Source organism: Burkholderia sp. LAS2 (assembly GCF_018417615.1).
Classification (GTDB): Bacteria; Pseudomonadota; Gammaproteobacteria; order Burkholderiales; family Burkholderiaceae; genus Burkholderia; species Burkholderia sola.
On record NZ_CP071052.1, the window covers coordinates 2,162,306 to 2,219,976 of the forward strand.

The window sequence follows — 57,671 nt, forward strand, 5'->3', positions numbered from 1 at the left end:
CGGGCGACCTGCGCCGGCCGATCGTCGTGGACCGGCGCGACGAGATGGGCCAGATGCTGGAGGGCCTCGCGAGGATGCAGCGCGGGCTCGTCGACACGGTGCGCACCGTGCGCGGCGGCAGCGAGTCGATCGCGACCGCGGCCCGCCAGATCGCGGCCGGCAACATCGACCTGTCGTCGCGTACCGAGGAGCAGGCCGCCGCGCTGCAGGAAACCGCGTCGAGCATGGAGCAACTGACCGGCACCGTGAAGCAGAACGCGGACAATGCGCGTCAGGCAAGCTCGCTGGCCGCGAATGCGTCCGAGATTGCAAACAAGGGCAATACGGTGGTCGGCCAGGTGGTCGGCACGATGGGCGAAATCAACGACAGCTCGGCGAAAATCGCGGACATCATCGCGATCATCGAGGGAATCGCGTTCCAGACCAACATTCTTGCGCTGAATGCGGCCGTCGAAGCCGCGCGGGCCGGCGAGGAAGGCCGAGGCTTCGCGGTTGTCGCCGGCGAAGTGCGCAGCCTCGCGCAGCGTTCGTCGAGCGCGGCGAAGGAAATCAAGGCGCTGATCGACGCGTCGGTGGAGCGGATCCGGACCGGCTCGACGCTGGTCGACGAAGCCGGGCGCACGATGAGCGACGTGATCAGCGCGGTTCAGCGCGTGACGGACATCATGGGCGAGATCGCGGCGGCGTCCGAGGAGCAAAGCGGCGGGATCGACCAGGTGGCGCGCGCGGTCACGCAGATGGACGAGGTCACGCAGCAGAATGCCGCACTCGTCGAGGAAGCCGCGGCTGCCGCGCAGTCGCTCGAAGAACAGGCGGCCCGCCTGCGCGAAACGGCGGCGGTATTCCAGCTCGACGACGGAGCGGCACGCGCGGGCGCCGTCGTTGCGGTGGCGGCGCGTCCTGCTCCGCGTGCGCCTTCCGCTCCGGCGGCGGCCCCCGCACCGGCTGCCGCGCGCGTCGAACGCGACGCCGCGCCGAAACGTGCGGCCGCTGCAGCGACGGCGCCGGCGCGCAAGCCTGCCGCCGTCTCGGCTGCGCCCGCGCCCGCGCCGGCCGCCGCGACCGTCGGCGACGACGACTGGGAGACGTTCTGATCGGCGCGCGCCGCGTATCGATCCCCATTTGGTGACCAACGACGCCCGCGATTGCGGGCGTCGTCGTTTCTGCGACAGTTGAATGTGACAGCGTGGACGATCGGTCGTGCATCGGCACGTGCGTTGCGCATCGTGCACCGACGGACCCTCGGCGATGCGCTGCATGCGCGTCATGTTCCCCCGTTCGTCGTACGGGTATGTCCGTAAGGGACTGCGAAAAAAATTTGTAACGGTGCGCGCGGCGTGTCATCGCACGCGACCGCTCGAACGTATAGGAATGAAGGGAGAGGCGACGACGTCGGAGGTGTCCAACGCACGAGACGTTTCGATGTTCGACGAGACGCGGCGGATGCAGTTTCTGCGGCTCGGGAGGTCGATTGTAAAACGACGAAATGCGTTGTCCAAGCGGTGTTGTCGAGAATGACGAACTTCATACGAAGAGTTCGTGAAAAAAAATAAGAAAGGGTTTAGGATGAATTCGAACGCGCTTGCTTCTGCGCAGTCAGACGAAGGCAGGCACGTCTTCAGACTCAGGCGAGGGAGGTAGCATGGATATTTACAGCAGCTTCGCGAACCGCTTCGAAAAAACGCGAGAGGAAGAGCTCTCGCTGGAGGAGTATCTCGCGCTCTGCAAGAACGATCCATCCGCGTACGCGACGGCTGGTGAACGCATGCTGGAAGCAATCGGGGAACCTGAACAGATCGATACCCGCAACGATCCGCGCCTGTCGCGGATCTTCGCGAACAAGGTCATCAAGGTGTATCCGGCATTCCGTGAGTTCTACGGAATGGAGGAGGTGATCGAGCAGGTGGTCGCATACTTCCGCCACGCTGCGCAAGGTCTTGAAGAGAAGAAGCAGATTCTCTATCTGCTGGGCCCGGTGGGCGGCGGCAAGTCGTCGATCGCCGAGCGCCTGAAGCAACTGATGGAGCGCGTGCCGTTCTATGCACTGAAGGGCTCGCCCGTCAACGAATCGCCGCTCGGGCTGTTCGACTACGACGAGGATGGTCCGATCCTCGAGGAACAGTACGGCATTCCGCGCCGCTACCTGAAAAGCATCCTGAGTCCGTGGGCCGTCAAGCGCCTGCACGAATACAACGGCGACATCCGCCAGTTCCGCGTGGTGCGCCGCTATCCGTCGATCCTGCGGCAGGTCGGCATCGCGAAGACCGAGCCGGGCGACGAGAACAACCAGGACATTTCGTCGCTGGTCGGCAAGGTCGATATCCGCAAGCTCGAACAGTACGCGCAGGACGATGCCGACGCCTATAGCTACTCGGGCGGCCTGTGCCTCGCGAACCAGGGCCTGCTCGAATTCGTCGAAATGTTCAAGGCGCCGATCAAGGTGCTGCACCCGCTGCTGACCGCCACGCAGGAAGGCAACTTCAAGGGCACCGAAGGTTTCGGCGCGATTCCGTTCGACGGCGTGATTCTTGCGCACTCGAACGAATCGGAGTGGAAGGCCTTCCGCAACAACCGCAACAACGAGGCACTGCTCGACCGGATCTTCGTCGTGAAGGTGCCGTACTGCCTGCGCGTGTCGGAAGAGATCAAGATCTACGAGAAGCTGATCCGAAATTCGTCGCTGGCCGAGGCTGTATGCGCACCGGGCACGCTGAAGATGATGTCGCAGTTCTCGGTACTGTCGCGCCTGCACGAGCCGGAGAATTCGAGCCTGTTCTCGAAGATGCAGGTGTACGACGGCGAAAACCTGAAGGACACCGATCCAAAGGCGAAGTCGTACCAGGAATATCGCGACTACGCGGGCGTGGACGAAGGGATGACCGGCGTGTCGACACGGTTCGCGTTCAAGATCCTGTCGCGTGTGTTCAACTTCGATACGAGCGAGGTCGCGGCGAACCCGGTGCATCTGATGTACGTGCTCGAGCAGCAGATCGAACGCGAGCAGTTCCCGCCGGAAACCGAGCAGAAGTATCTGTCGTTCGTGAAGGACGTGCTCGCGTCGCGCTACGCGGAGTTCATCGGCAAGGAGATCCAGACCGCGTATCTCGAGTCGTATTCGGAGTACGGTCAGAACATCTTCGATCGCTACGTCACGTATGCGGACTTCTGGATCCAGGATCAGGAATTCCGCGATCACGACACGGGCGAGAGCTTCGACCGCGCCGCGCTGAACGCGGAACTGGAGAAGATCGAGAAGCCGGCCGGGATCAGCAATCCGAAGGATTTCCGCAACGAGATCGTGAACTTCGTGTTGCGTGCGCGGGCGGCGAACGCCGGCAAGAATCCCGTGTGGACGAGCTACGAGAAGTTGCGCGTCGTGATCGAGAAGAAGATGTTCTCGAACACCGAAGAACTGTTGCCGGTCATTTCATTCAACGCCAAGGGTTCGGCGGAGGAGCAGCGCAAGCATGAGGACTTTGTGAACCGGATGGTCGCGAAGGGCTATACGCCGAAGCAGGTGAGGCTGCTTTGCGACTGGTACCTGCGCGTGCGCAAGTCGTCATGACGCGCGGTATCGCGCCCGTACGGCGAGTCCGTACGGGCGCTTTCAGAGGCGCCGCCCGCATGACGGCAGACGGCATGCGCGGCGAGTGCCCCGGCAGATCGACTTTCGAGCGGGAGACCGGGAGTGCTTCATCAAATCATCGACCGCAGGCTGGCCGGCAAGAACAAGAGCATCGCCAATCGCGAACGCTTTCTGCGTCGCGTCAAGAACTACATTCGTCGTGCCGTGTCCGACGCGGTGCGCGACCGTAGCATCAAGGATATCCAGAGCACGCAGAGCATCACGATCCCGCGCAAGGACATCGCGGAGCCGAATTTCCGGCACGCGCCGGGCGGGCGTCGCGAATATGTGCACCCGGGTAATGAAGACTACGTGCGCGGCGACAAGATTCCGCGTCCGCAGGGCGGCTCGGGCGGCGGCGGCAGTCAGGCGAGCAACGAGGGTGAAGGGCAGGACGACTTCGTGTTCGAGCTGTCGCGCGACGAATTCATGCAGTACTTCTTCGACGATCTCGAACTGCCGCGCCTCGTGAAGACGCACCTGCTGACGGTGCCGAGCTGGAAGAACGTGCGCGCGGGCTGGTCGGCGGAAGGTACGCCGAACAACATCGACGTCGTGCGTTCGCTGCGCAGCGCGCTCGGCCGGCGCATCGCGCTCGGCTCGCCGCTCGTCAACGAGCTGCGCGAACTCGAGGCGCAGCTGGAGGCGCTGAAGAGCGACCCCGAAGACCGCCGCGCGGAAATCGCGACGCTCGAGGCCGAGATTCATCACCTGAAAGGGCGCATCTGGCGGATTCCGTTCATCGATCCGTTCGACCTGCGCTACATCAACCGAGTGAAGCAGCCGCAACCGTCGAGCCAGGCCGTGATGTTCTGCCTGATGGACGTGTCGGGCTCGATGGACGAGCAGCGCAAGGATCTCGCGAAGCGCTTCTTCATCCTGCTTTACCTGTTCCTCAAGCGCAACTACGAGCGCATCGAAGTCGTGTTCATCCGCCACCACACGCGCGCCGAGGAAGTCGACGAGGACACCTTCTTCCATTCGACCGAAAGCGGCGGCACGGTCGTGTCGAGCGCGCTCGAACTGATGCGCAAGGTGATGGACGAGCGCTACTCGCCGACCGAGTGGAACATCTACGGCGCGCAGGCATCCGACGGCGACAACTGGACTGACGATTCGCCCAAGTGTCGCAAAATCCTGGAAGAGGATATCCTCACCAAGACGCGTTACTTCGCGTATATCCAGGTCGCGCCGGAAGAGCAGAATCTGTGGCTGGAATACGCGCAACTGGCCCTGTCGCAACCGCATCTCGCGATGAAAAAAGTGGAATCGGCTGCGGACATTTACCCGGTGTTTCGCGAATTGTTCGAAAAGCAGGTGGAAATGTCATGACGACCCGCCATCTGCACAACGAGTCGCGCGGCTACGAGCCGCGCCCTTCCGGCGACGATACGGCCGGCCCTGCCGCACCGCAGCAACGCGCGCAGGCCGAACCGCCGCCGCCGGCCGCCGACTTGCCCGGTTCCGGGCAAAAGGAAGCGCGTATGAACGTTGCCGAACGCAAGCCGTTGCCGTGCCCGTCCGACTGGACGTTCGAATTGCTCGAGGAATACGACACGCACATCTCGCAGGTCGCCGAACAATACGAGCTCGACATCTACCCGATCCAGCTCGAACTGATCAGCGCCGAGCAGATGATGGATGCGTATGCGTCGGTCGGGATGCCCGTCAACTACCGTCACTGGTCGTTCGGCAAGCACTTCCTCGCGACCGAGAAGAGCTACCGCCGCGGCCAGATGGGCCTGGCCTACGAAATCGTCATCAATTCGAACCCGTGCATCGCGTATCTGATGGAAGAGAACACGATGACGATGCAGGCGCTCGTCATCGCGCACGCGGCGTACGGGCACAATTCGTTCTTCAAGGGCAATTACCTGTTCCGGCTGTGGACCGACGCGCACGCGATCATCGATTATCTCGTGTACGCGAAGAACTACGTCGCGGAATGCGAGGAGCGCTACGGCCTCGATCGCGTCGAGGAACTGCTCGACTCGTGCCATGCGCTGATGAATTACGGCGTCGACCGCTACAAGCGGCCGCAGAAACCGTCGCTGTCGAAGGAGGCGGCGCTGCGGCGCGAGCGCGAGGCGTACCTGCAGTCGCAGGTCAACGAGCTGTGGCGTACGCTGCCGGGCAAGAAACCGGAGCTGACGGAGGAGCAGGATGACCGCTATCCGTCCGAGCCGCAGGAGAACCTGCTGTATTTCGCGGAGAAGAATGCCCCGCTGCTCGAACCGTGGGAGCGGGAAGTGATCCGCATCGTGCGCAAGATCGGCCAGTATTTCTATCCGCAGCGGCAGACGCAGGTGATGAACGAAGGCTGGGCGACGTTCTGGCACTACACGTTGCTCAATACGCTGTACAACCAGGGGAAGCTGGAAGACGGCTTCATGATGGAGTTCCTGCATTCGCACAGCAACGTGGTCTACCAGCCGCCCGTCACGAAGCCGTATTACAGCGGGATCAACCCGTATGCGCTCGGTTTCTCGATGATGAGTGACATCCGACGGATCTGCGAAGCGCCGACGGAGGAAGACTACAAGTGGTTTCCGGAGATCGCGGGCACGCCGTGGCTGCCGGCGATGCACTACGCGATGCGCAACTTCAAGGACGAGAGCTTCATCGCACAGTACCTGTCGCCGAACCTGATCCGCGAGATGCGGCTCTTCTCGGTGCTCGACGACGACATGCGCGATTCGCTCGAGGTATCGGCGATCCACGACGATTCCGGTTACCAGTACGTGCGGCAGGCGTTGTCGCGGCAGTACGACATCCATCACCGCGAGCCGAACATCCAGGTGTGGGCCGTCAATACGCGCGGCGACCGCAGCCTCACGCTGCGCCACTTCATGACCGACAACCGCCATCTGTCGGGCGACAGCGACGAAGTGCTCAAGCACATGGCGCGGCTCTGGCAGTTCGACGTGTACCTGGAAAGCGTCGACGAGGCCGGCACCGTGCGCAAGCGCTACGAGTGCCGCTACGTGCCGCCGGAAGTGCGCGTGTGATTGTCGCCGCAGTCGGAAATGTTTGCATCGAACGCCAGCCTTCGGGCTGGCGTTTTCATATGACGAACGCGTGGCGGGAGAAAATTTTTCTACATCCGGACGAACCCGGAGCGCTTGTTACTTTACATTTCGCTAAAATCCCGTAGCGCCGTGCGCCGGAACCGGTGCCACGTGCGACCGCACGCGGCGGCCCCCAGCCGTCTCGCCCAGAAAGCACTAAAAGGAACAGACCAACCCATGGACGTCCAGACCGACCAAGCTGCGCTGTCCGCGCATGACACCCGGCGGCGCGTGTTCGCCATCGTCGGCGCCTCATCGGGCAACCTCGTCGAGTGGTTCGACTTCTACATCTACTCGTTCTGCGCGCTGTACTTCGCGCCGGCGTTCTTCCCGAGCGGCAACACGACGACGCAGTTGCTGAACACGGCCGGCGTGTTCGCGGCCGGCTTCCTGATGCGTCCGATCGGCGGCTGGCTGTTCGGCCGCATCGCCGACCGTCACGGCCGTCGCGCGGCGATGATGATCTCGGTGCTGATGATGTGCGGCGGGTCGCTCGTGATCGCGGTGCTGCCGACCTATGCGCAGATCGGCGCGCTCGCGCCGGCGCTGCTGCTGGTCGCGCGCCTGTTCCAGGGCCTGTCGGTGGGCGGCGAGTACGGGACGAGCGCGACCTACATGAGTGAAGTCGCGCTGAAGGGCCGTCGCGGCTTCTTCGCGTCGTTCCAGTACGTGACGCTGATCGGCGGCCAGCTGTGCGCGCTGCTGGTACTCGTGATCCTGCAGCAGACGCTGTCCGCCGGCGAGCTGAAAGCATGGGGCTGGCGCATTCCGTTCGTGGTCGGCGCGGCGGCCGCGCTGATTTCGCTGTACCTGCGCAAGTCGCTCGACGAGACGTCGACGAGCGCATCGCGCGACAAGAAAGACGCCGGCACGATCCGCGGCGTGTGGCAGCACAAGGGCGCGTTCTTCACCGTGGTCGGCTTCACGGCCGGCGGCTCGCTGATCTTCTACACGTTCACGACGTACATGCAGAAGTACCTCGTGAACACGGCCGGCATGCACGCGAAGACGGCCAGCAACGTGATGACCGTCGCGCTGCTCGTCTACATGCTGATGCAGCCGGTGTTCGGCGCGCTGTCGGACAAGATCGGCCGCCGCACGTCGATGATCCTGTTCGGTTCGTTCGCGGTGATCGGCACGGTGCCGCTGATGCACGCGCTGAAGGACGTGACGAGCCCGGTGGCCGCATTCGTGCTGATCACGGTGGCGCTGGCGATCGTCAGTTTCTACACGTCGATCAGCGGCCTCATCAAGGCCGAGATGTTCCCGCCGGAAGTGCGCGCGATGGGCGTCGGCCTGTCGTATGCGGTGGCGAACGCGATCTTCGGCGGCTCGGCCGAGTACGTCGCGCTGTGGTTCAAGTCGATCGGCAGCGAGGAAACCTTCTACTGGTACGTGACCGTGCTGTGCGCGATCTCGCTGATCGTGTCGTGGCGGATGCGCGATCCGAGCAAGGAAGGGTATCTGCGTCACGAGCCGTGATCGGGCTGCGCGTCGCGCGTACTTGCATGATGACGAACGTCCCGCCGGTTGGCGGGACGTTTTTTTTTTGCGGCGTGCGATTCCGCACGCGCCGGCATGAGCGTGCCGCGTCATATCGATATGGAAATCGATTCGTTGTCCATGACGGGCGATTTCCTTAATCTGGCTGCGTAGTTCGTGTGACACCTCCTTGACTGGGATTCGCGCCCGCTGCTTGCAGCGGGCGTCTTTTTTTGTGTGACCGCGTGCGTGACCGCAGCCCATGTGCCTCATCACGAAACCCGCAGAGCAAAGCACCATTTGTTGGTTCGAATTCGCCGCACGCGCTGATACGTTAGCGGCTTCGCGACGACACACTTCGTCGCGATGTGTTTCGAACCGTGCCGCCGCGCGATCCGCGGCGGCCTCCATAACAAATCAGGTCGTGCTCATGAAAATCAACACGCTCGCTACGTGGCTCATCGGGGTCGCGCTCATCTCCGCAGGCACCGTCGCGCATGCGGACCGTCTCGACGACATCAAGAAGGCCGGCGTGCTGCGCGTCGCGACGTTCGACAGCAACCCGCCGTTCGGTTATGTCGACGCGAAAAGCAACCACATCGTCGGTCTCGACGTCGATTACGCGAAGGCGCTCGCCGACAAGCTCGGCGTGAAGCTGCAACTGCAACCGACCAACCCCGCGAACCGCATTCCGTTTTTGACGTCCGGCAAGGTCGACCTCGTGCTCGCGAACTTCACGATCACCGACGAGCGTGCGAAGCAGGTCGACTTCAGCATCCCGTATTTCTCGTCGGGCCAGCAGTTTCTCGCGAAGAAGGGCGTGCTGAAATCGGCCGACCAGCTGAACGCGCTGCGCGTGGGCGCGGACAAGGGCACGACGAACGAGATCACGCTGCGCGAGAAATTCCCGAAGGCGACGATCGTCGCGTACGACGACACGCCGTTCGCGTTCGCCGCGCTGCGGGCCGGCAACGTGCAGGCCATCACGCAGGACGGCCCGAAGCTGATCGGCCTGCTCGCGAACGTGCCGGACAAGCAGAACTACGAGATCCCGGCGTTCACGATCTCGAACGATTACATGGGCGTCGGCGTGCCGAAGGGCGAGACGCGCCTGCTCGGCTTCGTCAACGACACGCTGAAGGGGCTCGAGGCGAGCGGCCGCGCCACGCAGATCTACGACGCATGGTTCGGGCCGACGACGAAAACGCCGCTCACGCGCATTTTCCGGATCGGCGACAAGACCTGACCTTCGCTGCACGCGCGCCGCGATCGGCCGGAACACCGGCCGCGCGGCGCTTTTCGTTTTCCGACCGCGCGTTTCGTTCGCGCCTCCCAGCATGCTCGGATTGGCTCCCAAATATCTATCCTGGCTCTGGCAGGGCTTCCTGCTGACACTCGGCCTCGCGGCCGCGTCGGCGATTGCCGCGACCGTCGGCGGGCTGCTGCTCGCCGTGATGCGGCATGCGCGCGGCAGGGCGCCGCGCGCGGCCGTCGCCGCGTACGTCGTCGCGTTCCGCAACACGCCGCTGCTCGTGCAACTGCTGTTCTGGTATTTCGGCGTCGCGTCGTTGCTGCCCGATACGTGGATCGCGTGGCTCAATGCACGCCATGCGGTGAGCGCGGGCCCGTTTACGCTCGCGTGGCCGTCGTTCGAATTCGTCGCGGGCTGGGTCGGCTTGAGCGCCTATACCGCAGCGTTCGTCGCCGAGGAGTGCGAAGCCGGCCTGCGCGGCGTGCGGCGTGCGCAACACGATGCGGCGGCCGCGCTCGGCCTCACGCCGATGCAGTCCCTGCGCTACGTGGTGCTGCCGCAGGCCGTGCGTATCGCGTTGCCGCCGCTGTTCGGCCAATACATGAATCTCGTGAAGAACTCGTCGCTCGCGATGGCGATCGGCGTGGCCGAGCTGTCGTATGCGTCGCGGCAGGTCGAGACCGAGACGTTCAAGACGTTCGCCGCGTTCGGCGTCGCGACGCTGCTGTACGTCGCGGCGGTGGCCGCGATCGAGGCCGGCGCGTATGCGGCCACGCAGTGGCGCGACCGGCTCGGAGCGGGGCGCTGACGATGGACCTTTCGCTGCTGCTGTCGAATCTGCCGTACCTGTTGGTCGGTGCATTTCCGGACGGCCCGCTCGGCGGTGCCGCGCTGTCGCTGGTGCTGGCGCTCGCGAGCGCCATTGCGTCGGCCGTGCTTGGCGTGGCGCTCGGTGTCGCGATGGCGCTCGCACGCGGCCCGGCGCGCGTGCTGCTGCTCGCGTTCATCGGCTTCTTCCGCGCGATTCCGGTGCTGATGCTGATTTTCTGGACGTATTTCCTGATGCCCGTGCTGCTGCACATGGATGTGCCGGGACTCGCGACGGTCGTGTGCGCGCTGGCGCTGGTCGGCGGCGCGTATCTCGCGCACGCGGTGCACGCGGGAATCGTCGCGGCGGGCGACGGGCAATGGCAGGCCGGACTGTCGCTCGGGCTCACGCGCTGGCAGACGGTGCGCTACGTGCTGCTGCCGCAGGCGATCCGGATCATGACGCCGTCGTTCGTCAACCAGTGGGTCGCGCTCGTGAAGGACACGTCGCTCGCGTATATCGTCGGCGTGCCGGAACTCTCGTTCGTCGCGACGCAGGTGAACAACCGGCTGATGGTGTATCCGGCGCCGATCTTCCTGTTCGTCGCGCTGATCTACCTGGTGCTGTGCACGTCGCTCGATGGCGCGGCGCGGTGGTTGCTGTCGCGGGGCGCGCAGGCGCGGCGTGTCGAGAGCACGGCGGTCGAACGGATCAAATCCTTGCAATGATGTAATCCCGATAAGCAATTACAAGAGATCTGATTACAGGTCGCATGCCGATTCGACCTCGCAATTCTGTCAGGGATTTTTTTGAACTGATGCGTGAGGTAAGATTCGCCCGGATTTCCGTTAACAATACCGTCGATATTTGCAGTCGACGGAGTATTTCATTATATAAAATATCAAGATAGTCGGATTGGCATGGCAGTAATCGACCGATGTATCGAGTCGTCTCGTCCGTCGCATCTCGGCGACGATTGACACTCGTTGACGGTGCCTTTCCACGATTTCAAATAGATTCCACGCGATGTCCGAGGCCGTGAGGGCGGATCGAACGAAAATCGCGAGTAGACCAAGAAGATGAACAAAAACCATTATCGGCTGGTATTCAGCCGCGTACGGGGTATGTTGGTTGCCGTCGAAGAGACGGCCGGCAGCGCGGGGAAAACAAATACGGGCGAGACTCGCCGTGTCGCCAAGCGCGGCGCCGAGCATCCGGCAGCGAAGTTCGCATTACGGGTGACTGCATTCGGCGCGCTGGTCGCAGCCGGCGCGAATCCGATATGGGCGAATGCGCAGATCGTCGGCGGAGGGGCTCACGCGCCCGCGGTGGTGCAGACGCCCAACGGCCTGCCGCAAGTCAACATCAACACGCCGAGCGCTGCCGGCGTGTCGCTGAACACCTATAACCAGTTCGACGTTCAGAAAAACGGCGCGATCCTGAACAACGCGTCGACGATCGTCAACACGCAGCAGGCCGGCTATATCAACGGCAACCCGAACCTGAGTGCGGGGCAGGCGGCGCGCATCATCGTCAACCAGGTCAACAGCACCGCGGCGAGTCAGATCAAGGGATATGTGGAGATCGCGGGCAGCCGCGCGGAGATCGTGCTGGCCAACCCTGCCGGTATCGTCGTGGACGGTGGCGGGTTCATCAATACCTCGCGCGCGGTCTTGACAACCGGCGTGCCGCAGTTTGGCACGGACGGGGCGTTGACGGGCTTCAATGTCAATCGCGGCCTCGTAACCGTGCAAGGCGCGGGCCTCGATACCTCGAATGTTGATCAGACTGACATCATCGCCCGTGCTGTACAGGCTAATGCCGCGATCTACGCGAAGAATCTCAACGTAATCGCCGGTACGAATCAGGTTAATCACGACACGCTTGCCGCGACGCAGGTCGCCGGTGACGGTCCTGCACCTGCTGTCGCGATTGACGTGGCTCAGTTAGGCGGCATGTATGCCAATAGGGTGTTTCTGGTTGGCAACTCCGCAGGCGTTGGTGTCGCGAACGCAGGGACGATCGCGGCGCAGGCAGGCGATTTGACGTTGCAATCGGACGGCCGGCTCGTGCTCGCGGGCAAGACCACGGCAAGCGGCAACCTTGCGATGTCGGCCTCGGGCGGCATCCAGAATAGCGGCACCACGTATGCGCAGCAATCGTTGTCGGCGAACACCGCGGCCGATCTGACGAACAGCGGGACGCTCGCGGCGCAGCAGAATACGACGGTCAACGCCGGCAGCGTCAACTCGACCGGTACGCTCGGCGCGGGTGTGAACAACGACGGTTCCGTCGCGCACAGCGGCGACCTGAACTTGAGTGCGTCGGGCCAACTGACCGCGACCGGCCAGAATGTGGCGGGCGGTAACGCGTCGCTGACGGGCGGCAGTGTGAATCTCGCCGGCAGCCAGACCGCCGCGAACGGCAATCTGTCGCTGAACGCGACGGGCGGCGACGTGAATCTGTCGAACGCGACGACGAGCGCGCAAGGCGCCATTCAGGCGAACGCATCGGGCACCGTGATCAACGACCGCGGCAGCTTGTCGAGCGGCAGCAGCACGACGCTGACCGGCGGCAACCTTTCGAACCAGGGCGGCAAGGTATCGTCTCAAGGCGCGCTGTCGGTGAATGTCGCCGGCCAGATCGCCAACCAGTCCGGCGAACTGGTATCCGAAAGCACGGCGGACGTGCGTGGCGGCGCCATCGCGAACAACCAGGGCACCGTTCAAAGCGCAGCTAGCATGACGGTGGCCGGTGCGTCGCTGGACAACACGGCGGGTCGGATCACGTCGCTCAACAGCGATGGCCTGACAGTGACGGCCAGCAGCCAGTTGACCAACGCAGCGGGCACGACTGCAAACGGCGCGCAGGGCGGCGTGATCGGTGGCAACGGCGACGTCACCGTGCATGGCGGCAACGTTGCCAACCACGGGACGATGACGTCCAATACGAATCTGCAGGTCTCGGGACAATCGGTCGACAATAGCGGTGGCGCTTTGCAGGCTACGCAAAAGGTGGCGGTCGATGCGGGCGCGCGTCTGATCAACAGCGGCGGCTCGATTGTCGCTCAGACGGCAGCACTGACCGGCACGACCCTCGACAATAGCGCGGGCGCGGTGAAGGTCGACACGGTGTCGTTGAACGCGACCGACCTCGTGAATCACGGCGGCACGATCACGCAGATCGGCACCGGCGCGATGAGTGTGAACGTGTCGGGCACGCTCGACAATTCCGGCGGCGGTACGTTGCAAACCAACAGTAGCGACCTGACGCTCGCTCCCGCGTCGCTGGTCAATGACGGCGGCAAAATCACGCACGCGGGCACCGGCACGCTTACGCTCGGCAACGGCACGGGATCGGTGTCGAACGTCGGCGGTGCGATCGCGAGCAACGGGCGCGTGGTGGCGCAATCGGCCACGCTGAACAACACGTCCGGCTCGATCAGCGGGCAAACCGGCCTGTCGGCCACGGTCGGTAGCGCGCTGAACAATACGAATGGCAAGCTGCTGTCCAATACGGACCTTGGCATCACCAGCGGCACGCTCGCGAACGACGGCGGTCAGATTAGCGCGACTACGAACGCGATGATCCACGCGGGCTCGATGACGAACCTGAGTGGATCGGCCAGCGCGTCCAATCTGTCGGTGACGGCCGATTCGACGCTTAACAATAGCGGCGGCAAGCTCGAAGCCAACCAACTCGCGTTGACCACACCGAACCTGACGAACCATGGCGGCACGATCACGCAATACGGCTCGTCGACCATGGCTGTCAACGTCAGCGGCACGCTCGATAACGCGGCAGCCGGTGTGATTCAGACGAACAGCACCGACCTTACGCTGACTCCGGCTTCGCTCGTGAACGATGGCGGCACGATTACGCATGCAGGTACCGGCACGCTGACGATTGGCAACGGCACTGGTTCGATTTCGAACGCGGGCGGCTCGATCGCGAGCAATGGGCGAGTCGTCGCGCAAAGCGGTTCGCTGAACAACACCTCGGGAGCGATCAACGGCCAAGCCGGGGTGACGGCGACGATCGCCGGCGTATTGAACAACACGCATGGCAAGCTGTTGTCCAGTACGGACCTTGCTGTTTCCAGCGGCACACTGACGAACGACGGTGGCCAAATTGGCGCAAGCGCGAACGCGATGATCCACACGGGCTCGATGTCGAACCTGAGCGGTTCGATCGTCGCGCCTAACCTGTCGGTGACGACCGACTCGACGCTTGACAACAATGGCGGTTCGCTCGAAGCGAATCAGCTCGCGTTGAGCGCGTCGAATCTTGCGAACCACGGTGGCACGATTACGCAACTTGGCTCGTCGGCCATGGCTGTCAACGTCAGCGGCACGCTCGACAATTCGAATGGCGGCACGCTACAAACCAACAGTACGGACCTGACGCTTTCCCCTGCATCACTCGTCAACGATGGTGGCACGATTACGCATGCCGGCAGCGGCACGCTGGCGCTTGGAAACGCAACGGGATCGGTATCGAACGTTGGCGGAGCGATTGCAAGCAACGGTAGCGTCGTAGAGCATTCGGCCACGCTGAACAATACATCGGGATTGATCAACGGCAAATCCGGGTTGACGGCCACGGTCGGCAGCGTGTTGAACAATACGAACGGAAAATTGCAGTCCCGTGCGGACCTTGGCATTTCCAGCAGCACGCTGACGAACGACGGCGGTCAGATTGGCGCGAGCACGAACGCGTCGATCCACACAGGCTCGATGACGAACCAGAGCGGATCGGTCAGCGCGTCCAACCTGTCCGTGACGGCCGATTCGACGATCGACAACAGCAGGGGCAAGCTCGAAGCCAACCAATTTGCGTTGAGCGCGCCGAACCTGACGAACCACGGCGGGACGATCACGCAATATGGCTCGTCGGCCATGGCTGTCAACGTCAGCGGCTCGCTCGACAACTCCGCAGCGGGCGTGATTCAAACGAACAGTACGGACCTGACGCTGGCCGCTAGCCAATTGAACAATGCAGGCGGCACGATCACGCATGCCGGTACCGGGACGCTGACCATCGCGCCGGGTAACGGCGCGAGTGCGCTGAACAATGCAGGCGGAACCATTGTCACCAAAGGGCAGGCGGTTGTCGACGCGAGCAGTTGGGACAACTCGAACGGCATTCTCGCGGCACAGGGCGGCGTGATGGCGACGGTTGCGGGCGACGTGAACAACGCACAAGGCTTGGTGCGTGCGGGCGCGTCTCTGTCGTTGACGAACGGCGGCGTGCTGGTGAACCAGGCCGGGCACGTTCAGGCCGGTCAGACGACGGCCGGCGACACGAGCACGCTTGCGGTTCATTCCGGCTGGATCAACAACGCTGACGGGGCCATTACCGACCTCGGCACGGGCGCGATGACTGTGCAGGGCGGCAGCCAGATCACGAACAGCCGCGCGGGCAACGTGTCGGGCATGGGCGCGATCACCGGTAACGGCGACGTTACGATCAGCGCGACATCGATTTCGAACACGCAAGGCGGGCAGTTGAGCGGCGCGAGCCTCCATGTTCAAGGGGCGACCTTGGACAACAGCGGCGGGCAAATCGGCAGCGTTGCGAATTCGAGCGGCAACGTGGACGTGACGGCGAGCGCCGCAATCACGAATACGAACGGGCAAATCAGCTCCACGCACGACCTGACGATCACGGCTCCGACACTGCAAGGCGGCGGCGCGTATAGCGCGGCGCACGATGTACGCGTGAACCTGCAAGGCGATTACACGACAACGCCGGATACGCAGTTCAACGTCGGCAACGATCTTACCTTTGCGCTACCCGGCACGTTCACCAACAACGCGGGTTTCCAAACCATCAATGGCCTGAACATCAACGCGGCCAATATCGTCAATTCGGGCGCGTTGTCGGCCGGTGGACTGCTGCATACGCAATCGAGCAATCTGTTCAATACCGGGTCGCTGGTGGGCGGGAGTGTCTCGCTCAACGCAACCGGCACGGTATCGAACGTGGGGTCGACGGCGTTGATAGGCGCATCGGATAGCAACGGCAAGCTTGAAATTCTCGCGCACGACATCGAAAACCGTGACGACGCGACGGCGACCGATTCGATGCCGACGACGGCGATTTTCGGGATGGGTAAGGTTGTACTCGCGGGCGGCAAGGACGCGAGCGGCAATTACACGAATGCGGCACTCGTCAATAACTCGTCGGCCTTGATCCAGTCCGGTAGTGATATGGAGTTGCACGCCGACAAGGTGACGAGCACGCGTCGTGTGATGAGCACGACGGGAAGCTCGAGCAACGTCGATCCGGCTGTACTTGCGCAATACGGCATTAGCCTGTCAGGTTGCGCATCGTACTTCGCGGTGAATTGCATGAACGGGGGGCAGATGATCGCCGGTCTCCGGTCCGACAACATCACACCGGCCGAAGCGGCCGCCATCATCGCCCAGCCGGGCGGTATGTATATTGAGCCGCCTCACGGCGGCCAGTGGAACAGCGCGTACTTCTACACGACCTACACTGGAACGGCTGTGGGGAACACGGTCACGGCATTGAGCCCGACTGCGCAAATCGTGTCGGGCGGCAAGATCGATGCCTCGTCGACCGGCACCCTGCAAAACTACTGGAGTAGCATCACAGCGGTTGGCAATGTCGATATGCCGCATGCCTACGATGCCAATGGTTGGGCGGCTACCGGCCAGCAGGCGCCGACCGTAACGGTGACGTACTCGGGCCAGTATCACTACAACAACTACGATAGCAGCGAATATAACTGGCAATTGCCGTTTGGCAACGCGCCATTTGTGACGGGCAATCCGGGGGGCTACACCCAAGCTGCGCCAGCGGACGTCAAGACCTACAAGCTGCCGGGCTACGATTCGACCTTGGGTTCGAATGGCACAATTTCCGGCACGGGCGTGAGCATCAACAATACTGCGGGCAACGCATCGCTTCCGTCCCTTGGCTTGTTGCCCGGTCAATCGGTTGCGGGGTTGACGCCTGTTTCGCTTAATGGCGCAGCGACGGGTTCGGGGGCGACGGTGACGCCTGCCACGCTCAATGGCAATGCAACGGCTTCGGCAACGACTGGTGGCGCCGTTCGCGGGACGATCACGGGTGCGGGTGTCCAGTCGACGGCGCCGGTGCATGGCGGCGCCTCAACACAGGTCGATCGGATCATTGCAAGTGCGACTGCGTTGAACGTGCTGAACAACCTGACGATTCCACAGGGTGGCTTGTACCGACCGAATCCGTCGCCGAATGCGAGCTACGTGATCGAGACGAATCCGGCGTTCACGAACCAGAAGAACTTCATTTCGAGCGACTACTTTTTCGGTCAGATCGGGGTTGACCTTACCCACATTCCAAAGCGCCTGGGTGACGGCTTCTATGAGCAGCAGCTCGTGCGTAATCAGGTGACGGCGCTGACGGGCCGCGCGGTATTGGGTCCGTACACGGACCTTCAGACGATGTATCAGCAGCTTATGGCGGCGGGTGCATCGTTGGAGAAGTCGCTTAATCTGCCGCTGGGCGCGAGCTTGTCTCCCGAGCAGGTATCGAAGTTGACCGGTAACGTGATCATGATGGAAACGCGCGTGGTCGACGGTCAGTCGGTGCTCGTGCCCGTCGTGTATCTGGCACAGGCGAACCAGCAGAACATCAATGGTCCGCTGATCACCGCCACCGACATCGATCTGAAGGACGCGCAGAACTTCACGAACAGCGGCACGCTGAAGGCGGACAATTCGTTGTCGATTCAGGGCAAGCAGATCGACAACGCGTTCGGTGCGCTTCAAAGCGGCGGGCTGACGACATTGATAGCTGAAGGTAATGTTGATCTGACTTCGGCCAAGGTAAAGGCTGGCAGTCTGTTGATCGGCACAGGTGGCGATCTGATTCTGAATACCGCAGCCAAGACCGATACGCAGGTGAGCCGTGACGGTGCGATCAGCGTTAGGACGACGCTGGGGCCGACAGCGAGTATTGATGTGACTGGCGATGCCGGGATCATCACGGGCGGGAGCTTCCAGCAGAACGCCGGTAGCCTGGCGGTGGGCGGCAATTTCGGCGCATTGATCGGCGGTGACTGGAATCTGGGCGCGGCGCAAACGGGAGAGCACAAGGTTGTTCAGCGCGCGAACGGCGTGTCGAATACCGATTTCAACCAATCCGCGGTCAGTTCGGTCAAAGTCGGAGGCGTGTCGGCAGTCGCCATCGCGGGTGATCTGACCTCGCATGGCGCACAAATCGAGCTGGGTAAGGGGGGCGCGATTGCCGCGCAGGGGAACATCTCTCTGTTGACGGCAAGCGCGACCTCGAACTTGAACAGCAACAGTTCGGGTAGCGATAGTCACGGCAGCTATGCAGAAACGCAACATGCGTCAGATCAGACGCTGACGGGTACCACGCTCAAGAGCGGCGATGCACTCAGCCTTTCATCGGAAAAGGACATTACGCTCAGCGGCAGTACGCTGGTCCTTGACAAAGGCAAGGCGACGCTGGATGCGAAGGGGGATGTAAATATCGGCGTCGCGACCGAGACGCACGAGCTCAATTCGCACGAGAATCACAGTCACGGTAGCGTGGTCAGCAGCACGAAGGTGGCAAGCGGCCTTGACCAGACCGACACAATCAGTCATGGCAGCCTGGTGTCGGCCGACAGCGTGTCGGTGACAAGCGGGCGCGACATCAACGTGACCGGTAGTGGGGTTGTCGGGACGGGCGATGTCTCGCTGGATGCGGCGCGCCACGTGAATGTCCTTGCGGCGGAGGATCGGAGCGATTCGTCGGCGTATTTCGACAAGAAGCAATCGGGTGTGATGGGTTCCGGTGGTCTGGGCTTCACGATTGGTTCGGCCGAGCAAAAGGCGCAGTCGGATAATCACGTGGTTACGCAGAGCCAGGACCGCAGCACGGTTGGCAGCGTGCGGGGCAACGTGTCGATCAAGGCCGGTGAAAACGTCCACATCGGTGGCAGCGACGTTACAGCAGGTAGGGCCGCAGGTGACACTAAGAACGCGACGGGCAATATCAAGATCGCAGGCCAGAATGTCACGATCGATCCGAGTGAGGACGACGCACGAACCCACGACCAGCAGGAATCGAAGTCCAGCGGTTTGACGTTCGCGGTCACTGGTACGCCGTTCGATACGGTTCGTAATCTGAAAGACAACGCGTCAACCGGTAACGGATTCCAGCGCGGGCAGAGCGTTGCGAACGAGATTGGCGCCAGCGCGCTTGATGTGCCGTCGATTTCCGTGACCTATGGTCGCAGCCAGAGCAAGAGCGTGATCGATACGTCGAACCAGACGCATGCCGGCAGCGCAATCCGCGGTGCGGGCAATGTTTCCGTGACCGCTACGGGCGGCGCGGAGCGTGACGCACTGGGCAATGCGATTGATGGCGATATTAATGTGATCGGCTCGACGATCAGTGCAGGCGGCAAGACGCTGCTGGATGCAAACCGGAACGTGAACCTCGCGGCGTCGACTGACAAGTATCAACAGAGCAACGCATCGAGTAGTTCGAGCACGAGTATTGCCCTCCTGTCGTCACCGAGCCTGGGCGATTTGGGGCGTTGGATTGGTGGTACGGCGAACCATGGCGGCAACAGTCCCTCGCCGTACAACGCGAGCCGCAGTAGCACAGACGGCAACATGTCGGAGACCCACCAGACGGCGAGCCTTGTCACTGGCGACCAGGTTGAAATCGTCAGTCGAACGGGTGATGTAAACGTCGTCGGATCGGGGGTGAGCGGCACTCACGATGTGAAGGTGACAGCCGACAAAGGTGCGATCAACGTGCTCGCAGGTCTGGAGACGAGCGCGAGCCATCAAGAATCGAGCAGCCGCCAGATCGGCAGCCTTGGCAGCAATGGCACGTCAACGGGTTTCAGCGTCGGTGTGGCGAGCAGCCATACGGTGCAGGATAGTGCGAGCCAGACGCAGAACACGATGCGCAGCCAGATCGCGAGCGCGAGCGGAAACGTGACGCTCGACGCGAAGAAGGATATTACGGTCGCGGGCTCTGACTTGATGGCGGGCAACGACCTGAAGCTCAAGGGCGAGAATGTCCACCTTGACCCGGGCTCGGATACGACGCAAACGAGTATGAGCCAGCACTCGAGCCAGTTCGGCGTCAGTCTTGCGTTGGGCGGTGCTGTGGGTAATGCCGTGACCGCGGTGAACCAGAGCATGCGAAACCCGGCGCGTGGTGACGATGCGCGCCTTGGCGCGCTTGACAAGGCGCAGGCCGCGCTGTCGGTCTACGACGCGACCAAGGTGGCGGAGAATTTCAGTAATGGCAAACCGACCGGGCAACCGCTCATCAAGGCGACGGTGAGCATCGGCGGTGGCACGAGCAGCAGTGAATCGCGTAGCAGCTCGCTTGCGAACACCGGGAGCACGCTTGCGGCAGGGCGGAACGTCGAGGTAATCGCCACGGGAAGCGGTGCAAAGGATGCGGACGGTTTTGCTGCGGACGGCAATATCGACGGTCGCGGCACGCGCATTACGGGCAAGAACGTGACACTCGACGCTGCCCGCGATATCAACCTGCAAAGCGCGAAGGATACGACGCAACTGTCGAGCAGCAACAGCAGTAGCGGCGGCAGCATCGGTATCGGCGCGAGCCTTGGTGGACAGCAGAACGGCTTTACGCTCGAATTGGGCGCGAGTATGGCACGTGGTAACGCGAACGGTCAGAGTGTGACGAACCGCGATACGGTGGTGTCAGCAAGCGATACCCTTACATTGAAGAGTGGTCGCGATACGAATCTGCGCGGAGCTGAAGCGACGGGCAATCGTGTTGTCGCGGACGTGGGTCACGATCTGAACATCCAGAGCCAGCAGGATACGGCGACGTATGACAGCAAGCAGACGAGCGGCGGATTCCAGGCAAGCATCTGTGTGCCGCCGTTCTGCTACGGCCAGACGGTGAGCGGTAGCGCGAGCGCGAGCCAGCAGAACGTCAAAGCGAACTACGCTTCGGTCAACCAGCAAAGCGGGATATTTGCAGGCAGCGGGGGCTATGACGTCAACGTCGGGAACCATACGCAGCTCGATGGTGGGGCGATCATTGCCACGGCAAGTCCCGACAAGAACAGCCTGTCCACGCAGACGCTGGGCTATACGAACATCGAAAACAAGGCGAGCTATTCGGGCGAGTCGGTCGGCTTCAGCGCGAGCGGTGGTGTGGGTAACAGTTCGTCCAAGGGTATCAACCTGAATACGCCAGTCATCCAATCCGGGCCGGTCGGGCGGGGACCGGTGACGCCGAACGGTTTGGGGCCCAGTGGGTTCTCGTCGGCGGGTACCAGCAGCGACGTGACGGGAACGACCTACGCAACGGTGAGCCCGGGCAAGATCACGGTTCGCGGTGATGCGGGTACCGGACACGACAGTACGGAAGGACTGAATCGCGATACGTCGATTGCGAACGGCGCAGTGCAGAACACGTTCGACGCGCAGAAGGTGCAGAACGATATCGCAGTGCAACAGGCAGCCGGTCAGGTCGGCATGCGGGTCGTCGGCGAAATCGGGAAGTACATGACGGATAAGGCGGCGGCCGCTGTAAAAACGGCGGATGCCGAGCTGAAGGCCGCCGAGAAATCGGGTGATCCGGCGGCGATAGCGACGGCCAAGGCCAATCTCGATTCAGCCAATCAGCAGTATGCGATGTGGAACGAGGACAGTGCGAGCCGGACGATCGCGCACGCGGTCGTAGCGGGGGGCGCTGCTGCGCTCGGTGGCGGTAACGTGGCCGGTGCGGTAGGGGGGACGCTGGCGGGTGACTATGCGAGCAAGGAGGTGGGGCAACTCACGAACGATACGCTCGGAGGGACGCTGTTGACGAACGTTGCAGCAGGTGCGGCTGGTGCTGCAGCAGGCGGAGCGATCGGTGGCGCGTCGGGGGCAATTAGCGGTGGGGGTGGTGCGTTGAGCGCCGACATGTACAATCGGCAATTGCACCCGGACGAAAAGGCCGCCATTGCGAAGAAATCAAATGGAGATAAAGATTTAGAAAATAAATTGACGCGTGCGGCCTGTTACGTAGTTCAGTGCTGGGCGGAATTTACTCCAAATAGTGCGCAATATCAGGAAAATTTCGTTTCTATTGTCGAGGCTGAGAATCTCAAATCTCAGATTGATTGGGTCGTGGGGCAGCAGAGCCGAGGTTTGTTTGTTTACTCTGAAGGTCAAAGGTATGTCGACAACGTAAAGTCGAATCTGATCGCGCCGGCGAAGGATGCGGCTAAAGTTATTACGGGAACCATAGCGACTACGACTGGACTTGGCCTCTGTTCCGCGGCGGGCGTTGGGTGTATCGCTGGCGGGCCGATGGCCGCAATGGGGGCAAGTGATATAACAGAAGGGGGGACAGGTTTGTATCGCTTCTATTTCGGGGACGGGGCGGTAGGATACAATCCGCTGAAAAGCGCAGCTGCAACGGTATTCCCTCAATGGGGCGAGGTTGGATACGATGTTGTCAACTTCGTTGTTAGTCTTGGTGCTCTTTCTGCGCCGCAGGTGCTTAACGTTGGCCTTGCAGATGGACTTGGACGTGCCAAATCTATGTTCGGTGTAACTGTCCCGGCGTTTAATAATGTTAAATTGTTACCGCTTACAAAAATGCCGTTGCCTGGAGTAAATCAACCGGCAATGCTAATTGGTGTTGGGGTAAAAGGTGTCGCAGTTTATACCGGCGTGTCGAATGCGAAAGGATCTGGTGAAAAGTGAGGGGCGGCATGTTTGAAAGAATTAGGGAAATTGTTTTTATCATTTCCGTATCTCTTGGGACGGGTATTTTTTGGTCTTTTTTGATTTCGGGAATGGTCAGGTACGCCTTTGGGGTTGATGAGAATAAGGTTCTTTTGTATTTGGGGTTTCCTATATTTTTTGTCTACTTTTTTTGGTGTTGTTCTGCATTAAATAAAATTTTGCGGAAAGCGAGGGGTGGCTAACGTATTTCGGCTGCTTGTCGTGGTGCATAGCCACGTATGCAGTCGATAGGGATCTGTTGGACGAGATCGCGTAAGTGGTCTACAGGCAGAATCAAGGATTCGAGGGCAAAAGAAAATCAAGAGGCGGCTGACGGCGTTGCCGCCCACGGCCTTGATGTCGCTCGGGGTATAGTGAACATGACTACTGAGTCTGGCGGCGTTCATGCAATCGTCGTCGATTCTGTCAAGAACGGCGTGGCTTACATTCGCGATCCGTGGCCGCGTGGCGTTGGGTCTGCATATTCTGTTCCAGTGAATGCTCTGCAGGGCGTATTAACTAGAATAGGCGTGATTATCCATCCATGAGATCAATGCATTCGGTGTAACTATGAATAAAATCTGTGATCTTTACTTGCCCGTCGAGTCGATGTCGGTCGACATCAGATTTCTCAGACTTTTCGATTCTGGATTTTCGTACGATGCCGGACGCTCGTATAGTGGTTTCATGAACGTAAACGTTTCTAGGGTAAAGTTGGTTTCTGTTGTTTCCGAGTTGCGAAAAAAGAGAGTTTTATCTTTTAGTGTTCCTGTGGCGTACCGAGATGGCAAGGCCATGGATGTTCGCGAAGCAATGGAAATTGCGGAGAGTTACGCGAAGTCGAGCGGCTGCTTAATAGCCGGAGCGTCGCCTCGATCGGAATTCGCGCCTTTATTTTGGGTGTTCGATATTGTAGGCAAAGAAGGGGGCGCTGACAAAGTGGGAGGAGTAGTGATGGTGGATAAACTAGATGGTCACGTTTGGACGATGGCTGAGTGCGAGGAGTATATGTACGACTACAACAATGTGTTTTGGTTCCATTGAGATTGCTCGCCCCGACGAGTACTAAGATGTCGTCTTGGAATTGAGTCGCAGTGTCTTGTTGATGGGCTAAAAAATGGACAAACTTGCGGCTCCTGTAAAGATTAAATGAATATTATATGCCAAGAGAACTTGATTATTCGAATATTCAGATAAATGGTCTGGGTCATCTCGAAAAGCACCTTCTGGCCCTTTCTGATAAGGTGAAATTCTTTTTGGAGATTATCTCAAGCGGTAGCGGAGATCCTGATTTTTGTATGGTACGCCTTCGCTCTCACGCCATGGCTGCAGCCTTGGTATCATGGTTCAAGGGGCGTGACTTAATTTCCTTTAAGCAGTGGTGCTATGTATCTGGAAAACTGGAATTCATCACGTTTCAACGAGAGCCGAAAAGTTGGTGCCCAGCGTATCTTCTATTGATGCCGTTGTTATCGGATCACGAGGGGTTGATTCAATGGTTCTCAAGCAATGATCAGCCGTTCGACATGATTCGAGCCAATGATCCGGCGACAGCGGAATTTCATGGATACCAGGCGCTTTTGGCTCTGCGCGGTGAGTGGAAGACGTTGGAGGAGCGTTGCCTCAAGATCATTGGAAATTCGTCGACAGAGATGAAAAAGTACGAAATAGATCATCGTTTCTATCTTGCATTGTCCCGTCGAGATGTGCCGAGCATGGAGGCGACGTTACAAGAGCTCACGTCGCCAAAAGTTGCTAAGGTGCGAAACGCCGAACACGCGTTCGGCTTTACTGAAAAACTCATTGGCACCCATGCGGCGATATACGCGAAAATCGCGTGGCGCCACGGATTGAGGGTGAGGGTTGACACGCCTTGGATTCCGGAGGAGTGGCTGCCGATTGAGCCGCTAGACAAGTACCTCGATCCTTACGAGTTTATGGGGAATTTTAAAGTTTGATCGATTATTCTGCCCCTCGAATTTTTGCTCGAGCGTGGTGGTGATCATTTGTTGGGATCAGGCGGAATCAGGGATTTAAGAACAATGAAAATCAAGAAGCGGCTGGCGGCATTGCCGATCACAGCCTTAGTATCGCTCGGGGTGCAGGCGCAGCAAGCCCCCACGCCTGCCGATCAAGCCGCCGCAGCTCGCGCGAACGCCGAACAGGATCGGCAGGCGCAGCAGCAACGTGACGTGCAGCAGCGCGACGCGGCCGTACGTACTCCGTCCGTGCGTTCCGACGTGCCAAAGGTTGAAGCGTATCCGGCACTTCCCTCGGAGACGCCGTGCTTCCGCATCGATCGATTTACGCTCGATGTGCCGCCCTCATTGCCTGATGCAGCGAAGGCCCAAGGGGCATCCGCCTTGCCGATGGATCGTTTCGCGTTCGCGCGCGAATGGCTGAACCACTACGCAGGGCAATGCGTCGGTAAGCAAGGCGTAGACGTGTTAGTCAAAGGGCTGTCCCAGGCGATTCTGGCGCGCGGCTACGTCACGACGCGCGTGCTCGTTCCCGAGCAAGACCTATCGAACGGCACGCTCAGACTCTCGCTGATTCCCGGCACGATTCGCCATGTGCGCTTCGCTGATGAAAAACTGCGGGGTACATGGAAAACGGCTTTCCCCACCCGCGACGGTGAGGTGCTGAACCTGCGCGACCTCGAACAAGGCCTTGAGCAAATGAAACGCGTATCGAGTCAGGATATTTCGATGCAACTTGTTCCGGGCGAGCTTCCCGGTGAAAGCGACGTCGTGCTCGACGTAAAGCGTGGCAAGCCGTGGACCGTCGTCGCATCGGTCGACAACGCCGGCACGCGCGCGACCGGCAAGCTGCAAGGCAACCTGTCGCTTGGCATCGACAACCCGCTCGGCCTGAACGACGTCTTCAACATCGGCGTGAGCCAGGACCTCGAATTCGGCGACAAGCGTCTCGGCTCGCACGGCTGGAACGGCTTCTATTCGATTCCATGGGGCTACTGGACGGCGACGCTCTCGGCCTACACGAACACGTACTACCAGCAGATCGCTGGCGTGAACCAGACGTTCATCGCAAGCGGCAATTCGAAGACGGTCGATTTCAAGCTGGCTCGCGTGTTGTCGCGTAGTCAGAACGACGTATTCGGTGCGTACCTTCGCCTGTCGCGTCGTTTCGGACAAAGCTTTATCGAAGACACCGAGATTTCGCAGCAGCGCCGCAATAACACGATGATCGAGCTCGGCCTGACCGATCGCCACTATTTCGGCGGCGCGCAGTTCGATGGCTCACTTGCATATCGTCAAGGCGTCGGTGGATTCGGTGCTCAGGACGACAGGTTGGCAGAGGGTGGTGGGCCGACCTATCGGTTCAAGATGACCGTGCTCGACGGGAACCTGTCGGTGCCGTTCGCGATCGGCAAGCAGCCATTCCGCTATGTCGGCACATTCCACGGCCAGTACACCGGAAACACGCTGTACTACATCGACGACTTGACGATTGGCAGTCGATACACGGTACGCGGCTTCGACGGTGAAACGATGTTGGCCTCCGCACGCGGCTTCTACTGGCGCAACGAGCTACAGGCGCCGATCGGGCAGACGGGGCAGGCGCTCTATGCGGGGCTCGATTATGGCCGCGTATGGGGGCCGCAGCCGATCGCACTCGTCGGCACGCAACTGGCGGGCGCTGTGATCGGCGTGAAGGGGAGTGTCGGCACGCGATTCGGCTCCTATGCGTACGATCTCTTCGCGGGTACGCCTGTCTACAAGCCGTCGGGTTTTCCGACTGCGCGAGTGACGCTCGGTTTTCAGGTGACCGCTCAGTTCTGAATAAACGCGGTCTTGTTTGTCATGAGGGAACCAACCTCGGTCGACTACGAGGGGCAAGCGCACACCGCCGACGGTATCGAGCGCAGTTCTACTTTTACCTCGCGCCAAAACATTGGCTCAAGCCCGTGACCAACTGACGGTGTAGAGAAGAGCGCGGGAGCATTCTGACAACCGTGCGCTCTTCTCCAACCACCACGATCGTGTGCCTCGGCGTCAGCCTCGTTCTGCCGAGTAGTGCGTATCGAAAACCGCCCGCAACGTCGACGGACCGGTCGCGAAATCCCCCCACAGCGGCCCGTCGTTCTGCGCGAACGCGAACGGCGTCTTATTGATCGACGCGAGGCGGAAGCGCCATTGCGCGGCTTCCTGGCGGAATGCGGTGAGCTGCATGTCGGACAGCCCCGTCTGCGCGTTCGCGAGCGTGACGAGCGGATCGACCGGATCGTTCGCGACCCGCACCTCGAAATGCAGGTGCGGGCCGGTGGCCGCGCCCGTCATCCCGACCGAGCCGATGCGCTGGCCCTGCTTCACCGTTTCGCCGACCTTCAGCCCGCGCGCGTACGCGGACAGGTGCGCGTAGTACGTCGAATAGCCGTCCGCATGATCGACGATCACATAGCGGCCGTAGCCGCCCGGATCGGTGCCGACGAACGATACGACGCCGTCGGCCGCCGCATCGACCGGCGTGCCGCTCGGCGCGGCGAGATCGACGCCCGTATGGAACGCCATCGCCTGCGACAACGGATGGATGCGCTCGCCGAAGAACGAGCTGATGCGCGTCCACTTGACCGGCATCGTGAACGCCGCGGCTTCGAGCGGCGAGCCGTCGAGCGCGTAGTACGCGCCGTGCTCGGCGCCCGGCGCGCGGAACCAGATCGCGCCGAACGTGCGGCCGGCGACGCGCAGCTCGAGCGCGGTGAGCCGCGGCGTGCCGTCGTTCGTGTCGAACGCGACGCGGTAATAGTCGCCGCGCTGCGCACTCGCGCGCATCGCGACCTTGCCGGTGACGAGGTCGCCGAGCTGGATGCGCACTTCGGGCGGCACGTCGAGACGGTTCAGCGTATCGGACAGCGTGAGCTCGATGTCGCCCGCGCGCATCCCTTGCCGGCGATCGGGCGACGCGAACTGAAACAGGCTCGCGTAGCCGAGCATGTCGTTGCGATGCGCACTGAGTGGCGCGAACAGGCCCGGCTGCAGGCTGCGATCGTTGCGATCGACGTGTTCGTTGCGCTCGCCGATCGTGCGGGCGAGTTCGCTCGTCACGAAATGCTGCGCGGTGGGAAACGGCGTATCGGACAGCACGCGCTGCGGCAGCGCGGCCGTGCCCGAATCGACGGCGCCCGGCAATTGCGACACGGCCGGCAGCGCGGCGGCGAGGCCGAATGCGGCGAGGGCGCCGAGCACGGCCGCCGGCACAAGCGCGCGCACGGCGCGCTGCGCGCGACCGGGCGCGACGGCATCAGGGGTTGCGACAGACTTGACCAAGGTGTCCACATCCAGGAAAGCGGTTCAAAGGGGTGTGGGCGGGGGCCGCCGGCGGCACATCCGTCGAACGGCGACGGGGCGGGCGGCGGGCGTGCAACAAAACAGGCCCCGCCAGGGGCCTGTGTCGTTTCCGTTCGACCCAACCTGCGGGGCGGTGCCCGCTTCGAACGGCGGCGTGCATACCGGGTCGAACCCGGTTATCACGAAGACGCTAAAGAAAGATGACAGCGTCAGTCTACCGATGTTCCGCGAAACGTTAAAAATTTTAAAGAGGGTCGGCTCACTCGTTTCGCACTGCGGTAAATCGGGTTAAATCAGCATTTGTTACGACGATTTCCGTTAGTCCGGCAATTTTTGCGCGCGTCTGCGCAGGGCGGCGGACGTGCGCACGGCGTCGAAACCGGCGTCGAGCATCGCCTCGGCGTCGTTCCATAGGTTGCCGCGCAGCCAGTTGGTCCAGATCATCGACGCGAACACGCCTTCGAGCAGCGACACGAGGTAGACGGCGGCCAGATGCACGTCGAGATCGGCGGCCACTTCGCCGGCCGCGATCGCGCGACGCAGCAGCGCCTTGGTGATCCGCAGCATCTGCAGCTCGAGCAGCATGCGGCGCCGCTGCAGCGCGCCGTTTTCCTCGCTCTGCTCGCATTTCGTATAGAGGATCACGAGCACGCGCTGCATCGGGCCCGGCTCGCCGCATTCCTGCAAGTAGTGCGACGCGGCGCGCCGCAATGTAGCGAGCGGCGGCAGGCCGTCGCCCGCGTCGAACCCCTCGGACGTGCGCGCGAACGCGCGGTCGCACATCGCCAAACACACTTCCATCTTGTTGCGGTAGTGGCCGTAGACGGCACCCCGCGACATCCCGGCGGCCTCGGCGAGGTCCGCCATCGCGGTTTGCGCGACGCCTCTTTCGAGCAGCACGAGCTCGGCGGCGTCGAGGATCCGGTGCTTGATGGCGAGCGATTCTTCCCGGGTCTTGCGGGCCATGTCGTGAAATTCCTTACAGTTCGCTGTCGTTTTATTGAGACAGTGCGTCAGCCGGATGGAAAGCGGATGTATTTAATCAGTCGTGACTGATTATAATCGGCCACCCTGAGCCGCCGCATTGTATCGGCGGCGAACGATCCGAGGTCAGAACATGAATAACAAACGCACCCTGTGGCGCCGCCTGCGGCTGGCGCCGTTCGCGCTCGCGGCGCTGCTGGCCGTGGCCGGATGCGGAAAGGGCGACAAGGACGCCGCGCCGGAGACCACGAAGCAGGCCACCGTCGTGACGGTGCGCCCGACGACCGTGCCGATGACGGTCGAACTGCCGGGCCGGCTCGATGCGTACCGGCAGGCGGAAGTCCGCGCACGGGTCGCGGGCATCGTCACCGCGCGCACCTACGAGGAAGGCCAGGAGGTGAAGCAGGGCGCGGTGCTGTTCCGCATCGATCCCGCGCCGCTGAAGGCCGCGCGCGACGCCGCGCAGGGTGCGCTCGCGAAGGCGCAGGCCGCCGCGCTCGCGGCGACCGACAAGCGCCGTCGTTACGACGATCTCGTGCGCGATCGCGCGGTGAGCGAGCGCGACCACACCGAAGCCGTCGCGGCCGATACGCAGGCGAAGGCCGAGGTCGCGTCCGCGAAGGCCGAACTCTCGCGCGCGCAACTGCAGCTCGACTACGCGACCGTCACCGCGCCGATCGCGGGCCGCGCACGGCGCGCGCTCGTGACCGAGGGCGCGCTCGTCGGCCAGGACCAGGCGACGCCGCTCACGACCGTCGAGCAGCTCGATCCGATCTACGTGAACTTCTCGCAGCCGGCCGCCGACGTCGACGCATTGCGTCGCGCGGTGAAGAGCGGGCGCGCAACGGGCATCGCGCAGCACGATGTCGCGGTGACGCTGCTGCGCGCCGACGGCACCGCATATCCGCTGAAGGGCAAGCTGCTGTTCAGCGATCTCGCGGTCGACCCGACCACCGACACCGTCGCGATGCGCGCGCTGTTCCCGAATCCGGAGCGCGAACTGCTGCCGGGCGCGTATGTGCGGATCGCGCTCGACACGGCGGTCGACCGGCGCGCGATCCTCGTGCCGCGCGACGCGCTGCTGCGCACGGCCGACCGTACGTCGGTGCGTGTCGTCGGCGCGAACGGCAAGGTCAAGGACGTCGAGGTCACAGCCGACCAGATGAGCGGCCATGACTGGCGCATCACGCGCGGCCTCGCGGGCGGCGAGCGCGTGATCGTCGACGACGTCGCGCAGTTCGCGCCCGATACGGCCGTCCAGCCCGTCGAAAAGGCGCCGCCGTCGAAGGCGGCGCCGGCAGCGGCCGCTTCGCAGGCGGCCGCCCGTCAAACCTGACCGGTTCAAACCAACATGGCACGTTTCTTCATCGATCGCCCCGTCTTCGCATGGGTGATCGCGATCTTCATCATGCTGGGTGGCCTGTTCGCGATTCGCGCGCTGCCCGTCGCGCAGTACCCGGACATCGCGCCGCCCGTCGTCAGCATTTATGCGACGTACCCGGGCGCGTCCGCGCAGGTCGTCGAGGAATCGGTGACCGCGCTGATCGAGCGCGAGATGAACGGCGCGCCGGGGCTGCTGTATACGTCCGCGACGAGCAGCGCCGGCGCGGCGTCGCTGTACCTGACGTTCAAGCAGGGCGTGAACGCCGATCTCGCGGCCGTCGAAGTGCAGAACCGGCTGAAGACGGTCGACGCGCGCCTGCCCGAGCCCGTGCGCCGCGACGGCATCCAGGTCGAGAAGGCCGCCGACAATATCCAGCTCGTCGTGTCGCTGACGTCCGACGACGGCCGGATGACCGACGTGCAGCTCGGCGAATACGCGTCGGCGAACGTCGTGCAGGCGCTGCGCCGCGTCGAGGGCGTCGGCAAGGTGCAGTTCTGGGGCGCCGAATATGCGATGCGGATCTGGCCCGACCCGGTGAAGCTGGCCGGGCACGGGCTCACCGCGTCGGACATCGCGTCGGCCGTGCGCGCGCACAACGCGCGCGTGACGATCGGCGACATCGGCCGCAGCGCGGTGCCGGACAGCGCGCCGATCGCGGCGACCGTGTTCGCGGACGCGCCGCTGAAGACGCCGGCCGATTTCGGCGCGATCGCGCTGCGCGCGCGGGCCGACGGCGCCGCGCTGTTCCTGCGTGACGTCGCCCGCGTCGAATTCGGCGGCAACGACTACAACTATCCGTCGTACGTGAACGGCAAGGTCGCGACCGGGATGGGCATCAAGCTCGCGCCGGGCTCGAACGCGGTGTCCACCGAGAAGCGCGTGCGCGCGACGATGGACGAGCTGTCCCGATACTTCCCGCCGGGCGTGAAATACCAGATTCCGTACGAGACGTCGTCGTTCGTGCGCGTGTCGATGAACAAGGTCGTCACGACGCTGATCGAGGCCGGCGTGCTGGTGTTCCTCGTGATGTTCCTGTTCATGCAGAACCTGCGAGCGACGCTGATCCCGACGCTCGTCGTGCCGGTCGCGCTCGCGGGCACGTTCGGCGTGATGTATGCGGCGGGCTTCTCGATCAACGTGCTGACGATGTTCGGGATGGTGCTCGCGATCGGCATCCTCGTCGACGACGCGATCGTCGTCGTCGAGAACGTCGAGCGGCTGATGGTCGAGGAGGGGCTCGCGCCGTACGACGCGACCGTCAAGGCGATGCAGCAGATCAGCGGCGCGATCGTCGGGATCACCGTGGTGCTGACGTCGGCGTTCGTGCCGATGGCGTTCTTCGGCGGCGCGGTGGGCAACATCTACCGGCAGTTCGCGCTGTCGCTCGCGGTGTCGATCGGCTTCTCGGCCTTCCTCGCGCTGTCGCTGACACCCGCGCTGTGCGCGACGCTGCTCAAGCCGGTGGCCGGCGATCATCACGAGAAGCGCGGCTTCTTCGGCGGGTTCAACCGCTTCGTCGCGCGCGCGACGCAGCGCTATGCGACGCGGGTCGGCACGATGCTGAAGAAGCCGCTGCGCTGGCTCGTCGTGTACGGCGCGCTGACCGCGGCCGCGGTGCTGATGCTCACGCAGTTGCCGACCGCATTCCTGCCGGACGAGGACCAGGGCAACTTCATGGTGATGGTGATCCGCCCGCAAGGCACGCCGCTCGCGGAAACGATGCAGAGCGTGCGCGCGGTCGAGTCGGCGATCCGCCGCGACGAGCCGACCGCCTATACGTATGCGCTCGGCGGCTTCAACCTGTACGGCGAAGGGCCGAACGGCGGGATGATCTTCGTCACGCTGAAGAACTGGAAGGCGCGCAAGGCCGTGCGCGATCACGTGCAGTCGATCGTCGCGCGCATCAACGAGCGCTTCGCGGGCACGCCGAACACGACGGTCTTCGCGATGAACTCGCCGGCGCTGCCCGATCTCGGCTCGTCGAGCGGCTTCGACTTCCGGCTGCAGAACCGCGGCGGGCTCGACTACGCGACGTTCAGCGCCGCGCGCGAGCAACTGCTCGCGGCGGGCGGCAAGGATCGCGCGCTCACCGACCTGATGTTCGCGGGCACGCAGGATGCGCCGCAACTGAAGCTCGACATCGATCGCGCGAAGGCGTCCGCGCTCGGCGTGTCGATGGACGAGATCAACACGACGCTCGCGGTGATGTTCGGCTCCGACTATATCGGCGACTTCATGCACGGCACGCAGGTGCGGCGCGTGATGGTGCAGGCCGACGGGCGGCACCGGCTCGATCCGGACGACGTGAAGAAGCTGCGCGTGCGCAACGCGCGCGGCGAGATGGTGCCGCTCGCGGCGTTCACGACGCTGCACTGGACGATGGGGCCGCCGCAGCTCACGCGCTACAACGGCTATCCGTCGTTCACGATCAACGGCTCGGCCGCGGCCGGCCACAGCAGCGGCGACGCGATGGCCGCGATCGAGCGGATCGCCGCGAAGCTGCCGGCCGGCATCGGCCATGCGTGGTCGGGGCAGTCGTTCGAGGAGCGGCTGTCGGGCGCGCAGGCGCCGATGCTGTTCGCGCTGTCGGTGCTCGTCGTGTTCCTCGCGCTCGCGGCGCTCTACGAGAGCTGGTCGATTCCGTTCGCGGTGATGCTGGTCGTGCCGCTCGGCGTGATCGGCGCGGTGCTCGGCGTGACGCTGCGGATGATGCCGAACGACATCTATTTCAAGGTGGGGCTGATCGCGACGATCGGGCTGTCCGCGAAGAACGCGATCCTGATCGTCGAAGTCGCGAAGGATCTCGTCGCGCAGCGCATGTCGCTCGTCGACGCGGCGCTCGAGGCCGCGCGCCTGCGGCTGCGGCCGATCGTGATGACGTCGCTCGCGTTCGGCGTCGGCGTGCTGCCGCTCGCGTTCGCGTCGGGCGCCGCGTCCGGCGCGCAGACGGCGATCGGCACCGGCGTGCTCGGCGGCGTGATCACGGCGACCGTGCTCGCGGTGTTCCTCGTCCCGCTGTTTTTCGTGATCGTCGGCCGCCTGTTCGACGTCGGCCCGCGCCGGCGCGGCGGTGCGCAGCCGACGACGATGGAGGGTTCGCAACCATGATGTTCGCGCTGAATGCACGCGCCGCGCGGCGGGCGCCGGTCGCGCTGGCCGCCGCGCTCGCGCTCGCCGGGTGCTCGCTCGCGCCGCGTTACGAGCGCCCGGCGGCGCCGGTGCCGGCGTCCTATGCGCCGGTCGACGGCAGTACGGCGCCGGCGGCCCTACCGAGCGCGGCACGGGATGCCGCGCTGCTCGACGACTGGCATGCGTATTTCACCGATCCGGCGCTGCAGGCGTGGATCGACGCGGCGCTCGCGAACAATCGCGACCTGCGGATCGCGGCCGGCCGGCTCGAGGAAGCGCGCGCGCTGTACGGCGTGCAGCGCGCGGACCGGATGCCGTCGGTCGACGCGAATCTCGGCTACGAACGCGCGCGCCAGTACGACCCGGTCGTGCGCGAAAGCGCGATCAGCGGGCTGTATCGTGCGGGCGTCGGCGTCAGCGCATACGAGCTCGATCTGTTCGGCCGGGTGCGCAACCTGTCCGACGCGGCGCTCGCCGAGTATTTCGCGACTGCCGACGCGCAGCGCACGGTCCGTATCGGTGTGATCGCCGAGGTGGCGGGCGCGTACGTTTCCGAACGATCGTTGCACGAGCAACTGGCGCTCGCTGAGCGCACGCTCGAAGCCCGCGAACGGGTGGCCGCGCTCACGCAACGCCGCTATGCCGCCGGCACGAGCGACGCGATCGAGCTGCGTTCGGCCGAGATGCTGGTGGCGTCCGCGCGCGCGTCGCAGGCCGCGCTGCAACGCGAGCATGCGCAGGCCGTACGGGCGCTGCAACTGCTGGCGGGCGACTTCGCGCGCAACGTGCCCGACGACGCGACCGCGCTCGACACGCTGTCGATCGCGCCCGTGGCGCCGGGCGCGCCGAGCGAACTGCTCGAACGGCGGCCAGACATCCGGCAGGCCGAGGCGCGGCTGAAGGCCGCGAACGCGAACATCGGCGCGGCGCGCGCGGCGTTCTTCCCGCGCGTCGCGCTGACGACCGACTACGGCTCGGTGAGCGACGCGTTCTCGAGCCTGTTCGCGGCCGGCACCAGCGTGTGGACGTTCGCGCCGCGCATCACGCTGCCGATCTTCGCGGGCGGTCGCAATCGCGCGAACCTCGACGTCGCGCACGCGCGCAAGGACATCGCGGTCGCCGAATACGAGAAGGCGGTGCAGACCGCGTTTCGCGAAGTGGCCGATGCGTTCGCCGCGCGCGACTGGATCGACCGGCAGCTTGCCGCGCAGCAGGACGTATATGCGGCGGACGGCGCACGGCTGAGGCTCGCGGAGCGCCGCTATGCGGGCGGCGTCGCGACCTATCTCGAGCTGCTCGACGCGCAGCGCAGCACGTACGAGTCGGGGCAGGAGCTGATCCGGCTCAGGCAGCTCAGGCTCGCGAACGCAATCGCGCTGTATCGCGCGCTCGGCGGCGGCTGGGCGCCGGCAACGGCGGAGGCCGCGGCTTCCGCGTGACGTGCGACGCGTCGCCTGACGCGGCAGCGTGTCGGGCGACATGACGGCGGCCGTACGATTCAACGTGCGGCCGCTGCTTCGACAGCGCGTGATGCCCGTCGTTTCGCCGCGCGGCATCGGCGCTTCCTGGCGCTGTTCCGCGCCTCCTTTTCATCTCCCGGCAGGGCAGAGCGGTTGCTTCCCTGCCACCCGCATCCGGCGACCGGTCGTGCCGCTCCCCGGCGCAAACGTGTGCCGCGTTCTTTCCTTTTTCATCTCGTCCAATCCGGCAAGCGAGCCGCGTTCCAGCGGCCGCGCATGCATGCGATTCAAGATCGGCAATTGACGAATGGATTAATCAACATATCGGAATTAATGGTGGCGGCAAAGTGTCGCGGTAAAACGTTTGTATTCTTGCGCAATCGTTTGCGCGATAAATCCATATTGATGGAATGCCATCGTTAATTTCCTGTCAGTTGAAAATGATTCGATATTGGCGTTGTAATCGGACAACGATGGCGGTGTTGGACAATGTTTTGTCCTTTGAGTGGCGGTCCTGCTCAAGCCGGCGCCAGCAAGGAAGTGCGCGGCGTCGATGATTATCGGCAAGAAATTCCCTTAATCTTCAATCGGTTCCGGAAAATAAAAAAGGACTGCGGATAAAAAATCCGGGATTGAAAATGGAGGGGAAATAATGGGGTTTTAGAGGGGTAAATCGAACATTGTCAGATGCATTTGACAATGATTTACAGACATCTTTCGTGGTTATCTCGATAATGCCGCCTCGTGTCGGACGGGAGCCACCACGCGCTGTCGTTTGTGTCCGCCACGTCGTCCATTCCATTTGCACTCCTTACGGGAAACCTCATGAAAAAATCCATCCTGAGCGCTGTCGCACTCGCAGCCCTGTCCACCTCGGCCTTCGCAGCGGGCACCGGCACGATCAACTTCACGGGCGAGATCGTCGCGGGCGCATGCGGCATCGACTCGGGCTCGGTCAACCAGACCGTGAACCTCGGCAAGGTGCCGACCAACGTGTTCAAGCAAGCCGGCGACAAGTCCACGCCGACCAACTTCGACATCAAGCTGACCGATTGCGACACCAGCGTCGCGAAGAACGCGTACTTCACGTTCACGGGCACGTCGAGCGCGGGCCAGCCGAAGCTGCTCGCCACGATCGGTTCGGCAACCAACGTCGGCATCCGCCTGCAGGCCGCGTCGGGCGAATACCTCGACAACGGCGCCGAGCAGAAGGCGCCGACGCTGCTGCAGAACGGCACGAACATCGCGCGCTTCGCGGCGATGTACGAAGCGACGGCAGCCGGCGTGACGCCGGGTACCGCCGACGGCGTCGCGAACTTCACGGTCCGCTACCAGTAAGCATCCGTACCGGAGGAGGGATGCGTGCATCCCTTCCTCCTTCGTCCTTCCTCTCGTTTTCCTTCTCCTCGGACTCCCGGTAGCACCGCGTGCGAATCAGACATTCCTTCCTTTGCGTCTCCGTGCTGGTCGTCGGCAGCCAGAGCCAGGCGACGGAATTCAATTCGTCGTTCCTCGACATCGACGGAACGCGCAACGTCGACCTGTCGCAGTTCTCGCAGGCCGACTTCACGCTGCCCGGCGAGTACATGCTCGACGTGCAGGTCAACGACCTGTACCTCGGATTGCAGCCGATCGAATTCGTGGCGGTCGATGCGACGGGCGCGGGCAAGCCGTGCCTGCGGCCGGAGCTCGTCGCGCGGTTCGGCCTGAAGCCGTCGCTGGTCAAGGACCTGCCGCGCTTCCGGGGCGGCAGTTGCGTCGACCTGGCCGCGATCGAAGGGGCGACCGTGCGTTACCTGAAAAGCGACGGGCGGCTCAAGATCACGATTCCGCAGGCGGCGCTCGAATTCACCGATTCGACCTACCTGCCGCCGGAGCACTGGTCCGAAGGGATTCCCGGCGCGATGCTCGACTATCGCGTGATCGCGAACACGAACCGCAACTTCGGTGCGGGCGGCGGGCAAACGAATGCGATCCAGGCGTACGGGACGGTCGGCGCGAACTGGGATGCGTGGCGTTTTCGCGGCGACTACCAGGCGCAATCGAACGTGGGCAACACCGCGTACGCGGATCGCACGTTCCGCTTCAGCCGGCTTTATGCGTTTCGCGCGCTGCCGTCGATCCAGTCGACGGTGACGTTCGGCGACGACTACCTGACCTCCGACATTTTCGACACGTTCGCGCTGACGGGCGCGTCGATCCGCAGCGACGACCGCATGCTGCCGCCGTCGCTGCGCGGCTATGCGCCGCTGATCTCGGGCGTCGCGCGCACCAACGCGACCGTGACCGTGTCGCAGGCCGGCCGCGTGCTGTACGTGACGCGCGTGTCGCCGGGCGCATTTGCGCTGCAGAACATCAACACGAGCGTGCAGGGCACGCTCGACGTCGCGGTCGAGGAAGAGGACGGCAGCGTGCAGCGCTTCCAGGTGACGACGGCCGCCGTGCCGTTCCTCGCGCGCACCGGCCAGTTGCGCTACAAGGCCGCGGTCGGCAAGCCGCGGCTGTTCGGCGGCGCCGGCATCACGCCGTTCTTCGGCTTCGGCGAAATCGCGTACGGCCTGCCGTTCGACGTCACCGCCTATGGCGGCTTCATCGCCGCGTCGGGCTATACGTCGATCGCGCTCGGCGTCGGCCGCGATTTCGGCGCGTTCGGCGCGGTGTCGGCCGACGTCACGCATGCGCGGGCGCGCTTGTGGTGGAACGGCGCGACACGCAACGGCAACTCGTATCGGATCAACTATTCGAAGCACTTCGACGGGCTCGATGCGGACGTGCGCTTCTTCGGCTACCGCTTCTCCGAGCGCGAGTACACCAGCTTCGCGCAGTTCTCCGGCGACCCGACCGCGTACGGCCTCGCCAACAGCAAGCAGCGCTATTCGGCGACGCTGTCGAAGCGCTTCGGCGACACGTCGACCTATTTCTCGTACGACCAGACGACCTACTGGGCGCGCGCGTCCGAGCAGCGCGTCGGCCTGACGCTCACGCGTGCATTCTCGATCGGCACGCTGCGCAACCTGAACGTCAGCGTGTCGGCATTCCGCACGCAAAGCGCCGGCGCGAGCGGCAACCAGTTCTCGGTCACCGCGACGCTGCCGATCGGCGGCCGCCATACCGTCACGTCGAACCTGACGACGGGCAACGGCAGCACCAGCGTGAACGCGGGCTACATCTACGACGATCCGGCCGGCCGCACCTATCAGGTCAATGCGGGCGAGACCGACGGCCGCGCGTCGGCGAACGCGAGCTTCCGGCAGCGCACGTCGGCGTACCAGCTCACCGCGCAGGCATCGACGCTCGCCAATGCGTATGCGGCCGCGTCGCTCGAAGTCGACGGCTCGTTCGTCGCCACGCAGTACGGCGTGTCCGCGCACGCGAACGGCAACGCGGGCGATACGCGGCTGCTGGTGTCGACCGACGGCGTGCCCGACGTGCCGCTGTCCGGCACGCTCACGCACACCGATTCGCGCGGCTACGCGGTCCTCGACGGCATCTCGCCTTACAACGTGTACGACGCGACCGTGAACGTCGAGAAGCTGCCGCTCGAAGTGCAGGTGACGAACCCGATCCAGCGCATGGTGCTGACCGACGGCGCGATCGGCTTCGTGAAGTTCTCCGCCGCGCGCGGCAGCAACCTGTACCTGACGCTGACCGACGCGGCCGGCCACGCGCTGCCGTTCGGCGCGTCGGTGCAGGACGCGGCGAACGGCAAGGAGCTCGGCATCGTCGGCGAGGGCGGCGCGGCGTTCCTGACCCAGGTTCAGCCGAAATCCGCGCTGGCGGTGCGGGCGGGCGAACGCACGCTGTGCACGATCGACGCGCTGCCGAATCAGCTCCAACTCGAAGGCACGCCGATTCCGGTGACGTGCCGGACACCGGGCGAGTCGCATGCGGCGGCCGCGCGGGTCGAACGATGATTTTCATGGATCCAGCGATGAAGAACGCTTTCTCCCTTTCTTTCCCGCGGCGCGCGCTGTGCGCGTTCGCGACCGTCGGCGCGATGCTGGCTGGCGCCGCGCAGGCGGCGATCGTGCCCGATCGCACGCGCGTGATCTTCAACGAAGGCGAGCAGGCCGCGATCGTGACGATCACCAACAAGAGCGCGACATATCCGTATCTCGTGCAGTCGTGGCTCGAGGACGCGAAGGGCAACAAGACCACGTCGCCGCTGATGGTCGTGCCGCCGCTGCAGCGCATCGAGGCGAACGAGCGCAACGTGCTGCGGATCGCGAAGCTGCCGGGCACCGAGTTGCCGGCCGATCGCGAAACGGTGTTCTACCTGAACATCCGCGAAGTGCCGCCGAAGACCGATACGCCGAACACGCTGCAGATCGCGCTGCATACGCAGATGAAGCTGTTCTACCGGCCGAAGGCCGTGCAGCCCGCGCGCGACGAGGACTGGACGCTGCCGATGACGCTGCGGGTGGAGGCGGCCGCGCACAAGCTGGTGTTCGACAACCCGACGCCGTACCACGTGACGGTGGTCGACGTGAGCGCGGGCGCGCAGAAGACGCCGGTGCCGATCGAGCCGGTGATGGTGAGCCCGATGAGCACGGCCGACGTGCCGTTCAAGGCCGCGACGCCGGCGACGCTGTTCGTCACGCATATCGACGATTACGGCGGCCAGGTGGCGGTCGAGTATGCGTGCGACGCCGGTGTGTGCAAGAGCGTGAAGCAATGAGCGCGGGCATGCGTCATCGGGCGGCGCCGGCGGCATGGCTGCGCTGGGTCGTCCTCGCGCTGCTGATCGCGGCCGTGCAGCCGGCGTGGGCGCTGCGCTGCCTGACGAACAGCGGCGCGACGTCGTTGACCGAGCCGATCGGCGGCGTGGCGTCGTATCCGACCGACGCGCCGGACGGCTACGTGATCTGGGTGTCGCCGGTGCGCACGACGTCGGGGTATTGCTACAAGGACCTGGGGGACGCCGGCAGCCTGAAGGTCGTCGACAACATCTACTTCTACGCGAATCCGAATCGTACGGACCCTGCCGCATGGGGACTCGAGATCGGCATCCGCTACAAGGGCGTCGATTATTTCGACAAGACCAGCAATCGCGGCGGCGGGGTGTTTACCGGGTATTCGGTGCCGCCGTGCACCCGGTACGACTTCGACCGCGGGCGTTGCCAGCGCACGAACATCAGCATCGACTACCAGGTCGTCGTGCGCAAGAAGGGCAACTGGATCCAGCCGCCGAGCGATATCTACACGGTGTTCCAGTTCGACGGCGAGTTCGGGCTGAATGCGTTCGGCACGAGCTTCCAGTACCGGCTGAGCGGCCTGCGCAACCTCAAGCCGACGCCGTGCTTCGTCGACGTCCTCGTGACGCCCGAACCGGGCATCGTCAATTTCGGGCAGGTGCAGGCGGCGGGTAACGGCTTCATGCCGGCGGTGCCCCGCAAGCGGTTCTCGTTGTCGCTGACCAAGAAATGCAACGTCGCGGTGCGGGTGGACGGGTATTTCGAAACGAGTTTTCCGGTCCAGAACGGTTTGCTGGTGCCGGCGCAGGACAGCAATTTCGGGATCGGCATCGAGGATAGCCAGGGCAAGGCCATTCCGTTCAACCAGCAGTTCACGCTGGCTCAGTTCGCGTCCAACGTAATGAATCAGAGCGTGCTGATGGACGCGGTGCTGAAGTCGTTCGGGCCGCCGAAGATCGGGCGGTTCGATGCGACGGCGACGATCCGGTTGTTCATCTACTGACGGCGGTGGGCGCGGCCGCGTCGTGAATCTCGGCCGTTTCGGTCACCGGGCAACTTCGTTCGGCCCGGAAAGCTTGCCGTGCTTCGTAGACCCGTCGCGTTCGTCCTGTCCGCCGAAGCAGGCATTCCGGCAATTGTTCAGACAAATCCCACTAACCTAAAGGGTTATCTCGTAATCGGATTGAGAATGATTTGCGTTTACGTTAAATTCCCTTATCTCGGAATTTGACGGAGCAGATCGATGGCGATGGCGGAAGTGCTCGACCGACCGGTAGCGGCAGCGGCAAACCCGTTCCTCGGCAGTTATCCGGACCTGCCGCCGCGCGCCGCGCCGCGTGCGCGCCGGGCGTCCGAGCCGCGTGCGCAGGGCGCGCTGCTCGATGTGCTGATCTCGCATCGCGCGATGCTCGTCAACGTCGCGCGCGGCTTCGTCGGCTGCGCGAGCCGCGCGGAGGACGTCGTGCACGACGTGTTCGTGAAACTCGTCGAGTTCCCCAATCAGGACGCGGTGCGCCAGCCGGTCGCGTACGTGACGCGGATGGTGCGCAACGCATCGATCGACGCGTGCCGCCGGCAAAGCCTCGAAAACGTCTATCACACCGAAGAGGACGACGGCTACGACGTGCCGTCGCCCGAGCCGACGCCGGAAGCCGCGTTGATGACGCGCGATACGCTGCGGCGCGTGTGCGCCGCGCTCGACGACCTGCCGGCGCGCAGCCGGGCGGCATTCGAGATGGTGCGGCTGCGCGAGGAGACGCTGCAGACCGCGGCGCGCGCGCTGAACGTGTCGCAGACGCTCGTGCATTTCATGGTGCGCGACGCGGAGCGCCACTGCGCGGAATGCCTCGACGCATGCCATCGCGGCGTCGCCTGCCCGGTGTTCCTGGGCGGCCGCGCACGGCGGCGGTAAAAAAACGCGCCGGCCAACCGTCTATCAGACAGGAGCGGCCGAATTCGCCGCTTCGCTTCCTTCAACCGCCCAGCGATTTCCGATCATGACGCAAGCCCCGACGCCTTCCGCCGACACCGACGATCTCGTCTATACGGTCGTCATCAACGACGAAGAACAGTATTCGATCTGGCCGACGTTCCGGCCCGTGCCCGCCGGCTGGCGCGAGATCGGCGTGAGCGGCCCGAAGGCCGACTGTCTCGCGCACATCGAAACCGTCTGGACCGACATGCGCCCCGCGAGCCTGCGCCGCGCGATGGACGGCGAGCGCGCGACGCGCGCGTCGTGACCCGTTGCGCCGCATGTGCGGCGCGTCACCTGAAGAGGACGTTGCATGACCCTGCTTTCGTTGCCGACGCTCGACGACCTGCGTATCGAGCCGGGACTGCCCACCGTCGTGTCGCCGCGCGGCAACGACGGGATGTCGATCGACGACGTCGCGCCGCTCGCGCGCGAGATCGCGGCCGACACGCTCGAACGGGCGGGCGGCGTGCTGTTCACGGGCTTTCGCGTGCCGTCGATCGACACGTTCCAGCAATTCGCGGCCTCGTTCGGCGATCCGCTGATCGGCTATGAATACGCGTCGACGCCGCGCAGCCAGGTCGAAGGCGCGGTCTACACGTCGACCGAATACCCGCCGCACCGCGCGATTCCGCTGCACAACGAGCAGTCGTACACACGCGAATGGCCGCTGCGGATCTGGTTCCACTGCGCGCTCGCCGCGCCGAAGGGCGGGGCGACGCCGATCGCGGACAGCCGCGCCGTTTACCGCGCGCTCGATCCGGCGCTCGTCGCGCGCTTCGAGAAGCGCGAGCTGCTGTACGTGCGCAATTTCGGGCAGGGTCTCGATCTGCCGTGGCAGCAGTCGTTCGGCACCGACGAGCCGGCCGAGGTCGAGCGGATGTGCGCGGCGCGCGGCATCGAGTGCGCGTGGCGCACCGACGACGACGGCGAACTGCTGCTGCGCACGCGCGAGCGTTGCCAGGCCGTCGCGCGCCATCCGCGCACGGGGGACCGCGTATGGTTCAACCAGGCGAACCTGTTTCACCTGTCGGCGCTCGACGACGACATGCAGGAAGCGCTCGTCGACGCGGTCGGGCTCGAGAACGTGCCGCGCAACGTGTATTACGGCGACGGCGAACCGCTCGAGGCCGACGCGCTCGCGCAGATCCGCGGCGTGCTCGACCAGCAGCGCATCGTGTTCCCGTGGCGCACCGGCGACGTGCTGATGCTCGACAACATGCTGACCGCGCATGCGCGCGACCCGTTCGAGGGGCCGCGCAAGGTCGTCGTCGCGATGGCGCAGAGTTACACGGTCCCGCGCGACCGAACGGAGGATTGATGACGCGTAGTACCGCCGCGCTTGCCGCGCGCGGGCTGTCGGTGGGATATCGCGACCATGTCGTGATCGACGGGCTGGACCTGTCGATCGCGGCCGGCCGCGTAACCGCGCTGTGCGGACCGAACGGCTGCGGCAAGAGCACGCTGCTGCGCACGCTCGCGGGCCTGCAGCCCGCGCGTGCCGGCCACGTTGAAGTCAACGGCAAGCCGCTCGCATCGTTTCGCCGTCGCGCGCTCGCGCGCGAGCTGACGATGCTCGCGCAGTTCAACCAGATTCCGTCGGGCCTCACGGTGCGCGAACTCGTCGCGTACGGGCGCTATGCGTACGGCGGCTTCCTGTGCGGCCTGTCGCGCGCCGATCATGCGGCGATCGACGAGGCGCTCGACACGAGCGGCCTTGCGAACGATGCGGAGCGCGACGTCGGCGCGCTGTCGGGCGGCGAACGCCAGCGCGCGTGGATCGCGATGGCGCTCGCGCAGCAGGCGCCGATCGTGCTGCTCGACGAACCGACGACGTATCTCGACATTCATCACCAGCTCGACATCCTCGATGCGCTGCGTGCGCTGAACCGCGCGCGCGGGCTGACGATCGTCTGGGTGTTGCACGACCTGAACCAGGCGGCCGCGTACAGCGACGAGATCGTGCTGATGCGCGCGGGCCGTCTCGTCGCGCAGGGCACGCCCGACGCGATGCTCGAGCCGGCGCGGCTGCGCGCGGCGTTCGGCGTCGAGATGCTGAAGCTCGCGCATCCGCAGACGGGCGCGCCGATGTGCGTGCCGGCCTACGGGCCGTCGACCGACGGCGCGCCGCAAGCGGCCGGCGTCTTCGACCGGGATCTCGCCGTATGACGACGTTCGCGATGCGCAAGCGCCTCGCGGCGACGGGCAAGAGCGCGGCGAAGGGCCGGGCCGGCGCGATCGCGTTCGGTCTCGTCGCGCTGATCGCGCTGCTCGCGGCGCTGCGGATCGCTCCCGATCTGCGCGTGTGGTGGGACGCGGCGCCCGGCAGCGATGCCGCGTCGCTCGCGCACGTATTCCTGTTCGACCTCAATCTGCCGCGCGTCGCGGCCGCGCTCGTCGCGGGCGGCTGCCTCGGCATCGCCGGTGCGCTGTTCCAGTCGCTCACGCGCAATCCGCTCGCGTCGCCCGACCTGCTCGGCGTGACGGGCGGCGCCCAGCTCGGCCTGCTCGCGGCGATGCTGGTGCCGGCGCTGGCGGGCGTCGCGTCGGTGCCGCTGCTGTTCGTGTGCGGGCTCGCGGCTGCCGCGTGCGCGATCGTCGCGGCGGGCGGCTGGCGCGCGACGCCGTTGCGGCTCGTACTCGCGGGCAGCGTGTGCATGCTGCTGTTCGCGGCGCTGTCGACGCTCGTGCTCGCGTTCTTCGAGCAAAACATCGCGGGCGCCGCGCTGTGGACCAACGGCAGCCTGTACCAGCCGGGCGCGGCGGGCCTCGCGCTCGCCGCGCGCTGGCTCGTCGTGCCGCTGGTCGCGCTGCCGTTCGTGATCCGGCCGCTGAATCCGCTCACGCTCGGCGACGATGCGGCGGCCGCGGCCGGCGTGCGCGTCGATGCGACGCGGCTTGCCGCGACGATCGTCGCGGTCGCGTTCACGAGCGTGGCGGTCAGCATCGCGGGCCCGCTGTCGTACGTCGGCCTCGTCGCGCCGAACCTGCTGCGCCAGGTGCGCGGCGCGCGCGCGGCGCGGCTCGGCGTGCTGGTGCCGCTGTCGGCGCTCGCCGGGGGCGCGCTCGTGCTCGTCACCGATAGCGCGGTGCTCGCATCGGGCCTCGACGCGACGCTGTCGACCGGCGTCGCGATCGCGCTGGTCGGCACGCCGCTGATGCTCGCGATGATCCGGCGCGGCGCCGCGTGGTCGGGCGTGCTGCACGCGGATGCCGAACGTGCGGCGGGCGGCGGCTCGACGCGGCGCGTCGGCTGGCTCGAACGGCTCGGCTGGCCGTTGCGCACCGTGCTGTTCGTCGTGGCGGGCCTGCTCGTGGTTTTTGTCGGCGTGTCGGCCGGCCCCGAATGGGTGTCGCCCGCGCGCTGGTCGGCCGCGCTGTCCGGTCACGATGCGCTCGCGCGGATGCTGATCGACCTGCGCCTGCCGCGCCTGCTGTGCGCGCTGCTCGCCGGCGCGTTGCTGGCGGTCAGCGGCGTCGCGATGCAGAGCGTCGTGCGCAATCCGCTCGCGGGCCCGGAAGTGCTCGGCGTCACGCAGGGCGCGGGGCTCGTCACGCTGTTCGCATTGTCGACGTGGCCGCTGATGGGCCACGTGACGCTGGCCGCCGCCGCGCTGATCGGCGGCGGGCTGTCGCTCGCGATCACGCTCGCGCTGAATCACCGGCATCGCTACGCGCCGCTCGCGGTCGCGCTGACCGGCATCGTGATCGGCGCGCTGTGGACCACGCTCGCGCAATGGCTGATCACGCAGGAAAGCGTGCAGCCCGCGCGCTTCGTCGTGTGGCTCGTCGGCGGTACCTATGGCCGGAGCTGGGGCGAGGTGTCGATGCTGCTGCCGTGGTGCGTGCTCGCGGTGCCCGTGTTTGCGTGGCTCGCGAAACCGCTCGACATGCTCGCGCTCGGCGACGACCAGGCAGCCGCGCTCGGCCTGCCGGTGGCCGCGCTGCGGCCGCTCGCGCTGACGATCGCGACGCTTGCCGCGTGCGCGGCCGTCGCGGCGGTCGGGCCGGTCGGCTTCATCGGGCTGATGGCGCCGCACGTCGCGACGATGCTCGGCGCACGCCGGCATCGTACGCGGCTGTGGCTCGCGGCCGCGTGCGGTGCGCTGATCCTTGGCGTTGCGGATCTCGCCGCGCGCACCGTCGTCGCGCCGCGCGAAGTGCCGGCCGGCGTGCTGACCGCGCTGATCGGCGCGCCGTACCTGCTCGGGCTGCTGATCCTCGAGGGGCGCCGCGCCCGGCGCGCAGGGCGATGACGCCATCGTTCGACGGCGCGCGCACCACGCGTTTCTCCGCGTTCGCGCCTGAACCGTTCGCCGAACACCTTGACGTCGTCTGGCTCGGCATGCCCGACGACGCGCCCGCGCCGGGCCGCATCATCGTGCCGGTCAGCGCGTTGCCTGCGCACCGCGACATCGTGCTCGACGCGATGGTCGGCCATTACGGCGGCGATCCGGCGCAGCATGCGCGCGCGCTGATGTCGCAATGGAGCAAATACTATTTCGGCCGCGCGGCGCCGGCCGGCGTCGTCGCCGCGCTGACGCTCGGCCGGCCGCTCGACATGACGCCCGAGCGCACGTTCGTCGCGCTCGACGACGGGATGCCGGCCGCACTGTATTTCGCGAGCGATGCGCTCGGCGCGCCGTGCGACGAACCTGAGCCGCGCTATGCGGGGCTCATCGCGCATCTCGGCGCGGTGATCGACCTGCTCGCCGCGATGGGCCGCGTCACGCCGCGCGTGCTGTGGAGCAACGCGGGCAATCTGCTCGACTATCTACTCGATACGTACCGTTCGCTGCCGTGCGCGGCGGATCCCGTCCGCGATGCGGACTGGCTGTTCGGCTCGACCTGCGTGCACGGCGAGCCGAATCCGCTGCGCATGCCCGTGCGCGATGCCGTGCCGCGCTCGCCGCTGCTGCCGACGCCGTTTCGCGCGCGCCGCGTGTGCTGCCTGCGCTACGAAATTCCTGGAGAAACGCAACTGTGTGGAAGCTGCCCCCTGCTACTGACGATGGACGACGCGGCGCTGGCCGAGCAGGACGCGATCCGGTGACGCACGCCGGCCGCCGGCATGTGCTTGGGACGCTCGCGGCGGCGCTCGGTGCCGCATGCTGCGGCGCGTTTTCCGCATCGGCCGCCGCAGCTTCCGTGGCCGGGAGCGCCGGCGGTACGCAAGGCGCCGTGTCGCTGGCCGGCAATCCCGTCGTGTCGCAGGCCAGCGCGAAGATGCCCGTGCGACCGCAGCGCGTGGTCGCGCTCGACTTCATGTTCGCGGAAAGCGTGATCGCGCTCGACCTCGTGCCGGTCGGGATGGCCGATACCGCGTTCTATCCGGGTTGGCTCGGTTATCGGAGCGAGCAGCTCGCGCACGTGACCGACATCGGCTCGCGGCAGGAGCCGGGGCTCGAGGCGATCGCGGCGGTCAAGCCGGACCTGATCATCGGCGTCGGGTTCCGGCATGCACCGATCTTCGACGCGCTCGACCGGATCGCGCCGACGATCCTGTTCCAGTTCAGCCCGAACGTGTCCGAAGGCGGCGTGCCCGTCACGCAGCTCGACTGGATGCGGCAGATCTTCCGGACGATCGGCGCGGTGACGGGGCGCGACGCGCGCGCGCAGGCGGTCGAAGCGCAACTCGACGCCGGCATCGCGCGCAATGCGGCGCGGCTCGCGGCCGCGGGCCGCCACGGCGAGCGCGTCGCGCTGCTGCAGGATCTCGGCTTGCCCGATCGTTACTGGGCCTATACCGGCAACAGCACGTCGGCCGGCCTCGCGCGGGCGCTCGGGCTCGATCCGTGGCCGAAGAAGCCGACGCGGGAAGGCACGCTGTACGTGACGTCGGCCGACCTGCTGCGGCAGCGCGACCTGGCCGTGCTGTTCGTGACCGCGTCGGGGATGGACGTGCCGTTGTCGACGAAACTCGATTCGCCGGTGTGGCGTTTCGTGCCCGCGCTGCGCGAGCATCGGATCGCGCTGATCGAACGCAACATCTGGGGGTTCGGCGGCCCGATGTCGGCGCTGAAGCTGGCCGACGTGATGACCGATACGGTGCTGAAGCTGCCGGCCGTGCGTTGAGCGTGCGGACGAGGCCGCGTGGACGGGCAGGGCGTGGCGACCGACTTGACGACGCGGGGCTTCCGCCTGTCCTTTCGCTACACGTCAGCCACATTCCCCGCTGAAACGACCATCGCCGACACACTGCCCATGCAGCATGTCGGCGATTTTTTCGATCGACTGTCGGTGTCGTGTTACGCGCTCAGCGCATCGATGCCATCCTGCGCGCGCAGGCGCGCCGGCTGCGTGTCGCTGACGATGCGCCCGTTGTCGAGCTTCAGCAGACGGTCGGCGAGATCGAAGTAGCGGTCGTCGTGCGTGATCACGATCACGGCCTTGCCGCGCGCGCGCAGCTCGGGCAGCAGTTGTTCGTAGAACACGGCCTTGAACGACGGATCCTGGTCGGCCGCCCATTCGTCGAACAGGTAGAACGGGCGATCTTCCAGGTACGCGACGACGAGCGCGAGCCGCTTGCGCTGCCCGGTCGACAACGCGCGCGTCGAGAATGCGCCGTCGACCACCTTCACCTTGTGGTCGAGCGCGAGTTTCGCGACGAGCGCGTTCGCCCGCGCATCGGCCTGCGCACGCGACGGATCGTCGGGGTCGACGATGCCGAGCAGCGCATCGAACAGATGGAAATCGTTGAACACCGCGCTGAAGCGCTGCCGGTAGGCCGCGCGTTCGCGCCAGCCGATCGTGCGGCCGTCGACCTCGATCGTGCCTTCCTCGGGCTCGTACAACCCCGTCAACACCTTCGCGAGCGTCGTCTTGCCGCTGCCGTTGCCGCCGACGATGAACACGAGTTCGCCCGGCTTGATCGTCAGGTCGATCGGCCCGATGCTGAACATCCGTTCGTCGCGCTCGTGGAAATACGCATGCGTGACGCCGCGCAGCGTGACCGCGCCGGCCGGCGGCACGTCGGGCGCATCGGCCGCGGGCGGCACCGTGCGCAGCGCGCCGAACTCGGCCATCACGCCTTCGATCCGCGTGAGCGACACGCGCGCCGCGTTGACGGTCGGCAGGTTGTTCAGCAGGCCGTCGAGCGGCACGAGCATGAACAGGAACACGACGACGTAGCCGGCGGCCGCGGCCGGATCGGCATGCACGCCGAGCTGCGGCCAGAACGACGCGATGCCGAGGAACACGTAGAACAGGAAGATGATCCAGCCGACGCCGACCGCATACGCGCTGAACGCGCGGCGTCGATGGTCGCGCACTTCGCCGATCGCGGCGCCGAGTTGGCCGTCGACGAACTGGCGGGCGCGCGCGTCGTGCAGCTTCAGCTCCTTCGCGCCGGAGAACAGCGAGCCGAGATAGCCGAACAGGCGGTCCTGCGCCTGGCCGGCCGCTTCGAGCGCCGCGATCGCGCGGCGGTCGCCGGTGTGATAGCCGAGCGAGCCGGCGACGATCGCGGCCAGCGCCAGCACGCACACGGGCCAGGACAGCCACGCGAGATAGCCGAGGCAGCCGAACACGATCGAGCCGTGCATGACCAGGTTCGGCAGCGCGAAGAACAGCATCGACACGTTGGTCGCGTCGTCGGTCAGCACCGACTGCACGGGCGCCGCGCCGATCCGCTCGATGTCGCGCAGTTCGGCCGCGCCGACGCGCCGCGCCAGATGCACGCGCAGCCGCGCCATCGTGTCCTGCGACAGGCGGGCGAACAGCGTGCCCGACACGATCCGCGTGACGAGCGCGATTACCGCGCACAGCGCGAAGCGCCACGCGAGCGCGGCGTCGGCGGCGCCCGGTTGCGACAGCGCGCGGTTCAGCGTTGCGACGAGCAGCACGCTCGCGACGCCGTTCAGCACGCACGCGGTGAGCGCCAGCGTGAGCGACACGCGGCTTTCGCGCAGCAGCGCAAGGATCAGGCGCGCCGCGGGGCGGCCGGGGGAAGCGTCGAGGGACGGCGGGGAAGAAGGCTCGTGGGCGGCTGTCATCGGCAACGTCGGTAAAGGGAAGGCAGGCAATAACGCGAAAAACGGCAAATCTGACGCGAAAGCGGCGGGCGGGGCGCGCCCCGTTCCGGCTTTCCTTCCTGATAGACGAACGGGCCGCGCAAATATTTAGCGACATCGCCAAAAAAAGCGGTCGCACGCATTTTGCGCACAAAGCGGTAAAAAATCGGCCGCGTCGTTCGTCACACCAGTGAAGCCGCCCCAAGCGGCCCCGAGACTTGGCCGAAGCGGCCGGACCGAAGGATTTCACGCACATGACGAGTTTCCCGACTGCGCTGCATCACCGAATCCGCGAACTGGCGCGCATCGCGCCCGACGCGCCCGCCATCGCGGTGCCTTTCCAGAACGACCTGCGCCTGTCGCGCGGTGCGCTCGACGCACGTGCGTCGCAACTCGCCCGGCAACTGCGCGCGGCCGGCGTCGGCGCCGAAGTGCGGGTCGGCGTGTGCGTCGAGCGGTCGGGCGACCTGTTCGTCGCGCTGCTGGCCGTGCTGAAGGCCGGCGGCGTGTTCGTGCCGCTCGATCCGCGCCATCCGGCCGCGCGCCTCGACTGGATCGTGCAGGACGCGCAACTGCGGCACGGCATCGTCGACGCCGCCGGCCGCGCGGCGCTCGGCACGCCGTTCGAACACGCGTTCGACGCAGCGGTGGAAGCATCGGGCGTCGCGCAGGATCACGTGTTCGATGACGACATCGTGACCGTGCATCCGCGTTCGGCCGCTTACATGATCTATACGTCGGGCTCGACCGGCACGCCGAAGGCGGTGGTCGTCGAGCACGGGCCGCTCGCCGCGCATTGCGACGCGCTCGCGGCCGCGCTGCCGATCGAGGGCGGCGACCGTCTGCTGCATTTCGCGTCGGTCAACTTCGACGCCGCGCACGAATGCTGGCTCGCGCCGCTCGCGGTCGGCGCCGGCATCGTCGTGGCGCCGCCGCAGCCGTTCGCGCCGGTGGACGCGCATGCGCTGATGGTGCGCGAAGCCGTGAACGTCGCCGCGTTTCCGCCCGCGTACCTGCGTGAATTCGCAGCCGTCGCCGCGCGCGACGGCGTGCCGCCGGCCTTGCGCGTGCTCGCGTTCGGCGGCGAAGCGCTGCCGCAGCAGGCGTTCGAATTCGTGCGCCGCACGTTCCCGGCGGTGCGCCTGATCAACGGTTACGGGCCGACCGAAGCCGTGATCTCGCCGATGCTGTGGCCGGTCGAGCCGGGCGAGACGCCGGTGCTGGCCGCGGACGACGCGTATGCGTCGCTGCCGATCGGCCGCGTGATCGGCCCGCGGGTCGCGTGCATCGACGGCGCCGACGCCGATGGGGTGGGCGAACTGCTGCTCGGTGGCGTGTGCGTCGCACGCGGTTATCACGGTCGCCCGGCGCTCACGGCCGAGCGTTTCATTCCCGATGCGGACGGTGAACCCGGCGCGCGCGTCTATCGCACCGGCGACCTGGCACGCCTGCGCGACGACGGCGCATACGATTATTTGGGCCGCCTCGACGATCAGGTCCAGGTGCGCGGCGTGCGCGTAGAGCCGGCGGAAATCGCCGCGTGCCTGCGCTCGCACCCGGCCGTGACCGACGCGGCCGTGATGGCCGACACCGCCAACGGGCCGACGCGGCTGATCGCGTGCGTCGCGCTGCGCGCGGCGGCCGACGATGCCGCATTGAAGGCGCATGTGGCCGCGCAATTGCCGGCCGCGTGGCAGCCGCACGGGTTCGTGCGTTGCGATGCGTTGCCGTACACGCTGAACGGCAAGCTCGACCGTGCCGCGCTGCGCGAGCGGATTGCCGCCCAGCGGATTGCCGCCCAGCGGATTGCCGCCCAGCGGATTGCCGCCCAGCGGATTGCCGCCGCGCGCGACACGACGCAAGCCGCGGGCGATGCGCCGCGCACACCGACCGAACAACAGATCGCGGGCCTCTGGCAGACGCTGCTGGGCCTCGACGCCACGCCGTCGCGCGACGATCGTTTCTTCGCGCTGGGCGCCGATTCGCTCGCCGCGATGCAGTTGCAGGCCGCGATCCGTGCCGCCATGCGCGTGAACCTGCGGCTCGACACGCTGTTCGCCGATCCGGCGCTCGCCGAACTGGCCGAAATCGTCGACCGCGCGGAACGCGAGACCGGCGAACCGCTGGCCGCGATTGCCGCGCGCCGCGCGCCGGCCGATGCGGCCGCGTCGGGTGCGACGTACGTCGATCGTGCGGCATCGCTCGCCCAGCAACGCTTCTGGGTGCTCGCGCAAACGCGCGACGCAAGCGCGGCGTATCACATCGCCGCGCACTGGACGATCGACGGCGTGCTCGACCGCGACGCGCTGCAGCGCGCGCTCGATCACGTGATCGGCCGACATGAAGCGTGGCGCACGACACTCGTGGACAACGACGACGGCGTCGTGATGCAGCGGATTCACGCGCATCTGCCGGTGTCGATCGCGTCGGTCGACCTGCGCGAGCAGCCGCCGGCTGCCCGCGACGCGCAAGCCGCGCGTCTTGCCGAGCGCGACGCGGCCGAACCGTTCGACCTCGCGCGCGGCCCGCTGCTGCGCGCGACGCTGGTCGTGCTCGCGGACGACCGTCACCGCCTGCTGCTGACCGCGCATCACGCGATCACCGATGGCTGGAGTTCGCGGTGCGCGTTCGACGAACTGTCGGCTGCGTACTGCGCGTATGCCGAAGGCCGCGAACCGTCGCTGCCCGGATTGCCGATCCAGTACGCGGACTACGCGGACTGGCAGCGCGACATGCTGGCCGGCGGCGAGGGCGAGCGCCAGCTCGACTACTGGCGCGGCGCGTTGTGCGACGTGCCGGGCCCGCTCGCGCTGCCGGTCGACCGCCAGCCGGGCGCCGCACGCACGCTGCACGGCGCGCGCGTATCGGTGCGCCTGCCCGATGCGGTCGCGGCCGACGTGCGGCAACTCGCGCGCGACGCGCAGGCGACCGTCTTCACGGTGCTGCTGGCTGCGCTCGACGCATGGCTGTCGCGACTGACCGGCGAAACCGACGTCGTCGTCGCGGTGCCGGTCGCGCATCGTCAGCGCCCCGAAACGCGTGCGTTGCTGGGTCTTTTCCTGAATACGGTCGCGCTGCGCGTCCGCGTGGCGCCGACGCTGCCGTTCCGTGCGCTCGTCGATGCGGCGCGTACCGCGGCGCTCGACGCGGTCGCGCACCAGGACGTGCCGTTCGAGCGCGTCGTCGACGCGGTGAAGCCGCCCGTCAAGCGCGGCGACGAATGGCTGCGCGTGAAGTTCGCGCAGCAGTTCGACGCACGGCACGACAGCGTGCTGCCGGGCGCCACGGCGGTCGCGACGCCGGGGCCCGATCTCGCCGCGCGCTTCGATTTCGCGCTGGATTTCACCGACGACGCGAACGGGATCGAACTGGTCGCGGCCTATGCGACCGACTGCATCGATGCCGATACCGCGCGTGCGTGGCTCGACAGCTATGCGGCGCTCGTCGCGTCCGCCGCGCATGAACCGCACGCGACGACGGCCGCGCTGCCGTGCGATGCATCGGTGGCGTCGCGCCAGCCGCGCGACGGCCGTGCGCTGCGCATCGAACATGCCGACATCGTCGCCGCGTTCGCGCGGCAGGCGGCTGCCTATCCGCATCGCGTCGCACTTTCTGACGCATCGACCTCGCTGACGTTCGCCGAACTCGACGACGCATCGAACCGCATCGCGCGGGCGCTGACGCAACGCGGCGTCGCCGCCGAAGCGGCGGTCGTCGTCTGCATCGAGCGTTCGGCACGGTTCGTCGTCGGCCTGCTCGGCGCGCTGAAAGCCGGCGCGCTGGCCGTGCTGCTCGACCCGGCGCAACCGTCCGCGCGCCTCGCCGCGGCGGCCGCCGACTGCGGCGCGCGCTGGGCGCTCGTCGCGGACCCGGCCGCGTGGCCGGCCGGCACCGACACGCAGCCGCTCGACGTCGACGCGCTCGCGCAGGACGCGACGCTCGCCCATGCGGCCGGCATGCGCGTCGCGCCGCACCCGGAACAGGGCGCGTACCTGATCTACACGTCGGGCTCGACCGGCACGCCGAAGGGCGTCGTCGTGTCGCACGGCGCGCTGGCCGACTACGTGCAGGGGATGCTCGACGAACTCGCGTTCGCGCCCGACGCGTCGTTCGCGATGGTGTCGACCGTCGCCGCGGACCTCGGCCACACGACGCTGTTCGGCGCGTTGTGCGCGGGCCGTACGCTGCACCTGCTGCCGGCCGCGTGCGCGTTCGATCCGGACCTGTTCGCCGACGAAATGCGCCGCCGCGACGTGGGCGTGCTGAAGATCGTGCCGAGCCACCTGCAGGCGCTGCTCGACGCGCGCGTGCCGGCCGACGTGCTGCCGCGCCACGCGCTCGTGACGGGCGGCGAAACGCTCACGTGGGCGCTCGTCGCACGGCTGGCCGCGCTCGCGCCGGCCTGCCGCGTGATCAACCATTACGGGCCGACCGAAGCGACGGTCGGCGCGATCGCGTGCGACACGGCGTCGATTGCCGCCGACGCGCGCGATCCGGCGAGCGGCGTGCCGCTCGGCCTGCCGCTGCCGAATGCGCGCGCGCTGGTGCTCGACGCGTTCGGCGCGTGCGTGCCGGCCGGCGCGACCGGCGAGCTGTATCTGGGCGGGCCGGGCGTCGCGCGCGGCTACCTCGGCCGGCCCGCGCAAACGGCGGAGCGCTTCGTGCCCGATCCTTTCACGCCGGGCGCGCGGCTGTATCGGACGGGCGACCGCGTGCGGTTGCGCACGGACGGCCGTCTGGCATTCCTCGGCCGCATCGACGATCAGGTGAAGATTCGCGGCTACCGCGTCGAGCCGGGCGAGGTGAGTGCGGCCGTGCGCGCGGCCGGCCCGATCGCGCAGGCCGAGACGCTCGCGATCGAGCACGATGGCCGCCTGCGGCTCGCGACGTTCGTCGTGATGCGCGACGGCGCGGCGTTCGACGAAGCCGCGGTGCGCGCCGCGCTGGCCGCGACGCTGCCCGACTACATGGTGCCCGCGCAGTTTGTCTCGCTCGCGCGTCTGCCGGTGACCGCGAACGGCAAGATCGATCGCGCGGCATTGCGCGAACTGGCCGCCGTGCCGGTTGCGGTTGCGTCCGGCGATGCACCGCAAGGCGCGGTCGAAACGGTGCTTGCCGATGTCTGGCAGGCCGTGCTGAAGGCGCCGAAGGTCGGCCGCGACGACAACTTCTTCGAACTGGGCGGCGACTCGATCCTCGTGCTGCAGGTGATCGCCCGGGCGCGCAAGCGCGGTGTCCGCTTCACGCCGAAGCAGCTGTTCGACGGGCCGACCGTCGCCGAACTCGCGCGCGTCGCGAAAACGGATGACACGGCCGTCACCGCGCAGCACCCTGCGGTTGCGCCTGCAACGGCCACGCCGGCTGCCAAGCCGATCCTGACGCCCGCACAACAGCGCTTCTTCGCGCTCGATATCCCGCATCGCGGCCACTGGAACCAGTCGGTGTCGTTCGACGTGCGCGGCGCGTTCGACGCGGACGCATTCGCGCGCGCATTCGACGCGTTGCTCACACATCACGACGCATTCCGCCAGCGCTTCGCATGCGCCGCCGACGGCACGTGGCACGCGAGCGATGCGGCGAAGCCGTACGACGCGCTGCCGTTCGTCGAAGTCGCCGCACGCGACGAAGCCGATGCACTGGCGCGCTTCGACGCGCTGCAACGCCGTCTCGATCTCGGCAACGGGCCGCTCGCCTGCGCATGCGCGGCACGGCTGCCGGACGGTTCGACGCGGCTCTATCTCGCGATTCACCATGCGATCGTCGACGGCGTGTCGTGGCGCATCCTGCTCGACGATCTCGACACCGCCTACCGCGCGGCATGCGAGCGCACGCCGGTCCGCCTGTCGCAGCCGGGCCTGCGCGCGGACGCCTGGGCCGCACGGCTCGCCCGCGCGGCAACGGAACCGGTGTCGCCGTTCGCAGCGGAAGCCGCCTACTGGGCCGGCACGGCGCAGGGCGACGACATCGCGCCCGATCACCCCGACGCAGCGGCGACGAACGCCGATGCGGCCGTCGTCGTGCAGACGATCGACGCGACATTGACCCGCGCCGCACTGACCGACGCGCACGCGGCCTATCGCACGCAGACGATCGAGCTGCTCGGCGCGGCGCTCGCACTCGCGCTGGCCGGCGCGCGCGGTGCCGCATCGTGCCGGGTCGAACTCGAGGGGCACGGCCGCGAAGCGCTGTTCGACGACGCGGATGCCAGCCGCACGATCGGCTGGCTGACGAGCCATTACCCGGTGACGCTGCCGGTCGCAGCCACGGCCCGCGACACGCTGTGCGCGGTCAAGGACACGCTGCGCGCGGTGCCGCACAAGGGGCTCGGCTTCGGCGTGCTCGCGCACTACGGCGATGCGGCCACGCGTGCGGCGCTGGCCGCCGTGCCGCGTCCGCGCGTCACGTTCAACTATCTCGGCCAGTTCGACGCGCCGCGCGACGCGACGCTCGTCCCGCGCTTCGGCGGCACCGGCGTCGAGCGCGATCCTCGAGGCCCGCTCGGCAATACGCTCGCGATCCATGCGTACCTCGACACGGACGGCGACGGCGCGCGCACGCTGAAGGTGCACTGGGTCTACGGTGCGCCGCAATTCGAACGCGCGACGATCGACGCATTCGCCGAACGCTTCGCGACCGCGCTGCGCGAACTCGTCGATGCATGCGTGTCGCGCGTCGCGCATCGCGGCGCCGGCGCGACGCCGGGCGATTTCCCGCTCGCGCAGGCCGCCGGCCTCACGCAGGCCGCGATCGAACGCGCGCCGCTCGACTGGCGCGCGATCGACGACGTGTATCCGCTGTCGCCGATGCAGCAGGGCATCCTGTTCCATGCGCTGTTCGCGCCCGGCCACGCGAGCTACGTGAACCAGCTCGTCGCGACCGCGACCGCGCTGGACGCCGACCGGCTCGCGGCCGCATTCGACGCGTCCGTCGCGCGTCACGACATCCTGCGCACGAGCGTGATGCCGGACGAAGCCGCGCCGCTGCAATGCGTGCATCGGCACGCACGCATGCCGGTCGAGCAACTCGACTGGCGCACGCGCGGCGACACGCTCGACGCCGATTTCGACGCATGGCTCGCGGCCGACCGCACGCGCGGCTTCGACTGGCGCGCGCCGCCGCTGATGCGGCTCACGCTGATCCGCGTGACGGACGATGCGTGGCGGGTCGTCTGGACGCGCCACCACGTGCTGCTCGACGGCTGGAGCACCGCGGGCCTGCTCGCCGACGTGCTGCGCGACTACCGCGACCCGGACGCCGTGTCGCCGTTCGCGAGCCGCCCGGCGCTGCGCTATCGCGATTTCATCGCATGGCTCGGCACGCGCGACCGCGACGCCGACGAGCGCTTCTGGACCGACCGCCTGGCGCGGCTCGATGCACCGACGCTGATCGCGGAGCGCACGGCCGATCGCGCGGATGCCGAGATGGTCACGTGGCGCGCGACGCTCGACGCCGACACGACGGCGCGCGTCGCGCAAACCGCCCGCGCGCTGAAGCTGACCGTCAACACGCTGGTGCAGGGCGCATGGGCGCTCGCGCTGCAGCGGATGACGCACCAGCCGGCCGTCGCGTTCGGCGCGACCGTCGCCGGCCGCCCCGATGCGCTTGCGGACGTCGACTCGGTGCTCGGCCTCTTCATCAACACGCTGCCGGTCATCACCGCGCCGGCGCCGCAGCAACGTGCGGCCGACTGGCTGCAAGCGCTGCAACGCGAGAACGCGGCGGCCGCCGAACACGCGCACACGCCGCTCGCCG

The 57,671-nt window shown here is 65.6% G+C and carries 31 protein-coding genes (2 of these 31 running past the window's edge); 27 read left to right on the forward strand and 4 right to left on the reverse strand.

Going from position 1 to position 57,671, the window contains the following annotated elements; genetic code table 11:
* The 12 genes from JYG37_RS10110 to JYG37_RS10165 form a co-directional block, all read left to right on the forward strand.
* Positions 1-1,094, forward strand: the 3' portion of a protein-coding gene (locus JYG37_RS10110; protein ID WP_213346094.1) for a methyl-accepting chemotaxis protein. Its footprint begins 685 nt before the window's first position; only the last 1,094 of its 1,779 coding nucleotides appear in the window; the start codon falls outside the window, past its left edge; its stop codon occupies positions 1,092-1,094.
* A 548-nt stretch (positions 1,095-1,642) separates the two neighbouring features.
* Positions 1,643-3,565 (forward strand): PrkA family serine protein kinase, encoded by a 1,923-nt coding sequence (locus JYG37_RS10115; RefSeq protein ID WP_027784391.1) that lies wholly within the window; start codon positions 1,643-1,645, stop codon positions 3,563-3,565.
* A gap of 123 nt (positions 3,566-3,688) precedes the next feature.
* On the forward strand, positions 3,689-4,957 hold the full coding sequence (locus JYG37_RS10120) for a YeaH/YhbH family protein (RefSeq protein ID WP_006476064.1): 1,269 nt from the start codon (positions 3,689-3,691) through the stop codon (positions 4,955-4,957).
* Positions 4,954-6,633, forward strand: a complete 1,680-nt coding sequence (locus JYG37_RS10125; RefSeq protein WP_050012590.1) for a SpoVR family protein — start codon at positions 4,954-4,956, stop codon at positions 6,631-6,633. Before JYG37_RS10120 ends, JYG37_RS10125 begins: the two co-directional genes overlap by 4 nt.
* Positions 6,634-6,870: 237 nt before the next feature.
* Positions 6,871-8,175 carry an MFS family transporter gene (locus JYG37_RS10130; protein ID WP_050012591.1) on the forward strand — a complete coding sequence of 435 codons (1,305 nt, stop codon included), beginning with the start codon at positions 6,871-6,873 and terminating at the stop codon, positions 8,173-8,175.
* A 430-nt stretch (positions 8,176-8,605) separates the two neighbouring features.
* Positions 8,606-9,421, forward strand: coding sequence for an ABC transporter substrate-binding protein (locus JYG37_RS10135; RefSeq protein ID WP_124556421.1), 816 nt, complete (start codon positions 8,606-8,608; stop codon positions 9,419-9,421).
* 91 nt (positions 9,422-9,512) lie between these two features.
* The gene (locus JYG37_RS10140) at positions 9,513-10,235 is read left to right on the forward strand and encodes an amino acid ABC transporter permease (RefSeq protein WP_213346064.1); all 723 of its coding nucleotides are present in this window, start codon (positions 9,513-9,515) and stop codon (positions 10,233-10,235) included.
* A gap of 2 nt (positions 10,236-10,237) precedes the next feature.
* Entirely contained in the window at positions 10,238-10,963 is a 726-nt protein-coding gene (locus JYG37_RS10145; RefSeq protein ID WP_124593142.1) for an amino acid ABC transporter permease, read from the forward strand.
* Positions 10,964-11,314: 351 nt separating this feature from the next.
* Positions 11,315-22,954, forward strand: a complete 11,640-nt coding sequence (locus JYG37_RS10150) for a hemagglutinin repeat-containing protein (RefSeq protein WP_213346065.1) — start codon at positions 11,315-11,317, stop codon at positions 22,952-22,954.
* 708 nt (positions 22,955-23,662) lie between these two features.
* A complete protein-coding gene (locus JYG37_RS10155) occupies positions 23,663-24,019 on the forward strand; it encodes a hypothetical protein (RefSeq protein ID WP_176015689.1) in 357 nt (118 codons plus the stop codon).
* Between the two features lie 116 nt (positions 24,020-24,135).
* Positions 24,136-24,933 carry an Imm49 family immunity protein gene (locus JYG37_RS10160; RefSeq protein WP_213346066.1) on the forward strand — a complete coding sequence of 266 codons (798 nt, stop codon included), beginning with the start codon at positions 24,136-24,138 and terminating at the stop codon, positions 24,931-24,933.
* 84 nt (positions 24,934-25,017) lie between these two features.
* Positions 25,018-26,778: a ShlB/FhaC/HecB family hemolysin secretion/activation protein gene (locus tag JYG37_RS10165; RefSeq protein ID WP_176015687.1), complete on the forward strand. Its 1,761-nt coding sequence runs from the start codon at positions 25,018-25,020 to the stop codon at positions 26,776-26,778.
* 213 nt (positions 26,779-26,991) lie between these two features.
* Here the strand turns inward: JYG37_RS10165 and JYG37_RS10170 are convergent, their stop codons facing one another.
* Both JYG37_RS10170 and JYG37_RS10175 read right to left on the reverse strand, forming a co-directional pair.
* On the reverse strand, positions 26,992-28,263 hold the full coding sequence (locus JYG37_RS10170) for a M23 family metallopeptidase (RefSeq protein ID WP_176015686.1): 1,272 nt from the start codon (positions 28,261-28,263) through the stop codon (positions 26,992-26,994).
* 339 nt (positions 28,264-28,602) lie between these two features.
* Positions 28,603-29,250, reverse strand: a complete 648-nt coding sequence (locus JYG37_RS10175) for a TetR family transcriptional regulator (protein ID WP_213346067.1) — start codon at positions 29,248-29,250, stop codon at positions 28,603-28,605.
* A 151-nt stretch (positions 29,251-29,401) separates the two neighbouring features.
* Here JYG37_RS10175 and JYG37_RS10180 point away from each other — a divergent pair, with 151 nt between their 5' ends.
* The 3 genes from JYG37_RS10180 to JYG37_RS10190 are packed head-to-tail and all read left to right on the forward strand — an operon-like array spanning position 29,402 to position 35,220.
* Positions 29,402-30,604, forward strand: a complete 1,203-nt coding sequence (locus JYG37_RS10180; protein WP_213346068.1) for a MexX/AxyX family multidrug efflux RND transporter periplasmic adaptor subunit — start codon at positions 29,402-29,404, stop codon at positions 30,602-30,604.
* Positions 30,605-30,619: 15 nt separating this feature from the next.
* Positions 30,620-33,760, forward strand: coding sequence for a multidrug efflux RND transporter permease subunit (locus JYG37_RS10185; RefSeq protein WP_213346069.1), 3,141 nt, complete (start codon positions 30,620-30,622; stop codon positions 33,758-33,760).
* The gene (locus JYG37_RS10190; RefSeq protein ID WP_050012690.1) at positions 33,760-35,220 is read left to right on the forward strand and encodes an efflux transporter outer membrane subunit; all 1,461 of its coding nucleotides are present in this window, start codon (positions 33,760-33,762) and stop codon (positions 35,218-35,220) included. The genes JYG37_RS10185 and JYG37_RS10190 overlap by 1 nt, the downstream gene beginning before the upstream one ends.
* A 604-nt stretch (positions 35,221-35,824) precedes the next feature.
* Here JYG37_RS10190 and JYG37_RS10195 read toward each other — a convergent pair.
* Positions 35,825-36,043 carry a hypothetical protein gene (locus tag JYG37_RS10195; RefSeq protein WP_124630392.1) on the reverse strand — a complete coding sequence of 73 codons (219 nt, stop codon included), beginning with the start codon at positions 36,041-36,043 and terminating at the stop codon, positions 35,825-35,827.
* Positions 36,044-36,066: 23 nt separating this feature from the next.
* On the opposite strand from JYG37_RS10195, the gene JYG37_RS10200 reads away from it, so the two are divergent.
* From JYG37_RS10200 to JYG37_RS10250, 11 genes are all read left to right on the forward strand, one after another.
* Positions 36,067-36,579, forward strand: coding sequence for a fimbrial protein (locus tag JYG37_RS10200; protein WP_050012601.1), 513 nt, complete (start codon positions 36,067-36,069; stop codon positions 36,577-36,579).
* Positions 36,580-36,668: 89 nt separating this feature from the next.
* On the forward strand, positions 36,669-39,155 hold the full coding sequence (locus JYG37_RS10205) for a fimbria/pilus outer membrane usher protein (protein ID WP_482830288.1): 2,487 nt from the start codon (positions 36,669-36,671) through the stop codon (positions 39,153-39,155).
* A gap of 17 nt (positions 39,156-39,172) precedes the next feature.
* On the forward strand, positions 39,173-39,919 hold the full coding sequence (locus JYG37_RS10210; RefSeq protein WP_050012603.1) for a fimbrial biogenesis chaperone: 747 nt from the start codon (positions 39,173-39,175) through the stop codon (positions 39,917-39,919).
* Entirely contained in the window at positions 39,916-40,938 is a 1,023-nt protein-coding gene (locus JYG37_RS10215) for a fimbrial protein (RefSeq protein WP_050012604.1), read from the forward strand. The genes JYG37_RS10210 and JYG37_RS10215 overlap by 4 nt, the downstream gene beginning before the upstream one ends.
* Before the next feature lie 240 nt (positions 40,939-41,178).
* On the forward strand, positions 41,179-41,847 hold the full coding sequence (locus JYG37_RS10220; protein ID WP_050012605.1) for an RNA polymerase factor sigma-70: 669 nt from the start codon (positions 41,179-41,181) through the stop codon (positions 41,845-41,847).
* An 85-nt stretch (positions 41,848-41,932) separates the two neighbouring features.
* Positions 41,933-42,175, forward strand: a complete 243-nt coding sequence (locus tag JYG37_RS10225; RefSeq protein WP_050012606.1) for an MbtH family protein — start codon at positions 41,933-41,935, stop codon at positions 42,173-42,175.
* 45 nt (positions 42,176-42,220) lie between these two features.
* A complete protein-coding gene (locus JYG37_RS10230) occupies positions 42,221-43,228 on the forward strand; it encodes a TauD/TfdA family dioxygenase (protein WP_089467403.1) in 1,008 nt (335 codons plus the stop codon).
* On the forward strand, positions 43,228-44,076 hold the full coding sequence (locus tag JYG37_RS10235) for an ABC transporter ATP-binding protein (RefSeq protein WP_213346070.1): 849 nt from the start codon (positions 43,228-43,230) through the stop codon (positions 44,074-44,076). Before JYG37_RS10230 ends, JYG37_RS10235 begins: the two co-directional genes overlap by 1 nt.
* Positions 44,073-46,163 carry a Fe(3+)-hydroxamate ABC transporter permease FhuB gene (fhuB, locus tag JYG37_RS10240; protein WP_213346071.1) on the forward strand — a complete coding sequence of 697 codons (2,091 nt, stop codon included), beginning with the start codon at positions 44,073-44,075 and terminating at the stop codon, positions 46,161-46,163. The genes JYG37_RS10235 and fhuB overlap by 4 nt, the downstream gene beginning before the upstream one ends.
* On the forward strand, positions 46,160-46,960 hold the full coding sequence (fhuF, locus tag JYG37_RS10245; RefSeq protein ID WP_213346072.1) for a siderophore-iron reductase FhuF: 801 nt from the start codon (positions 46,160-46,162) through the stop codon (positions 46,958-46,960). Before fhuB ends, fhuF begins: the two co-directional genes overlap by 4 nt.
* Complete coding sequence (locus tag JYG37_RS10250; RefSeq protein ID WP_213346073.1) at positions 46,957-47,982, forward strand: ABC transporter substrate-binding protein; 1,026 nt, start codon at positions 46,957-46,959, stop codon at positions 47,980-47,982. Before fhuF ends, JYG37_RS10250 begins: the two co-directional genes overlap by 4 nt.
* 173 nt (positions 47,983-48,155) lie before the next feature.
* On the opposite strand, the gene JYG37_RS10255 is transcribed toward JYG37_RS10250, so the two are convergent.
* A complete protein-coding gene (locus JYG37_RS10255; protein ID WP_213346074.1) occupies positions 48,156-49,901 on the reverse strand; it encodes a cyclic peptide export ABC transporter in 1,746 nt (581 codons plus the stop codon).
* Positions 49,902-50,173: 272 nt separating this feature from the next.
* Between JYG37_RS10255 and JYG37_RS10260 the strand changes: the two genes are divergently transcribed.
* Positions 50,174-57,671, forward strand: the 5' portion of a protein-coding gene (locus JYG37_RS10260) for a non-ribosomal peptide synthetase (RefSeq protein WP_213346075.1). It continues 2,225 nt past the right edge of the window; the window shows 7,498 of its 9,723 coding nt (coding positions 1-7,498); its start codon is at positions 50,174-50,176; its stop codon lies beyond the right edge, outside the window.

Excerpts from the sequence above, each read along its gene's own strand:
- JYG37_RS10230 (WP_089467403.1), top strand. The coding sequence starts at position 42,221 with ATGACCCTGCTTTCGTTGCCGACGCTCGACGACCTGCGTATCGAGCCG.
- JYG37_RS10185 (WP_213346069.1), top strand. The coding sequence starts at position 30,620 with ATGGCACGTTTCTTCATCGATCGCCCCGTCTTCGCATGGGTGATCGCG.
- JYG37_RS10235 (WP_213346070.1), top strand. The coding sequence starts at position 43,228 with ATGACGCGTAGTACCGCCGCGCTTGCCGCGCGCGGGCTGTCGGTGGGA.
- JYG37_RS10175 (WP_213346067.1), bottom strand. The coding sequence starts at position 29,250 with ATGGCCCGCAAGACCCGGGAAGAATCGCTCGCCATCAAGCACCGGATC.
- JYG37_RS10180 (WP_213346068.1), top strand. The coding sequence starts at position 29,402 with ATGAATAACAAACGCACCCTGTGGCGCCGCCTGCGGCTGGCGCCGTTC.
- JYG37_RS10135 (WP_124556421.1), top strand. The coding sequence starts at position 8,606 with ATGAAAATCAACACGCTCGCTACGTGGCTCATCGGGGTCGCGCTCATC.
- JYG37_RS10130 (WP_050012591.1), top strand. The coding sequence starts at position 6,871 with ATGGACGTCCAGACCGACCAAGCTGCGCTGTCCGCGCATGACACCCGG.
- fhuF (WP_213346072.1), top strand. The coding sequence starts at position 46,160 with ATGACGCCATCGTTCGACGGCGCGCGCACCACGCGTTTCTCCGCGTTC.
- JYG37_RS10210 (WP_050012603.1), top strand. The coding sequence starts at position 39,173 with ATGAAGAACGCTTTCTCCCTTTCTTTCCCGCGGCGCGCGCTGTGCGCG.
- JYG37_RS10125 (WP_050012590.1), top strand. The coding sequence starts at position 4,954 with ATGACGACCCGCCATCTGCACAACGAGTCGCGCGGCTACGAGCCGCGC.
- JYG37_RS10255 (WP_213346074.1), bottom strand. The coding sequence starts at position 49,901 with ATGACAGCCGCCCACGAGCCTTCTTCCCCGCCGTCCCTCGACGCTTCC.
- JYG37_RS10160 (WP_213346066.1), top strand. The coding sequence starts at position 24,136 with ATGCCAAGAGAACTTGATTATTCGAATATTCAGATAAATGGTCTGGGT.
- JYG37_RS10215 (WP_050012604.1), top strand. The coding sequence starts at position 39,916 with ATGAGCGCGGGCATGCGTCATCGGGCGGCGCCGGCGGCATGGCTGCGC.
- JYG37_RS10140 (WP_213346064.1), top strand. The coding sequence starts at position 9,513 with ATGCTCGGATTGGCTCCCAAATATCTATCCTGGCTCTGGCAGGGCTTC.
- JYG37_RS10150 (WP_213346065.1), top strand. The coding sequence starts at position 11,315 with ATGAACAAAAACCATTATCGGCTGGTATTCAGCCGCGTACGGGGTATG.
- JYG37_RS10165 (WP_176015687.1), top strand. The coding sequence starts at position 25,018 with ATGAAAATCAAGAAGCGGCTGGCGGCATTGCCGATCACAGCCTTAGTA.
- JYG37_RS10190 (WP_050012690.1), top strand. The coding sequence starts at position 33,760 with ATGTTCGCGCTGAATGCACGCGCCGCGCGGCGGGCGCCGGTCGCGCTG.
- JYG37_RS10145 (WP_124593142.1), top strand. The coding sequence starts at position 10,238 with ATGGACCTTTCGCTGCTGCTGTCGAATCTGCCGTACCTGTTGGTCGGT.
- JYG37_RS10115 (WP_027784391.1), top strand. The coding sequence starts at position 1,643 with ATGGATATTTACAGCAGCTTCGCGAACCGCTTCGAAAAAACGCGAGAG.
- fhuB (WP_213346071.1), top strand. The coding sequence starts at position 44,073 with ATGACGACGTTCGCGATGCGCAAGCGCCTCGCGGCGACGGGCAAGAGC.
- JYG37_RS10225 (WP_050012606.1), top strand. The coding sequence starts at position 41,933 with ATGACGCAAGCCCCGACGCCTTCCGCCGACACCGACGATCTCGTCTAT.
- JYG37_RS10195 (WP_124630392.1), bottom strand. The coding sequence starts at position 36,043 with ATGGAATGGACGACGTGGCGGACACAAACGACAGCGCGTGGTGGCTCC.
- JYG37_RS10200 (WP_050012601.1), top strand. The coding sequence starts at position 36,067 with ATGAAAAAATCCATCCTGAGCGCTGTCGCACTCGCAGCCCTGTCCACC.
- JYG37_RS10155 (WP_176015689.1), top strand. The coding sequence starts at position 23,663 with ATGAACGTAAACGTTTCTAGGGTAAAGTTGGTTTCTGTTGTTTCCGAG.
- JYG37_RS10220 (WP_050012605.1), top strand. The coding sequence starts at position 41,179 with ATGGCGATGGCGGAAGTGCTCGACCGACCGGTAGCGGCAGCGGCAAAC.